The sequence below is a fragment of the Sphaerochaeta sp. genome, from assembly GCF_050256055.1.
Classification (GTDB): Bacteria; Spirochaetota; Spirochaetia; order Sphaerochaetales; family Sphaerochaetaceae; genus Sphaerochaeta.
Map to the genome: position 1 here is coordinate 1 of NZ_JBFWIJ010000029.1, position 42669 is coordinate 42669.

Consider the following 42669-nt stretch of genomic DNA (forward strand, 5'->3'; position numbering starts at 1 on the left):
TCTCCTCGATCTCGGCAAAGGTGGTCGGCTTCCTGCGGTTCATGGTGGCCACAAGCTGCCCGTCCATCTTCCTGCAGTAGTGGGAGCGGTTGGCCTCGATGCCGAGGGCCTTGTAGAAGAGGTCGTCTCGTGCGTAGATGATGTTCACGAAGTTGCGGATCGAGCGGGGTGTGTGGTCCCCTCCGTCGAGGTGGATGTGGATGCCGCAGGAGTTGTTGGTGAAGGCCCCTGCCTTGCGCAGCGCCCTGATGACCTCCTGCAGTCTCCCGATGTCACCCTCGTAGGTGAGGATCGGGCTGACCAGCTCGACGCTGTAGAGCCGTGAGGCGCTTTCCCTTGTTCCGCCTCTCCTGGTCTCGCACCGGATCGAGCCGTCCATCGTGAACTTCCAGATCCTGCCGTCCGCCTCCCTGAGCTCGTAGGTGTCACAGCAGGAGCCGCTGTAGTTCAGCTCCCCGCCGAGCACCGCCAGGGCGGCCTGTGCAGCGTCCCTGCGCGTAAGCCCCGTCATCTCGATCTCGATCCCGAAGTGTGCCGTCTTGTCCATCGTCTGCCTCCCTTTGGTGTGCTTTTCTTCGTACTGTAGTAATCACTCAAGGGGGGATATATAGCAAGTGTATATATCAAGATAAGATACACTATTTCTACAGTAGGAAAGTCTTCGCCAAATCCGAGCCGACAGCCCCCCTGTCCGTCGTCCTTGGCGAAAAATTTCCTGCTGTTTTCCTTCGCAGTACCATCGCAAGCCGTGGTAATATGGATCCATAAGGAGCATGCACATGGACAAGACGGCTGTGGTCTACTATTCGCTGGACGGGCATACCCACCTCGTCGCCACAAAGATCAGCGAACGATTGGATTGCCCTGCGATACGTTTGCGGTTGCAAAAGGAATTCTCGAATGCAAACACGTTTCCCAAGTATTTCCGGGCGGGCAAAAGCTCGGTCTTCCGCGATAAGCCGGCCTTGGTTACATCGAACTTGGATCTGGAAGCGTATGACACCTTCGTCATCGCAACACCCGTATGGGCCGGGAATCTCAGCTCCCCCGTGCGTTCTTTCCTTTCCAGCCATTCGTTCGATGGCAAGCAGGTGTTCCTGGTCGCCACGAATAACGGAGGCTCGTTCAAGAGGTGCTTCGCCACCATGCGGAAGCTGTTGCCGACTGCCTCCGTCGCAGGGGAGATCTGCTTCGTGAAGATCACCGAAGAGAACTATCCTTCACATCGGAGGCGGCTTGAGGAGTTCTGCGAGAATATCCTGGCGAAGCAGTAGCATTGTGTCGCTGGTGTGTCTTTCGACGCCGTCATGAAATCTTGGAGGTCCAGCTTCTTGACCATATCGATGATCGGCACCACCCCCAAAGTCGAGCCGGTTTCCCCTGCGGTGTGGATGGTTCCCGCGGCGCAACGTGGACCATCGTCCCCTTGGTACCCTTTGGCACAGCGTGCCAGCCATCCATGCTGACCAACTCGACCAGACACCCCTGTGGGTACCGGCGCCTGAGAACAGCAAGCCGTTTCCTGCCCATCCCATCCATATACATCCTCCTGCTTTGGAAGCATTGACCGCTCGGCCCCGCTCGAACAGCAAGTCCCCCGCTTCCCCCGATGCCACACACACCTGGTTCATGCGGAAAAGATCGGGAGAAAAACAGAGCAAAGATCACTTCCAGGGCTTTTGGGTGAGCAGTCGCTCCATCATGTCGTCGCGGGGATCGTTGCTCTGGATCGTCCTGGTGCAGTTCTCCTTCACGATCTGGTAGATGTGGTACCAGCTCTGGTTGATCTGCTTCATGAAGGACTGGGCCATGGCGACATACGGACTGGGGATCGCAGCCCCGGTTGTCGGATGCTTTGCCAGAAAGCCGAACTGGCTGATGGCCATCTCGCACTGGATCCAGCGGGCCACCGACATGGCGTACTCATCGAGCATCCGAGTCGATATCAGCTCCTCGCACCCGAGTTTCTTCAGCCACAGGTAGGTCTCGTTGAACACCTCCTCGGCGCACAGGTCCAGGCCGCTGCGCTGGGCTTCCTTCATGAATTCCTTCACCGGGGGCATGTCGGAGCCCTCGAGATCCGAGGCATCCCTGCCCAGATCCAGCATCTTCAGTTTCCTGCCCCCGGGATTGCCGTTGGCAATCTTCTCGGCGAGCGCCTTGGGTTTGCGGCCGGCGCCGATCTGGGCACCGCCGCGGTTCGTTCCGTCCTTGGCCATCAGAGGCCTCCTTCATCTGTTGTATCGAGGGGGCTATACCCCCGTTCGAATTCGCTGTTTTTTCGCGTGTGGGGAGCCGCACGCTATAAGGCTCTTGCCTCCCAGAGATTTGCACCCCCCTAGGGGCCCCCCACCCCGGCACCACCTGCTGACGGTTGCGCCAGCGTTTCTGCGCATTGTAGCTTTTGCATGGCTACCACCCTCCTATAGTGATATTTGTACACAATCATGTGATGCTTTTTGGGAAGCAATGCCAAATGCTGCTCTATCGTAAAATCGTGACGTGTCGCAAGAATCTCGCGGACTGCAAATTCTCCGCGCAAGCAGTTTCCGTACTGCGCCATCACCTCGAACGGAGGCTTCAGGCGATTGGCGAGCCACCACGGGCAGTTTTCCTCGAGAAGCAGGCGGCACACCTCGTCACGGGAGAGTTCCCTCACTATCCTGATAGCATCGGTGGCATGGCTTGTCACCGCAACAAACTGGTGATGGTACCGCTTGTGCGTCCTTCCCAACGGCTCGACGATGCAGAATCGTGTGTCTTCCTTGGGATAGAAGCATAATGCCGTGGTCGCCTTGTCGCCATAATGGAACCATGTCACCGGATTGTCGGCCTTGGTCGTGTAGGTCCTTCCCACCTCGAACTGGAAGCTCTCGCACCCCCTCAGATCTTTGTCGAATGCCTTGATGAACATATCTTCTCTACCTCCTGGTCATCTGTGATTCCTTCAGCCTGCTGCCTAATAGGATCACGAGCCGGCGCGCTGTTGGTGCTGCTTGACAATGGCCATCGTCATGTCGTGGTAGCGGGCCCTCGCATGGTATTTCTTGGGAAGCAGCGCATATTTCTGCTCGAGGGTGAAATCGTCACGATCCTTGATGATTTCCCTGATCACCCACTTGCCGCGTATGCGGTTGCCATACTGCGCCATCACCTCGAAGGGCGGCATCAGGCAGTTGGTGAGCCACCACGGGCAATTCTCCTCCAGCAGCATGGCGTATACCTCGTCGCAGCCCAGCTCCCTGACGATCTTGAGTGAGTTGCTGCTATGGGCGGTGATGCGGATGCAGTCCCGTTGACGCATCTTGTAGATCTTGCCCAGCGGCTGCACCTCACAGAAGCGCGAGTCCGGCTTGTGATAGAAGCACAGCGTCGTGCTCGCCTTGTCCCCGTAGTTGAACCAATCCCAGGGGTGTTCCTGTTCCGTGGTGTAGGTTTCCCCCACCGCAAACTGAAACCCTCCATATCCTTTCAAATCCTTGTCGAATGCCTTGATGAACATACTGTGTCTGTCTCCTGTTGATGTGTGTGTTGATTAGTCCGTGCCCCGAGGCGTAACGTAAAAGGCCTCCCCAGCGGTACCATCGGGTGTTACCTGCCTGGAAAGGCCTTTGTTGGGGGATGGATCGGATGGCGTGCCGAGCCGGGCTGAAACCGCACGGGCTTTGCCACCGAAGCCCTGACCGCCCAAATCCCCAAAAAGGTAACCTTGAAAAACTGGTATGCTACCACAACGTTACCTTATCCATGTAATTCTATTGAAAGCAATTATACTGATGGTATCCTATAGGTAACATAAGTAACGTAGAATCGATATGCTCGTATAGGGAAATAACAATAGTATACTCCCACCCGCCAATTCCCACCTGCGGCGTGGCGTGTGGCACCCCTCATGTTTTTTTTCTCCTATAGCATGGGTATATGTGAAAAAACGGTGTTACTTCGTTACCCACCCACCTGATGGCGTCCAAAGAAGCTCTCTTCCTCGTCCAGGAATTCCGAACAATCATCCTCGACGGCCCCCACCATGATGTTGGCACACACCACGCGGTTGTTCATGCCGTTTATCTTCTTCTGCAGTTGGTGCGTGGTGCCCTTTTTCGATCCGTCCTGGAACAGCTTCAGATGACCCCGGTCCACAAAGCCCCTGACGCACTTTGCATACGAGTATCCGGCCTTCTCCATGGCCTCCCTGAGGATGTTGATGGTGATGTACACCCCATCCTTTTCCAGTTTCCCATACCGCGGGGTCGAATGGGCCTTGAAACAGTTGCGGTTGGAAGCCACCCACCCCTGTACAAAACTCCACGCCCGCTCGGTGCTGTCCTCCTTCTCCTGCTCCTTCACATTCACCAGCACGGCAACCCCTACGTCGATCACCTCCCTGATGATCGTCTCGATCGAGACCGCCGCATCACTGAAGATGCATTCGCTGACATACCTGTCCGCCAGGCACATGGCCGCGATGCTGTCCAGGTGCACCCCTGCTTCACCCAGATCCTTCGCATCGAAGGCCTCTTTGAGATGAGTGCGCATATCATGGTAGTCAGATTCCAGTTTTCCCTTCTGAGAGAGCATGTGGTCGATCACATACCTGATGTAGATCCTTCCGGCGAATCCATAATTGGCCTCAGAGACCTGGTGCACCAGGCGACCGAACTCGGGATCGTCGATCGGGGCCCCGTAGAGCTCGATCGCGCGGCTGATCACCCCGTCCATGGAGTTCTCGTTGCTCAGCGGCTCCTCTCCGGTGGTCATGATGCTGTTTCGCCAGGTTGCAGTCTCCTGCAATCCTCCGTTTTTCATGCCCCGGGTCTTGCCCTGACCGTTTCCCAACTGGTAGACCGCCATCGCGGGGGTGAGATTCCGTGCCATCTGCTGCAATTCATCGATTCCCAGCGGCAGGTGCTTGAGCATGCCAGCCCGCCGCTCCAGGCCGACAGCGGTACTGTTGAAATTGCCGATCATCTTCATCGGATCCCCCCAGAAGGAGAGTGCGAACTTCAAGGCAGCGGTCTTGCCGCTACGCGAGGAGAACCAGCTGTGCAGGATGAAGATCCTCAGCTTCAGCGGCTCCAGCAGCACCGAGGCCGCCGCAGCGTTCAGCATCGCCCGGGAGATGGGATTCTCCCTGAGCTTCAACGCCGTCTGTTTCCATACGTCATAGTCACCTTGCTCGCCGATCGCCTTGATCAGGTCCTGGTCGGCATCCTCGAAGACGATCTGTCCTTGGTAATGGCAGGGATAGAATTCCTTGAAGCCGGAGAGCCACCCTATGCGGCCCAGGCTGCGCGATACCGGGATCACCTCCTGGTTGGCAACCTCGAAGGCATTGAGGTATCGTACCATTCCTTCATGGTTGTCCGAAGTCACCGGCAGTCCGGTATCCGCGTACTTGACCAGCGAGTTCTTGTTCAGCAGCTCGGAGCGCTGTGCGACCAGATGCTTGATGCGGCCACTACGTAAGAATGCGAGCTCCATGCGCTCACAGCCGGTATCGACATTCTCCATGATGCGCGTGATCACGACCGGACGACTGCACAGCACTCCACTCAGGGTTTCGCCATCCTCCTTATGGAACGACCGCACACCCCCTTCCATGCTCACATGGTAGCTCGGAGGATCCATCATCCCGCCAAGGTCCAGGCCATCAAGAGCGATCTCGTTGGGTTCATCGATGAAATCATCCTCGGCACTCGCTTGGTATAGGCGTTCCCTGGTCTGCCTGACCGCCCGCTCGATATCGCGCAGGCCAAATCCGGCTTTCTTCAGCTTCACCTTCAGATAGGCGTACTCGGTGGGATACCGGTCCTTGGCGATCGCAAGCAACTCCATATTGTCTTCCTCAAGCAACTGCGCCGGATCCAGCTTCTCTTGCATAAGCAGGCTCTGGATCCGATCGAACGCGGTGGGAAGGACGAATACGATGGGAGCCTTGACGCCGCAGCCGCCTTCGGGACACGCCGCACCGAGTGTGCGAAAATGATCGCAGGTGCACGGCTTCCGGCTCCTTTGGGCATGGGCGATCTTGCGCCCGGTCTCCTCGAACGAATACCCGCTGTAGCCGCGGCTGAACTCATGGCACGCCTCCACCCCGTCCGATGCCAGGCAGAGGTTGTCGATCGATGCTTTCCACAGCGGCTCGGTCTGTTTCTCGGGGTGCTCCATCAGATCCCTGATGACCATACACCCTTCATGGATGCGCGAGGCCTCCAGCGCCTCGGGATATTCCTTGTCGCCATTCTGCACCACTGGCGAGGCCGCAGGAGCGTCCTTGGTTTCCGGGAACATCAGATACGGCTGCAGCTCCTCCATGGTGTACAAGTGGCCGCCCATCTCCTGGATCCCGCAGCGCACCGGGTGCTCACTGTCCTTGAGGTTCATCGTGCCGGGAAATCGCAGCATCCTGGCAAGGTCGCTGCAATTGTCGATCTTCCAGCCGCGCAGGGAGGCCTTGGAACCCACATACCGGAAAAATGCCTGCTGCACCTCGATCGCCCGTTTCCTGGACGCGTCATCGGTGATGTACATCGGTGCCGCGAGGATGTAGATGAGGTGCACCCCGTGTCCGGTGAAGATGATCACCGTCGGAGGGGGCAGCACCCCGTTGACGAAGGCCTTGATCTCATCCAGTGTCGCCGGGAGCTCGCGCTGTGCGTGGGCGGCCAGGCTCACCAGGTCGATGTCGGTATGGAAGGCCATCATGGCCGTCACCTGCTCGTTCGAACCCCGTGCGGTGCTCTCCAACGGCAAATCGGTCGGAGCGCAGCTGTAGAAGGTGTTGTGCTGTTCTCCCAGCCTCAGTGCCTTCTCTACGAACGCATCCAGGTCCCCCCGCTTGAATCGCTTGCTGCGACAGCGTTTCCCGACGAACCAGGAAAGGGTGAGGTGTGCATCGGGCGGGAGCGGGCCGTACAGGAGCTTGAAATACTCAAGAGGTTCCATAGGCATATGCCTCCTTCATGAAGGTTCCCGAGCGGACCTCATCATCGTTCACCTCGATGCCGTACTCGGTGCAGAAGCGCTGGTAGCGTTTCTTGATCGCATCAGCCGAGAGGCGGTTGGGATACTCGCCCGCGATATCGCGCCACGAGCGGTGGAAGAAATGCCGCCACCTGAGCAGGGCACGGAACTCCGCATCCTGCACCATTTCCAGCTCATCCTCCGCCCGGTCGATGATCGTCTCGCAGCGCTCGATCATCCACTCGATCCTTCGCCTCAATGCTTCGCGCCTGATCGCACTGCCTGCGGTCGGATCGCCGTGGGTTCCCCCACCCATGCGCATGCCCATGGGAGACGGTGACCCGCGTCCCACGCACCCCTCGAGCTCGTCCTGCAGGGACCTGAGTTCCATCTTGGCCGTCCAGACCGACCTGCAATACTGTAGGTTCATGTGCGGGCCCTCCTTGTTAATGTCGTGAGTTGTGTATAGATTTTTCAGCTTACGACTTTACTATAGCAGGACCGGAATATCGGGTCAATAGTTAAAAGTACCGTTTTTATATTTATCGCTCTCGACATTCGATTTTTCTTGACAGGCCCCGCAATGCGCGCTACATTCGGGACAGGGAGGAATGGTTCTCCCGTTTGCATTTGTATGGGAGGAGAAGGCCATGCTGCTGATCAGGCCGCAACAGACGGGATACTCGGCTTGTACGCCCTACGGGGATGTGGTGCTTCAAAGCGGCGACCACCAGGAGCTCTTCGATTTTGTCGAGGCCGACCTCGCTCCGTTCCAACAGGCCTTCACCTCCTTCTTCGAAAGCAGGATCGACAAGGCCACTGCTGAATGCATCGGCGAAGGAATCCAGTCTGCCATGGCCGACGGGCTGCAGGAACGGGCGCGCGAGATGCATCCCCTGCTGGGTAACGACTCGTACCTGGACAGCCTGTCCACCATGCTCCTCGATTACCTGAACGCATTGCTGATCCACCGCCGCATCGAGCTGACCAGGGAGCAGTACCGTAAGGCAGCCACACACCTGACGGATCCCATCTTCCATCACGGCATCGCCCGAGGGCGCATCAAACCGCGGGAGGAGCTGCTTGAAGCCCAATACCGCATCTATGAGAAGCGTGATACGAAAGCCCTGATTGGAGGCCATGTGCACCTGGTGCGCCTGCAGAAGCAGCTCAGGCTCTGGCTGTACTGGATCCTGGATGCCTCTGCATCACGCTTTTCCAAGATGACCATAGACGAGCGCTGCCGCCTGTACCGCCGGGTCTTCAACCCAGGCGGCATCTCAAGCGACCTGGTCTTCACCGAGCACTTCTCATGGAGCAGACCCCGCCGCGGGATCCTCTCTCTCGGTACCTACGTCCAGCGACCCGGGGACATCCTCAGCTGGCAAGAGGAGAGCGAGGAGAAGAAGGAATTCGCACAGGCCTTCAGGGAACTCGATGGGGATGCCATCGAGTTGGATGGCGAGCTGGACCGATACCTGAAGGGAGAGATCGAGAAGGCCGAAGCAAGTGATGAGGTTGCGCTGTTCAGCGAATACGAGGTGCACGACTTTGCGCACCTGCTGGCCCTCGAGGTGCGCCTGATGGCGGGCGAGAGCACTTCGGTCAAACGCTGCCGGCACTGCGGCCGCTACTTCCTGGCGGAGAAGTCCACCATCGAGTATTGCAGCCGCACCGCAGTGGGTGAGAGCGCTCCCTGCGACGTGATCGGACCCAGGCAATCATTCTCCAGGCTGATGGAAGAAGATGCCGCCCTGAAGGCCTACAACGCCGCCTACAAGACCTTCTATGCCCGCCAGAGACGGGGCACGATGAGCGAGGCCGGGTTCTCAGCCTGGCGCGATGAGGCCAAGCGGCGCCTGCAGGAGGTGCGTGAAGGCGATTGTCCGCTCGAGGAGTACACCGCCTGGCTCAAGCAGGACGTGCGCAAGTGGACGGCCAACTGAATACATTCGACGAGGCCCTTCATGGACCGTTCACGCGACTTCTTGTCTGGATCATGGTGGTGCAGGTCGTGAAGCTCTGTTCCTAAAACCCTCTATAGGCTACTTTTTCTCTAAAAAATCCCCTAATGCGAAGTTCTCTATATGACTTTCCCGACCTGCACACTGTGGCAATGTGCAGGTCAATGCAGGTCGATTCCAGAAATAGTAGAGAGGAACACCGCGCCAAGGCGAACCGTCTACCACACCAACCATTGCACGCTTCATATATACGGTTGCCGGGAAAGCTCACGTTGGTTGATGCGTGGATTCATTTTTGTCAGCGGGTGTATCCTTGGTTCCAAGGTATCATCATGAGACTTTGGAACCTTGGGAGGCCTCATCATTGCAGTAGCTGCTTCATGCAAAGGTACAACTGGTTCTGAACATAGCTCCTTCATCGGGTGACGGTCGATTTCGAAGAATATACCAAAACCATGGGACAACCCACTCCACCATGGAACGAAGGAACGAGCGGAACCATGACTTCCTATATATGTATACGTGTGTGTACGCGCTCCTGTACTCACTCATCATCCTCCCATTCCACCTAGAGTCCCATAGGGGGGATTCTTGTTCCATCGTTCCATAATCACCAGAACCGGCATCCGGCATGGCTATTTTGCTGATATCGGATGGAACCAACTTTGGAACGAGCAGGGAACGAATCGACGATTGTTCCGAACGCTGTACCCAGGGGCCGAAAAGCTCCTATACGCGTGTACATGCACATTCGGGCATGCCGCACCGGCATTCTCCCCATATATTCTTGGTATTGATGACAAATGATATTTCAGGAACCCAGGAACATATCCTCCGTAATTGTAGATTCGGCAACAGTTCATGTGATGTACCCGCTGCCTTTGCGGGAACATGGGAACAGCTGGTGTGTTGTTCCCGAGAGAGTCGCTAGTTCCCAAGAACCTCTTCGACTACCGGCGGGGTGAATACAAACTACAGTCCGTACAGTGCCAGGCGCTCCTTGGCCTCCTTGCGCATCCACCCGAGCTTGGGAAGGATCGCAATGATCCCGCTGGAGCCCCCTCGCCTGAGGATGGAGCATTCACGCTGATGGGTACAGCGCTCAACAAGGCCCTGACGACATGATACTCATGGAGGCGATACTTTAGCGCAAAATTGAGCAAAAGTGTTGCATCCAAGCCAATCGACGGATACGACATCGCCCCCTTGTGTGCACAAGCAACACAACTGAACAACTTTTTCCTTATATATGGTAACGCGGGTAGGCATTGGCTTATGGGATCCTCCTCTCTGGAAAAGCCATTCCGAATATAAGGGTAGAAGTTGTGTCGTGAACGCCACTTGTGTACACCCGCAGCGGGGACAGTCTGGACAGACAGGACAGTACGCCCTATACCTATACAGGTATATGCGCGTATACGGGTGCTCGTGTTGCTTCCATCCCTCTTCTATCAGAAATACTCATGTTATATGAGTTCTTGTCCCACTGTCCCAAAGCCTTGCGTATGTATTGTGATGGCATGAGTTGCATCTTGGGACAGTATTGGGACACTCTCTTAACATCGGCTGTCCCAGGTGCGGGGTTATCCCGCCTGATGTGATGAGAAAGGCGAACTGAAGCATGTATTGAGTTACTCAAATTTGAGTAAAAGTCCCCTATGATGGTCTAAGCAAGAAAATTGGCCTCAACGTGGGTGGCTTCCACCCTGATCTGATCAGACTCCCACTCGCTCAGAGGGCAGCCATTCATAGACATTGACGACTTCCTTGCTCTTGCGGAATTGCCGGACATCACTATCGAGGACATCGAGCAGGATCCATCCAAGGTCCTTTCCCGCCATTCCTGCCGGGTCGTCAGCATCGTTATCCGTATGCCATTGATGCAAGACCATCAATGGGGTTGTGCTCCATAGGCTGTCATATGCACCGAACAGGTCGCGCGCCGAGAACTTTGATCCCTGGTCGGCAACATTGCAGTAGCAGTACACAGCTCCTTGTACGAAAGCCTTGATCTGATCCATGTGGGATTCTTCGATGATCGCTGTGGTTTTGCGTTTTTTGGGTGTAGGTGTTATCATGTATCTTACATTTCCCTCCATATGGTCGTGGTCAAGCATGTGGGTTAAACTTCCATTGCACGCTCAGACGTATTTCCTATACCAAATTGATGAGTTCTGCAACCCTTTCTTGAAATTTTGCAAGGAATCCATGCTTGTCAGCTAATCCAAGATATGTTGCCTCGAGCAACGTGAAGCCGTAATCTTCCTTTCGTGCGCCGGGGAACATCGCATCGAACGAGCGATCCGTACCTTTGGGAATCAATTCATTCAGCATATGATCCGGCGCAACGATACGTTCATTGCCTATTCTGATAGTCCGATACGCGATTGAAATCACCGGATCCAAATCATCAAACCAACCCAGGGTCCCGGATTCAATGCTTCTTATACCTCTGCTGCCCCGAGGCTCCTTTATCGGCAATGGACACATGGCAATCATGTGCGTTGATGTAGCTGAGGAACATGGAGCCCAGCATGAGTCGGTCTCCCTTGGGAATACGGTTCCACTCATACCCCTTGAACAGATCCTTCACCAGGAAGGTCTCCCCTTCCCATACATGCGAGGTCTCATCGACTGCGGTTTTCAACAAGGAATTCAGGTCGTCCATATGCTATTTCACTCCATTTCATATATCATTATAGTTCTTGTTTTTAATATTATTATTGTTCAGATTATTGATATTATAGGCCAAAAAATAAAGCACGTCAATCGTTTTCGCACTCCATCATCTCCCATACTTTCCTTCTGGCTTCGGGATGCTTTTTCAAGAAGCTGGTCATTCTCTGTCCACACGGATGATATTTCGCGTCCTCATCCCCGTGCAACAACCATTCAGTACCTATGCCGCAGGCGTCCTCTATCCTTTTTGCCATCCGCATTGTCAGTTTTCTTCTTTCGAACTCAACGGCCTCGATATTGGCTACCGAGATTCCTGTGAGTTTCGCAAATTCCTTCTGGTTAAGGTTAAGTTCCTTTCTCAAAGCCAACAGTCTTTCCTTGGTTGCTCCGATGCTGCTCAATGTCTTGAGGTCAGAAACCGAAGGACCCATGTCATTGTCCTTGCTTGGGAAATTAGCCAATTCTGGCCAAGATGTATCAAGATGGAATACCTTCCTGATGGTCTTGATCATCTCTTGGGTAACCTTACGCTCCCCCGCTTCTACTCGGCTAAGATGGACTCGAGAATATCCTGTCCTCATGGAGAACTCAGAGATGGAAAGAAGAAGATTTTGACGCAGAGTTGCTATAGCCTTGCCGACATCAATATTCGGATTTGCCTCTGCCCTTTCTGTTTTTTGGTCGGATTCTTCAGAAATATTCATTGACAAGAACTCCATCCCCTACTAATAATCGAATTAAGCTGCCCCATTTCTTATCTAAAGATTGGATATGCGCACCAAAGGAGAAAACATTGATCACTTTAAACGCACCGCTCATCCGTAGCGACTACAAAACAGGACTGTTCACGAAACAGGCGCTCGCCGAGAAATACCACGTACACCCCGACACGATCACGAACGTACTCAGCAGATGTGAGGATAAGGATATCTACCGAAGGACTTCCACCCCGGGCAATCTACTGATCACCCCGTACCAGACCTTCATCAAGGAACAGCTCCAGCGCGGAGATATGCAGGCCACATCCATATTCCAGCAACTCATCAGGCTCGGGGCCTGTCTATCATTGTCGACGGTCACCAAGGCGGTAAGGAAGATCAAGTACGGTCTGGACATGGCGGCCATCCGGTATGAAACCACACCCGGCCAACAGGCCCAGGCTGACTGGGCTTCGTTCAAAGGATTCTCTGCAACCATCGATGGCATCGAGCGACCGATCTATGCTTTCTTCATGATCCTCGGATACTCTAGGATGCGGTATGTGGAATTCGTAACCGAGATGACCACGATGACCTTGATCAGATGCATCGAGCATGCCTTCGCCTATTACGGCGGCAGTACCAAGGAAGTGCTCTTTGACAACATGCCCCAGATCGTGAATCGTTGCCTTACCACGAAAGACGGCAACTCGCTCGAGCGGATGCTGATCCCCGAGTTCACTGCCTTCGCGGATTATGTCGGATTTGACATAACTCTTTGTAGGATAAGGAGACCAGAACAAAAAGGAAAAGTCGAAAGAATTGTGAAATATTTCAAGGAGAGCTTCATGCCCCTGCTTCCCAAGAAGACAGGACACTCACTAATCGATCTGAACGAGCAGGCCATAGAGTGGTGTGATGAGGTCAACCACCAGGAGCACATGACCACCATGGAGATTCCGTATGACCGCCTTGGATCAGAGAACCTGAATCCGCTTCCCGGGATTCCTTATCTGGAGGATACCACGGCCAAGGTTTCCAAGGACGGATGCGTAGCCTTCCGTGGCCGGGTGTTCAATGTCGATATCAGGTTTGCCGGAATCGAGGGCAAGATAATCGACCTTGAGGACACCATCTTCGGCTACTTCGACGGCAAGCTGGTCATACTGGGCAAGCGCGACTTGCCCGTCCATATCAGGCATCAGTATTGCCACAGCGGGAATTCAGGAAAGCTCAGGCAGAAACGTTCCAAGCCGATCCATTCCAACATCTCCCGATGGCTTGGAGACAACCTGCCCCAGAAGATCTCGGTTGACTGGAAGCTCATCCATGCCTGACAAGTTCACCAAGCAGGTACTGCAGGATATCGCCTCATTCAACAACCGATATCTTGGAGGCGTTCTTGCCAATCTCTATGAATCACATCCTGAGCTTCAGGAGGAGATCGCCGATTCCATCATCGATGCGATTGCCGCCAAGGAGAACGACACCGTCAACAAGCTTCTGGAGGAGGCGTCCCTTCCCGGATACCCCGATCACTCCACCCTCTCCGATTTCGACACATCCTGTCTGTCAAAGGCGGACAAGGAGGTGTATGATAGGTTCATGACATTCGATTGTCTCACCGACAGGAACAGGAAACCGAATCTCATCCTGTATGGTCCTCCCGATTGCGGCAAGGAGAAGGTCGCCATTGGATTGGGCGATCGATTGTGCAGGGAGGGATGCTCGGTGCGTTTCATCGACTTCCATCATCTGATGGAGGTGCTGCAGACCCATGGGAGACTTCCCTCCAGCAATACCCTGTATCGGATGCTCACCAAGGTGGAATGTCTGATCATCGACGATTTTGCCTGCATGAACATCCATGATGCCGATCTGCTTGACAGCCTCTATGTGTTGCTCAGGAGCAGGATGGATGATCATCTCAGCCCCAAGGCCAAGAAAAAGATCCGCTCGACGTTCGTCACGACCCATCACCATCTTGAGGATTGGCCGCGCCACCTGATCGGCGACGACTTCAAGGTGTTGCAGATCATCAACATCCTTTATGGTCGCGGGACCCTGCTGTCCATCGACGAGAAGGCTCCCAGGATTGAGGAAGATGAAAACACTTCCTCATCTTCCGAGGCTACCCGGTAATCAACAACCCCGAAAATTCAATTACGTTTTGAAAGTACCTTTTCCCAAAAGGCGGGGAAACCGTGTCCTTTTCAATCCGGAAAATTGCTTTACCAGAAATGCCGAAAATTGCGATGTTGTCTACATGTCCATCGATGAGAAGGCTCCCAGGATTGAGGAAGATGAAAACACTTCCTCATCTTCCGAGGCTACCCGGTAATCAACAACCCCGAAAATTCAATTACGTTTTGAAAGTACCTTTTCCCAAAAGGCGGGGAAACCGTGTCCTTTTCAATCCGGAAAATTGCTTTACCAGAAATGCCGAAAATTGCGATGCTGTCTACATATGCTCGGCCGCACTAACTGGTACCGATAATAACCGTTATTTGTGGTCATAGAATAATTTGCTACTCATTATTCGTCTTAAAAGCAGCTTTGCTTTGCTCAATAAATCATACTTAAAATATTTAATTGCTATATATTTGAAACCATGATTGTAAAAATCCACCCACATTTTCTCTCTGTCCTGAGGCATACTTACAGGCTCTTGAAGGTTTCTCTGATAGGCAATGCAATCTGATAAATCTTCCTCTACCAATTCAGCATATTTTGACAACCCACGTATAAGCTTGCCACCTGCCCTCGTATTCACCAGGACGAGCGATACACCTAATTCATCATCCAACTCCGGATGGGTTTTCTCTATTCCCCAGAAGTCAGCAATGGTTATATCTGATATGCGGGATTCATTTGCGTATGGGCATTGATAGCAAGACGGTCTATACCCGAGGCAGGAAAAAAACAACTGCATGAAAGTCCTGATATCCGGGCACACATCGCCAACTCGTGTTTTTCCGTTTCTAAAAACAACATAAGGTGAATATTTATGCCAACCGTTCTTTTTGCTGCGAGTTGCGGCTTCAACAATCGACGAGTTGTTTTCACTTATTAGGAAGTCAAGGTATGCCCGCCACAGCCTTCGGCTAGGGACACCGTGGCAGATAATGTCGCATAGTACAAGTCTTTCAGTATCTATTTTTGTTTTTGAAAGATAATGTTTCAACCCGTCAACCTGACATGGTGTACCAGTAAAGATGATATGTTTCCCATTATTCAGGTCGTTACAAACCTCGCGATAAGTGCTGCCTATGCTGCTTTGAATATATTTTGAACCGCGAAATGCTTTCCGTTCATTCGGCGTCGCTGCGCTCCGATGAATAACCTCATCATAATGCTCGCTATATGCCGCTCCATAACAAATAGCATTGTTTGAATATTCATCAAATAACCAGTCTGTTATTGCAGAAAACGCCCCGCCCGATGCGCTGTTTTTTCTAACTTCGTCAGACTTGTGCTTCAACGCAAACACTTTCTTCTTGTAATGTTTGGTCAAAGTTTCATCATTATAGCGTGCTATCGACGGGCACACCTGTTCGCACAAGCCGCAACTAATACAAACATCTAGGTATATATGTGGATAGAGAAAGCCTTCTTTATCTTCTTCCATTCTGATAGCACTGTTTGGGCAAATGTTATAACATGCCGAACATCCTGTACATTTTTCTTTCTCACAGAGCTTCACTTTTATACTCATTCGGTTACCAACTGTAGAGCGGCTTTCAAATATTCCAATGCTTTTTTAGCTTCTTCATCCAGAACTGAGTTAGAGCGTGCAAAATTCATGTCCTGAATGTACGGTGACACAACTTTTGGACACTCTGTTCGAGAAGAAATAAAACGGTTTTCGTGACCAACTAGTTTTAAGAATGACTCAATGCGAGTACTCTGGTTAAAGCCATGCCCATACTGCCGCTGAAAGCAGTAAAATGGTGTATTCATTTTTACAGAAAATGCCGTTGCATGAAATGAATCTGTCATAACGAGTAGTGCGCAATCAATTAATCCGACAAAATCAAAAGGGTTCCCTATTATTCTAGTAATGTTATTAGTAGCATGGAGAATTTCATAATCCGAGTTGAATAAAACGATATCAATACCATTGTCATTGCTGATTTCACTGATGAGTTGAACCGCCATGCTATTGGGTTCATCAAGAAAATACAGCAAAACATATTTGGCTCGATTATAAGCTACACACGACAATACACTACCGTTGTCTCTCACCTCATCACGCCACTGCGACGCTGGTAGTACAAGAACAGGATCTGGTATAACGGTGACATCAGCCTGTAGCAAATCGCGTAGTATTATCGCGCCGCTTGTTTCACGTACAGAGAGTGCTGCATATTCGCTTACATATTTTTTAATGGCATGTCTGTTATAATCAGGTATCTCCGTCACTCCCAAACTCGGAGCAAAAGCGATGCGTTTTTTCCGTGGCACAAAACGCAGAAAGTAATATTTATCCAGAACAAGGCTTGATGGATTCCAGATTTGATCACTTCCAGATATAAAGGCAATATATTCCTGAGACTTTGCCAATTTCCGGAGACGAAGGGTACTTATATTAAGAATATTGATAGTATTCTTAAAGCTTGTCTCGAACTTTGACGAAACCTGATCGTTTTTCTGAACACGAGATGCTGACTTTCCCCTCTGCAAAATTGTTTTGGTGTTCCTTGGATGCAAAATGCACTTGATGAAAGAAATCAACTCACGCCAAATTCTGCGTGCAACCTTAACTACAACTTTGTCAGTACGGCGCAGTAGAACTCCAGTATAACAGAAATGTTGGAGTATCTTTTGCGTTGCAAAGCATTGCAGAAATGAACCCGCGTTGTTATTTCCCGAGTATGTAACAATGCCTACTTTTTTCATCACTGCCACCTCAATTCTCATTGTATTGTGTTTCATAAGAAGCTGTTTTCTGATGAGATTAGCTGCCCATGAAATGTCTTTTCTATAGATAACAAGCATTATCGCTATGCAAGGTATAGACGTGAGCACAGGGTATCCGCTAAAAGTACTCATGAAGCACTGTAATAGGAGGACTAACGTCGCCAGTAGAATTCGAATATAGTTGACTGTAAATGCAAAGTATTTACGTGAATTGATCATACGAAACACAGCTATGCTTACATGTGATATTATGGTAGCGATAACTGCTCCCCATATTCCGACTTTGGGTATTAGAATGATATTAGTAATGATACTGACAACTGCACCACAAAGGGTCGTTAGTCCAACCATAACATTCTTCTTTGCAGCCGTGTATATGGAGCCAAAGAAAAATGAGTACGAATGGAAGAGAGTACCGACTAACAAAAACGACACATAAATCCAAGATGAGAAGAAAGAATTCCCAACATATATTGACATAAATGGTTGAATCACCATTATAATGCACGACGATGCAATAAACTGCAGAAAGCTAAACGCTGAAAATACATTTGAAAAGAACGACTTATTATTCGACGAATCATACTCTGTGATAGCCGATATTGTCCAAGCAGATTGGAAAATGCCTGTAAACACTGCTAGTAATGCAGGTATCTTTGCTGCCGCAGAATACAATCCTACATCCTCTGAAGACATGAAGTGTTCTATTAGAAATCTGTTTGATGAAGTGACCAACCACCATGATATAGCATTCAATATCATGGGTATCGAAAAACGAATCATCTTTACCAGAAGTTCACGATTTACTTGCGATTTAGCAACACCGTATATAACCCCTCCAGAAATAACAATGAAGATAATAGTGATTAGTAAAGCCAAAATCATTGCATAAAAGTATCCTGCAATACCCATATTAAACCATAACAAAAAAATCAGGTTGAACATGGCTAGAGAAATGGCAAAAAGAAGGCTTTGAAAAGCGTATGCTTTGTTCTTTTCAATTGCTTTAAGATAAACAGAAAGAACGGTGCGAAACATTTGCAGAATTGTAATGACCGCAAAAAAGACATACCAATCTGCTAATACCCTGTACATGCGTATCAATGGGAGTGCCAGCAGTACACAGCATGAAGAAGCAGTAAGAATTATTACTGCGTTTTTCAACACTTCCCCTTTGTTTACCGCTTTTTCCAACCCGAAGCGAAGAACGGCATCTTGAATGGAGACCGTTAGAATAGGGATTAACAAATTAACAGAAGATAACATTAATTCAGTTATACCGTAGTCTGCTGTTGATAGAACGTTTGTATAGAGAGGTACCAACAAAAAGGATATAAGTTTAGCACCAATGTTTCCGACTGTAAAAACAATTGTATTACTTGTGAGTGCTTTGTAATTGCTTTTCATATTGGCGCACCTATTTTATCTGTATTATGGTTTTCATGCTCATCACTGGCAAAGCTACTAATGATTAACATGGGGATTATCCGTTGAACAAATGCCGTAAGCACAATCACAATGTTATACATACCAACCGACTGAGACATAAGTAGAGCTAAATATATATATGTTATTTTTTTCCATTTATTCGCAGTTAACTCGTAGCGTATGCTATATTGCACAGAAAAATATGTCGTGATAGCTGAGATTATCGGTGCAAATATCGCGGTAAAGTAATAGTTACCGATCCCGATGGTAGAGGGTATTTGTCCGCCTAATCCGCTCATTCCCGTAAATAAGGTTACTATAGATTCACCTTCGAGGGGAAATAACGTGTTTCTGAAGGGAATCGTTGTATACAGAGTATATAAGAAAGACCGCATTTTATTATGTGCCGGTAAAAAAAAGCTCGCAGAGACATTATCTACGCCAGAAAAATATGAGTTAAACCATTGCGATAAATATTCCCACATACTATTCATGCCATAATAGCGTGTTGATTCAGCATACTTCAAAGAAAAAAGTGCTACTACAAACACTACACAAATTATACTCACATATGCATACAGCTTAGTTCTATGCTTTGTGTACATATTTGCAGTAAAAATAAACAAGACAAGCGTTGTAACAAGGGTATAGGCAACTGCGCCACTAATAAACAGGAATTGCAAACCTATTACTATAAGACAGAGAAACAATCCAAGTGTTCTATCAGGGTGTTTGTAATATATATGCTGAATAATATATGCAGGAAGCAAAATACGAATAAAAGAAAACAGAAATTCAAACAGCGTCGATCCAATACGCTCTGCAGAACCAACGCCAACATAGTCGTAGTAGGTATATGGGTTATCCTTAATCTTTGAAGCAAATAGTTCAAATACAGTACGGTAATTGCCCTGAACAACAGGAAATGCAAACCACAACAATACGCAGGCTCCTGTAAGGCTCAGCAAAAGAAAGCCGTATATTTTAAAAGTCACTTTTCCATGACTCTTGTTTCGATTATGAACTCTCTTATTATTATTTAATACATAAGCAACAACCACAAAGCAGACAATCATTTCATAAGTCATTAGAAAAACTGCTTTATTCACCGCATTGTCTCTAGTGTAATTATCAAACAGTGAATAGTATCCTCCGAATTTCATTATTAATGGTGTTAAGACATTTCGGATAAAAAGCTGTCCAATTATGAACGTAACTCCTATATTCTTCATAAAGACGCTAAATATAGTTTTACCAAACACAACACATAACAGCAAATAAACCAGTGGCAGCATAAACAGGAAGGCATACTGCGACGGCTGATTCTCGTCGAGGAGCAGGAGGAAAGTTGTCAATAAAGATGTAAGTATAAAAGCAAAAATGAAACAATATTCTCTTCTTATCAAATCAGTTACCCTAATACCCTCATTAAATGGTGTCAGTCCGTACAACTACGCACTAACGCCCATTCCTAATCTCCGATATGCTGTTGACCATGGAGGAACCCATGGACCAGACAGCAAAAAGCACATTCAGCTTTGGAATCGAACCAATCAGCAAAAGAGCCTACCATCGTAGTGGTAAGTACAAGAAGACTACCAGGACCAGACGCCGTCGCAAAAGCGGACTGAAGTATCGTAAAGCCGAAGAGAACACCAAGGGCCTTGTCCTGGCAGGATTCATCGGCATCCCCTCAGGACCTGTTGCAGTTTCAGAAATGGAGGTGTCGCTATGATGGATGTCGGTGATGTCCCGATCTACCTGCGCCCTGTTTTCACAGATGGCAGGAAGGCAATTGACGGCCTGGTGGGTGTCATCCAGGAACAGATGAAGATGGATGTCCTGCAGGGTGGGCTGTTCATCTTCTGCTCCAAGGCCAAGACCTCAATCAAGTGCATCCTCTGGGATGGGACGGGATTTTGGAATATACAGAAAAAATTGGTGGGCTATACCTTCGCATGGCCACGCGACGAGCGTGAGGTGATGAGGATTACCTCCCAGCAGCTGGGGCAGCTGCTGGATGGCATCGATGTGTTCCGCAAGTTCGTCCCCTGGGCGGACGTCAAGATCTCCTGACACCAAAAACTCCGTATTGATGTCTTATAATCATACTTTTGACACACCAGATGCATCCAAAGTATGATTTTGGGCTATTAAATACTGTACAAAACCGCTGATGTATGATACTATTCCTTCATGAAGTTTGAGGTAAGCCATCAGGACCGGTCGGTCATCATAGCACTGGGCACAAAGCTCAAGGACAAGCAAGGCGGGGGTTTTGTCACGCCACCCATACCCCTCTTCCTGATGAAAGATTCCTCGCACATTCCTCCAAGGAAGAGCTTGCGGCCCTAGCCAGGATGGCCATCATACAAGCCAATGAGGTGACCAAGCTCGGCCTCATCATCTCCCTGCTGGACGGCACTGCCGACGTGAGGTGTGAGCAGTCTACAGTCGCAGACCTTGACCTCTTTGCAGAGGACCAACAGATAACCGGGCAGGATGGGGACAGGCCGCTACTTGCAGCTGATACCGAAGAAGGCAAAGGCAAAAAGTCCATCCAAAATACCAAGAATGGGCTTACCGGCTGTACCCACGTAGTGGAGAAGGTGTATGCGCTTACCGAGGAGCAGATCAGGATGCTTGAGGATTCCGGCATGCAGGTCAGGGGCCTTGGTGAGGATGTCAGCGAATTTTACCAGTCCATCAATGTCATGATCCGTTTCAAGGCAAAAATGCTGAAGTACTCGCTCAGGGACAAGGTGACCGGTGAGGAAAGCATAGTGACAGCCAAATCCGTCGCACGCTTCCTGCCGAAGACCAAGGTCGGGGACCTTTTCCTCGGGGACTTCTTCCACAAGAAATATGCCATGCATGTCCCCTTCAACAGGTACAGCCAGGCGCTCAGGCTTGACGGGTGCAACATCAGCAGGCAGGACCTCGACCGCTACCATATGCAGGTGTATGAGAGGATCTGGAAAATGGAGGAGCTTCTCGAAGAGAAGGCAAGGGCTTCGGAGGTCCTGTACATCGACGAGGTCCCGACGGTCACCCAGAAAAGTCCCAAGAAGAAGAACTACATATGGGTATTCAATACCGATGAGTTTGCCTGGTACCGGTACTTAGAGGGACGGGCGGGAGCCGACCCCCTCGGACATTTCAAGGATTACACTGGTTTCTGCATGACAGATGCATATGCGGCCTATCCTGCATACCTTCATGCAGCGACCCTTTGCGCCTGTCTCACCCATTGCCGTCGCCGGTATGTCGATTACCGGAGAATTACCGGGTCCGAGGCTGCGGTGAAGTTCCCCCTGGACTGTTTCGGGAAGATCTATCATGAGGATGGGATCCTCAGGGACAGGCTCAAGGCCGGTGAGATGACCGAGGAACAGTTTCTTGAGGATAGGAACGCCATTTGCCTGCCCATCCTGAAGGATCTGAAGCAATGGTGTGACAACTGTGCCCTTACCGGTTACGGAAGGAGCGTCCCTCTCAAGCGCGCTGTCACCTATACCTTGAACAACCGGGAAAAGATCGAGAACACGTTCCTTTCCGCCAAGACCGATCTCGACAATAACAGGAGCGAACGTCTGGTCAAAGTCATAAAACTTGGCTCCAAGAACTGGATTACGCATGGCAGTGAGGAAGGTGCGAGGGCAACGGCTCTGATGTACAGCCTCATGGAGACCGCCAAGATGCATGACCTCAACCCCCGTGACTACCTTTCCTACCTGTTCATGAAGGGAGCTGTCTCTGCCAGCTGGGAACTTGGCAGGGAGATCCTTGAGCCCCTCATGCCCTGGAACGTAAATCAGGAAGACCTGTCCATTGTAACCGGGGAATACCAGTTCATCGCCAACAACATGATCCCCATAGAGGAGTATGAGGCCAGGATGGCTGAGATACAGGCCCAAAAGGGCTAGGCTGCATTCAGTATACATTGGTTCATCCGTTGACAGCATCCTGGTTCTCCTATGGATGCTATCGTATAATACCCACGTTTATAGCATAAGTGCGTAGTTGTACGGACTGACACATTAAATGAATAAAAATCAGAATCTGCATACGGGTGGTGACACCCTTTGAATCAATGCAAATTTCAGCGATTTTGCTCCCTGTAGCGCATTAAAACGGATTTTTGAAATCCCAATTCCAAGATTTTCTCTATTTTCTCATATTTGTTTTCGGGCGGATTCATTATGACGAAGAACATGTTCAGGTACCCTTGAAGGTCCTCTCTGATGAATCCTGCATGGGAGTGGAGGAACATCTGAAGCAGCCTGCAGAGCTGATTGACAGGATTGAGCGGATTCTTGGAATCAGGGAGCTTCTTGATTTCCCTGGAATCATAGGCTTCGCTTTCAAGGTCCAGCATTGTTACGAGCTTGTTGTGCGAACCGTCAAGATCATGGATCAGCCTGGAACCAGGCTTGATGTGGCGGCCAAACGCTTCGATCGTCCTCTTGCCTGAGGCCTTCCCGTTTCCCTCCGCAAAGAAGAGGCAATGCCGGCTTGAATCACAGGCTACGCCTATGCACAGCTGGTTGCGGGAAAGGCCCCTGTACTCTGTTCCATCATCCTAGGCATGGATATCCGGATCCCGAAACCTGATGAATGTCTCATCGAGCCATACATCACCTTCGAGAACCATGCCATCTTAGATCCCGTCCAACAGCAGGAAAACCTTGCTGATCCAGTATTTCGTTGTATTATTGGCATTCCTGTTGACCTTGGATGTCAGGTTGGAGCTCCCAAAGCCGAAGATGTCCAAAAGGAACCCCATCCATTCGGATATGGAAAGCCTATGGCTGTCAAATACCGTGTTGTTCAGGATGTTGAACCGCTTTCCGCATTCCTTGCAACGGTATCTCCTGATTCCCTTGTCCGAGTACCCCTCCTTGCGTATCAATGGAGATCCGCAATGCTTGCACTGCGTCACTTCATAGGAGTTCAGGAATGCAGATTCCTCCATCTCATCAAGACGCGGATGGCGATGATTGTAGTCACGTTCAGTACACTTGTCTATAAAGGTCTGTAAAGGGGTTGCTTCTTCAGCACTTGTCCAAGGAGTTCTCCTCCTGGACTTTGATTTGATATTGTCTGGCATGGTTGGTAGTCCAAATGTCAGAGAGAACAGCCTGTCTTTGGACTACCACATCTAAACCGCAGGCTGAACTCTCAAACAGTTTACAAGAATCATGCCAACAAACATCACAGTATTCAATGACCTCGGAAATTACCACCCGTATACAGATTATGATTTAAAACCTCCAATTCTGCACAGAGGTGATGAAATCACCAGAGATTGAAATTCAGCAGGGGCCTTTGGTATACTGAAAACAAGCAGTATGCGGAGATGGCCCGTTGCTTAGATGTGGTAGTCCGACGCGGGTCATCCCTGCATACCTTTGGACAACCACCTATGAATGATGACCTTACTACAAAGTCCCGGAGGAAGACTCCCTGGACTGGAAAAACCGAAGGGGTAACACCCCTACAAGCACTGATAGACAATTGCACCGGACGGGATTACGATCACCGACATCCTGAGATCGAAGAAATCTCGGAACAGGACTTCTTCAATTCCATTGACCTCAAGAGCTGCAGGTACTGCGGCTCAACCAGGATTGTGAAGGATGGAAGAGCCAAGAACAAGACAATACGCTATAAGTGTAAGGACTGTGGGAAGCGCTTTACTGCCATCACCAACACCATCTTCGATAGCCACAAGCTGCCTATTTCAGAATGGATGGGATTCCTGCTTGATGTCTTCGGATATGGAAGTTTCAACCTCACCTCAAAAGTAAACAGAAATTCAGGCAATACAACGAAATACTGGAGGGACAAGACATTTCTGCTAGTAAGAGGAATTCAGGATGACATTGTGCTTGAAGGTCGTGTCTGGTCGGATGAGACCTTCTTCAAGGTGAGGTCAAACGCCATTCGATCCCATGGGGATGGCACGGAATTCCGGGGGCTGTCCATCAACCAGCTCTGCATAGGAGTTGCCTGCGACAAGCACGGCCACTCACTGTACATCCTTGAGGGGTTCGGAAAGACCTCCGCCGCTCAAAACGGTTGAGGCCTTCAAGAGCCACATAAAACCAGGTTCGACACTGGTCCATGACAAGGAGAAATCCCATAACAGACTCGTGCGGGAACTGGGCCTGAAAAACGAATCCTATGATTCCAAGGAAGTAAAGAAGCTTCCCGATTCCGAGAATCCCCTGGACAAGATCAACGAGATTTGCCGGCTGCTTCAGATGTTCCTCCACGCTCATGCCGGATTCATAAGGTCTGATCTTCAGGACTACCTGAACGTGTTCTCAGTGATCATGAACCCTCCTAAGAACAAGTATCAGAAACTGGAAATGCTGTTCAACAGAGCAATGGTCTTCCCTGTTCTGCTCCGTTACAGGATGGAAACCCCTCATTCAAGCGTTTGAATGAGGGGTTTCATCACCTCTGTGCAGAATTAGAGGTTTGATTTAATAAAAAATGCTCAAACTTCCTTGCTTCCACATCAATATCAAATCCGGCTTCCACCAGCTCGTCGTGAGTATCTCTTCGTTCAAATGTAGAACTGCAGCCAGTAAGAATTTCTTTTGCCCACGTTTCAGACGAATCAGATAACGATAAATAATGCATAAGATCGCTTACCTTCGCAGCAAGCGGTACACCTTCTTTTGAGCCATAACAGGGAAGCCCCATGGCCTGCGCCTCAACATACACAATACCAAAGCCCTCATAATTAGACGGCAAAACGAACACATCAAAAGCGTTAAGAAGGTGATAAACATCCGTTCGTGCACCCCAAAAATGCACCTTTTCCTGCAAACCAAACCGTTCTACCTTGCCTCTGATTTCAGGCATTAATTCTCCATCACCAATCAAAACCAGTACGGCGTTGCTTTTCAGTTGACAGATGCTTTTAAATATGTCTATTAGGAAACTGTAGTTTTTTTGATAAGAGAATCGCCCCACGCAGCCTAAAACTAAATTATTATCTAATGAAAAGCCAGTACGAATATCAGCCCGTTTGTCAGCGTCAAACACGTAAAGATTAAGATCGATAGCGTTATTTATAATATGATATAATTCCCCTTCGGGCGGTTTTTTCCCGTATGCCCATACAGCGGCCTCTTTACTGCATGCCAACAAATCCGTTGCGCACAACCTGACCAACTTCCCGAATATTTTCCTGCGTAGTTTCCGTGCAATGCTTTCCGGAGAATTAGCAACATGACTATGTGCAATACGCCTCTTTACACCGAGAATCGCGGCAAAAAGCATTTGCGGCGCAGCGTCATAGCCATTTTGTGAATAGACGATATCATAATGATCTGCCTTAATATGTTTAAACTGATTGTGCAGGCACTTGAGCACTCCGTCACGATACCGACAATTTTTAAATATCTTGCTTCCCGTATCTATAACATCTTGTTCGTATATCGGTTCATATCCCTTTATCGTTTCAAAGTCGAAAATAATCTTGGTATGATCCATTCTGAGATAATAATCGAGAACGACCTTTGATACCCCTCCGATTGTCAGCGAAGCTCCGAAGCATAATACTCTTTTCATTATGTTACCTTTCCTTTTACGGGCTTTCGTATACGCATGAGAAAGGCCTTCATTTTTATTTGACTACTGTTGTCAAGCACTAAATACAAGGAATTGAATTTTTTAAGACTGCGAGGAAGATATCTGGAAAGAGTGGATCGAAAAGGTTTCAGACGGACATATATTTTAGCAGAGGCTCCAAAATCTGTAAAGTTGAAGTGCTCATAAAAACCAGTACGAAGTGCTCATAAAAACCAGTACGGGACACTGGCCTTTGTGTTGGCATAACCAGTGTTTTATTGTTTGATATTGCATGCTCCGGCACCGAATTGATTGAACACAACAGAGGTTTGATCAACTCATAATATCTTTGACCGATTTCCGTATTGATAAAAACTACGGAAGCGCCTTGTTCTGTATTAAATTCCGGGTAAACTTTGGAAATTTCCCAGTAGTCTCCAAGAGTTATATCACCTTGGCGCGGCAAGGAGGCAAATTTACAAGTATAGCAGCTCTCACGAAAACAGTTATCCTTGAAGTACAGTGAATAATGATCCGCAGCAACAGGAAAATAATGTTTGTGTATGCTCGCGTTTTTTACATATGTATAGCTCCCCCAATTGCCCCAGCCCCATTTAGACTTATCCCGAAAGCTGTATTCGATAATTTTGCTTTTTCGCAAAGACTCAAGGTACCTCAAATAAGAGTGCCAAAGCTTATGGCTTGGTACACCATGACATAAGATGTCAATCGTTACTAAATTTGAGTAGCGTTTTTTTCCAAAATAAGCGTTGAGCCCGGCTACTTGACAAGGTGTGCCAGAAAAGAGCACCTCTCTCCCTAAAGATAGATCCCGTTTTACAGAAAGGAAGATACCACCCAAGCTGCTCTCTACATATTTTGACCCTTGTAAAGCAGTCGCTTCCGCCAGAGTTTTTGCTCGAATATGCTTCACATTCAGCGCAGCATCAAACGCCGCTCCATATACAACACCGCCGTTCTCAATCATATGCTTAGCCAAAATGATAAAGACTCCTCCTGATGAGCTTGTTTGAAGAAGTGAGAGATCTTTAACTTTCGTAGCATAAACATATGGATTAGGCAACAAAGATAAATCTAAATGTGTATTCGTAACAGGGCAAATTCTCATACAAATTCCACATTCGATACATTTCTTGCTATTGATAATTGGGTATAGAAAACCCTCCCAATTCTCACGCATTTCAATGCATCCCTGCGGACAGTCCAAGGCACATGCGGAACAGCCGGTACAAATTTTTAAATCACATAATTCAACTCTAATTCCCGGTGATTTTTCTCACCACAAACCTTACCGGGCTACCGGACAATCTTGTCCGGGCTCTTCAATTTGAGCGCCTTGTAAGCGTCATTGACCTTCTTGGTTGCCTCCTGGACCACCACCAGCGAATCGTACACCTTGCACTTCTGGTTCCTCAGTTCCTTGAACAGGCCGATGAGGTTCACACCCTTGGAATCCAACTCTCCCTGCAACCGCTTGCAGATGATGGTGGCGATGAAACACAGCAGCAGGTGTCCCCTGAAGGTATCCTCTCCATGGACCCTGAGCGGCAGGATGTCTGCATAGTTCTTGGTGATGTTGAACACCTGCTCGATCTGCTGGCGGGCATAGTACAGGGGAAGAACCTCCTTGGTGTCGATCTCCTCGGACGATATCATGATGAACGACCCGAGTACGGCGAGGCTGTTGTCGATCTCCTGTGGGTCGATGCCGTCCTCGGCTGCATTCACCAGCATCGCGTTCATCTCATGCGATCTGCGCAGCATGTCGATGCCGATGTAGGCGAAGGCATCGATGCCGAAGCCGACACTGCAGGGAACCCGCTTGAGGTATACCGCCCTGCCGTTGTAGCTGACCGGATTGCGCCCGTGTTGCAGCCCCTGGGCATGGGCGGCGAGCAATTGCTTGTACAGTTTCCGGTTTGGCTTCAGCCTTGTCAGATAGGCTATCCCGTTCTCGTGCAGTGCCTTGATGTTGCCCTCGGTGAAATATCCGGCGTCGAGGATGGCATAGTCTGCTGCGATCCCGCACATCTGCAACTCTTCAATGGTTGCCTTGAGGGTCGACACATCAATCACGTTGCCCGCCACATACCTGAAATACAGGGGCATCCCGCTGAGCCGGTCGGTGACGTAGATGAGCCGCGTCCCCACGCTCACCTGCCCTCCATGGTTGCTGTATGCGGTGTAGGGGAAATCAATGCTGTCCGGCAGTCCGGTGCTGTCAATCAGCAGCCCGTGGACGGTCTCGGCCGGGAACTGCCTAGCCAAGTACATGCGGAAGAACCGCCTCTGCAGCTCCTCGTCTCCCAGATGGGAGAGGAACTCGCTGATCCGCTGGCTTTGCAGGGCGGCGCAGGGAAGCAGGAGCCTCGCATAACTGCCCTCGTACCAAGTGCCGGCGTAGCAGCGGGCCCCGGTTGCAAGAATCCGGTGGTACACCAAGGCGAGCAGCGTGTCGCCTTGGCCGGGGAGCAGGGAATTCAGGATGGCATGATACGGGGTCGTCCGCAGATATTCATCCAGGACATGCACATCCCCGAAATCAAGGATCAGTCGCTCGGGCCCTTTCGGCTTCAAGGCGAGGGCATGCCCATCGGGGGGAGCTTCCTCATACCCCGCCTCGAGGGTGTACCGGAAGACACCGCGTTCCCGGTTCTTGAAAATCCCCCGTTGCTTGTCCAGGACACGCCCGAGATTCTCGGTTTCATTGACTTTCCTGCCGTCCACGCGCATCGGAAGGCATACCGAGGCGTATTCGGCACCGTTTTTCTGTTCATAGCGGATGAATTTGTTGGCCATCAGGGGCATGCCTCCTTGTGGAGAGAATTATATTTCTCACCACATTTATAGCATGCCCTCTTCAGAAATACAACATAATTATGTGCAATTCCATGAAAACCCCGTTGGAATCCTGCTTTTCATCAATCGGACAGGACTCTCACCGTGTGGTGAGAAAAAAGTTAGGGAATTAGAGTTCAATTTTCATCACACAATTCCATCGTCAAGAGCTTTAGTTAGATACTTCTGTGAAATCTGTCGCATGGCGGCTATTTTCTTTGAAGCATCTGAGTAATCGACTGGCTCCAGCATCCGCGTAATGTCATCCATCGTGTTTACAACACGGTTTGTTAAACCCGCTGTCTCCAATATGTTTTCCAGCCGCAGCGTATTGCTGTGCGGCATGACAACAGCAAACGGCTTCTCATAGATGAGGGAAAACGCCGTGCCGTGAAACGAACTGGTTACTACAAAATCGGCGTTGTCCACTAGTGATAAAAACTCACGAGGGCCTGCGTCACGGCGATATTTGTCATACTTGCATTTTGCAGCGAGTCCACCGATTTGGATTACTTTTTTGTTTAGTTTGCGAGCTATTTCTTTGATGACCTGCGCAATAAGCGGATCAGAGTGAATTATATAAGCCAATATGTAGCCACTTTCTTTGCAATCTACCTGCATTATCCTATAGTGGTTCACATCAAACAAAAAAACAGGATCAAGGACATACTGAACATTCGCCATTCCATGCGCAGTCAATTGAACTACGGACCTGTTTTCACGCAAACTGATCGAACGAAATTTACTGATATTAGTAATCAGCGTTTCTATAACATTTTCGTCTTTTATATATCTGCCAAGGCTAGCTGCATAGGCTATTTTAGCTGATGATTGAGTAAACTCCAAATAATATGCGGGATCCTTGCCGCAGTTATGCTCGCTATTCCACACCTGATCACTGCCTATCAAAAAAATATCGTATTTCATGTTAATATCTTTTAGTTCCTGATAGGTTGTGTAGCGCGAGGTAAGCTTTTCCATGCTGATGAACTCGCTGAATCTACGATTTCGGATCAAAAACTGTGGTAGAAATAGCATGTTTGCCGCAAAACGTTTGATTCTTGACTTGAAATCTGTTGCACCGTTTGAGTAATTGGGACGATAATCCAGAACAGAAACATCGTACCCAAGGTTCTTAACATACGAATATAAAGAGTGTCCTTGAATTACAGAGCCGAAATTGTTATTTTGGCTATGAAGCGTCACGAGCAATACCGTTTTCATTACTGATCCTCTTGTACCATGTTTCAAATATCTAAAAAGCGTGATATTTGCTCATCAAAAGCGGCGTTATCGTTGCTGATACGTGCCAGAAACTCACAACATTTAATATGGAATGCTGACCAATCAATATCCTTGTAATAATTATAAATGCTGTCTTTTTCAGAAGAATCGGACAAATTAACCGCAACTCCAAGCCCATTTCCTACTGCAACTTCTTGCATATATGTGTTGGGGCAAACTAAAATAGGAATTTCAAGTGTAGCTGCGTAATAAAGTTTATTTGAAAGTGCGTAATCCAGCAAAGGTATCCCACTACCATATAAGTTAAGAATCATATCGGTATCGGAATAGAAATTCAGCGTTTGATCCGGCGGAAACCGATCGTGAAGATAGACATTATTTATATTATTTTCCTCACAATGCTGACGTAGCAATTCTGCTCCCGTTCCAATATATTGAATAAAAAAGCGGTCATCATTTGCAAAATAACTGAGTATTATTTTATCCTGTTCAAAAAAACGCACACCACCGATAAATGATAAAACAAGCGGCCTTTCCGTGTTCTTTTCTCTTTGAGCGTTTTTTCTTTCTCGAAAATCTTGTATTTGACCGTCACTTAAATTCGGCGAATTGTGAACAAGTAAATAATTATGTTCCGGTAAAAAACGTTTATATGCAGGTGAAGAAATAACCGTAAGGCCGCAGTTGTCAATTAATTTTTTTTCTGCGTTATAATAGAATCGGTTGTTCTCCATGAAGTAATCGCGGATATCAAGGATGTACCTGCCGGAATATTTATGAAGTAAAATATCCTTTAAAAGGACAGCGACACTAGAAGTAAGCATAATGACAACAGAATAGTCGTTTGCCTGTAAGATATGCCGTGCAAATTTTCGAAACTTCAAATATCCTATAAGCTTATGCCATTTGGGCGAGTTCTCGGACAGTAAGTAGTGAAAGGCTAGGTGATTTGCAGCGCCACAGCTTTCTTGCAAACTGCGTCTATCCCAATATACGATATCATAATCTGCCGTGGTTAGTTGCGTATAATTATGTAAATACGGAATGGCAAATATGTTTTCTAAATGCACGAAGCATAGCTTTCCATTCATCAGTGACTCACCTACTCATTTTCATTAATATTATGCAAAAGCTCAATATTTCCCAACCACCCGAAGTGGGGCTTAAATTGCATAGTATCAGTATAGGTAAAGGCGCCAATCAGTTTTTCCCAGCCTTTATTATTACTGACAATCTCAATTCCTTCTGAATTAATGAAAGTAAGTGGATAAGTCTTGGCAGAATAAGCTTTTTCAATGGTTGGAATTTTACGATAGTCAAAACCCATTAACGTTGCTGCAACAGCATCAACATAAACCGGATTGGCCCCGGCGATCAGAACGCCTGATTTTTTCGGGTCTGGTTCCATCGGTCCTTTTGCTTCACCTCCAATAATTCCGTCTATCAGGGCAAAATACTTACGCTGCGGAGTGTTTTGCATTTTACCGGCTTTATCTGCATAGAGAAGTATCTTGTTGAGGTCTAGCGTCGCGCGCCAGATGGTGTCGTTGCCGTGCCACGAGCCGTTGCGGACAACGTCCGACTGCGGGCTTCCGAGAAATAGACCGGCAATTTTTTTCACCAAAATAAAGGGGTAGTTGATAAGTGGATTTTTTGTTTTCAGCAGCTTCAGAGCCAACCCTTTTAGCGCGCTTTCCCTATCATTTTTCCTCGTTTCATGTTCAAACTTATCTCCACCTGTCTCTGGAGCACCAATGGTGTGATGCGGAATGGAGTTCTTAATTACACATGTTCCTACGAGATTTTTCAGGCAAGCAGTTATTCCCGTAAGCTTGTGTGTTTTCAGCTTGGGGAGATTAATGAATACATCACATTCCAAAATAGTCCTGGATATTACATAAACATTGTCTTTATCATTATGGTATCGCTTCGTCTCATTCATATCGTAGTCCGCACCATAATAGTCCTTGTTCCGCTTTCCGAAAAATTCGCTGTTTTCACCCAGATTCACCTTGACATACCCCTTTGGGTCACCAGGAAGCTTCTTCCTTTTTACGATAATGCCCTGCTTGTAAAACCAGCGTTCCTCGCGCAGATCAAAATAACTGATTTTGACGTTCGTGGTTTTTTGAAGCTCATCCACAAGCTTGGGTAAGCGAACATGTTGCATAATCGCATCCCAATCGGAATCAGTCTGTGGTGCATCAATAATGCAAATTTCACCTTGATTCTTTAGGTTCTTGATGACTCTTTCCAGCACAAGGCGTATCACCTCTGTGTGCGTGATTACATATTCCCATTCGTCTGGCTTGTATAAATGTGATTCCTTGACAAAGTTGGGCTTCAGAATGACCTTATAGCCGGGCTTGATCTGCGAATCAAGCTGCGCAAACAGAAACTCTGCAGCGGCATCCCTAGTTTCATGAAGCGCAGAATAGTCGGGAGCCTGTTTATATACGAATACCTGTTCGTCCATGTTTATCTCCGTATGCTATCAAGTTCCGACACAACAAATCGCAGCTTGCCGGACTTGGTTCTCGGAATTTTCTCAACATGCCTGATTTCAACTTGAATGTCGCCAAGACGGCTCGCAATTTCACCATACAGTTTTTTTTCATCTTCGGCATCATATTTGGCACCAGGCACGATGTTGACGGTCACTGCTCCGATTCGCTTTTGGACAAACTGTGCCTCTTTGATGCTTGTCAAATCCTTGAAAATATGGTCCAGTCGCCCGACTTTCGCTCCGTTTGACAGGATAACGTAATCTTCCTTTCTTCCGTCTAGCGAACTGACAACGCGTCCTGCAGCCGTATACGTTACCGTACAGTCATCACCGGTGGCGTAGCGGAGAAGAGGCATGGCAAAGTTGCACAGGCAGGTGCCGATAATTCTATAACTGGAACTGTCCAAATTCTGTAAAAACTCCACCGCGGCGAAATCCTCATCGACCCGCATCTCATGCCGTATGTCTTCTGAAAAATTTGCGGTCGACTCGCTGAGCCCATAATGCTGATATGGCTGTATGCCAAAGGCGGCTTCTATGTTTTTTTTTTGAGGGGCCAAAAGGTTTTCGGCCCCTGTGGAAACACGTGAAAGAGGCAGCGATAGATCGTTTTCCAGAATGAATTCAGCGAGAATGTTTATTGCGGAAGGATAGCCGTGCAACCATGTAATGTTGTTTTCACGTATGGCCTGGACATATGCAGACAAATTTGACTGCGACATATGATAGGTGCTGAAATACATCTGCCGGCACGGTTTATTCCAACGAAAAAACGGTGGGTTTTCCCATTTTGGGGAGACAACGCTCCGACCGCCGAGGAGGGCACACCAAGTGCCGTACTCTATGCCAAGCGCTCTACGATAGCGCCACCAGACAGCCCACTGCTCGGAGATGGCTTCTTGTGTGGTCTGGAATACAAATCCGCTTCCTGTAGTTCCGCTAGTATGCGTGGTGACAATTTTCTTCCGAGGAATAGCGGTTGAGAGAAAACTGTCCGGATTGGCATTTATGATGTCCTTTGTAAGGATTGGCAGAACTTTTAAATCATCCAACGTCCTGATACTGTCTGGATTGATGCCGCCGTCGTCGAACAGCTTCGTGTAATAGGGGACGGTATCATAGCAGTGATGGACCATCTTCCTCAGCCTTGCGTCCCGGTAGTCGCACAGTTGCTCATATGACCATTCCGCACGGCTCTCATATTCGGCGAGAAAACGCCAAAAGTCATTTCCATATCGTGTCCGCTTGATTCGGCTGCCTTCGTAATGACAAGCAAGATTCTGACCCCATATGGGAAGCCGATTATATATGGTCATCTTGTCCATTTACTTCATCCCCTCGATGATCATCCGGTGGCTCACAAAAGCATCTTCTATGGCATCGTTCTTTGCTTTTCCCGTTATCACCGCCGCAATATGCTTATATTCATCAGCAATGCCTTTGTCCTGCCTGAACTTCATCGTCTTCGTTTTGATATTCCCATATCTGCGCAGGCTGATATAATTATTCAACTCGCAGACTGAGCCGTTAGAGAAAACCCTGAGCTCCTCCTTGGGATATTTTTTAGATCCCATAGATGTATAGACAATGTTTGCCACAGCGCCGGAGACAAAGCGCATCCTGATAAGTGCGTTGTCCTTCTTTGGAAATGCTTTGTTATCAGCATAAGTAATGTTCAGCGACTCCAGCTTACTACCATCGAGAAATTGAATTGTATCAACAAAATGGCAAGCTTCACCGATAATGCGTCCACCACCGATGGCTTCATCCTGCGTCCAGTGGTCGTTGGGTATGAAACCGGCGTTGACAATATAGTCATATACGGCTGGAATCTTATCCGTAGACAGTGTTTCCTTTATTTTATGCACCAGCGGTGCGTAGCGTCGATTCATACCACAGAAAAGCTCGCCACTTGACGCTAGGTATGCTTTTTCGATTCGTTCTAACTCGACCAGCGTCAGGCAAAGTGGCTTCTCGCAATAGACGTGCTTCCCTGTTTCCAGTGCCTCAATAATGAACTTGGCGTGAGTGTTATGATTGGTTGAAACAATTACTAGATCAATTGAATCATCTTTCAGTAATTCGTGATAATCATTGGTAGAATATTCAAAAGGAAAGGATGTATTTGCTTGTGCAGCATTCATACCCCCAGTAGTAGCTAATCCTCTAAAATTATAAAGTTTCGTCTTTTTCAATGCAGGCAACATGGTATTCTTGACAAAATTACCTGCACCAATGAGACCAATATTTAGTATTTCATTTTTTCCTAGTGTATGAGTTTTCTTCTTGAAAGGTTGTCTACCATCAATCCTAGATTTTAGTTTATCAGTATTTGTTGAATATTCTAGCAATACACCGATATAGCGCTCGTTATTACTGTTTGTGGTGATTAGTTCATAAGCAGATGGAGAGTCATTAAAAGGAAAAACGTGCGTTATTAGATCAGTAAAGGAAGCTCGCCCCGTATTGATAAGTCGAACAAATTCCTCAATATTCCGTCCTTCTGTAAAACGTACATATCCAATGGGAAGATCAATTCCTTTCTCCTCATAGTCACTTTGGTACCTGCCAGGACCATAGGAACGCGCAATCTTAAACGTAAGTTCTCTTTCGTAGTATGGTCGGCGATCGATATTCATCTGAGTAACACCGATCATACAGATAATACCTTTATCACGAGTAATTGCAGCTGCTAAATCCATTGGTTGGTTGCTATTAGCTGCAGCAGTGATTATGACTTTATCAACCCCTCTTGACTGAGTAAGGGACATGGTAATATCGCGTGCATTTTCATCATTAGATTTAATGAATGCTTTTAATGGAGTAGAGCCCAGTGTCTTATTAACAACATCATAAGCAATAACATCACATCCATATGCATTAAGAATTCTTGCTGTTATATGACCAAGAAGCCCCAGGCCTACAACTCCAATAGTTTCTCCAGGAATAACCTCAGCTTGATGTATCCCTTCAAGAGCAATTCCACCTAGAGCACAAAATGCATACTGGCGAATATCTTCATCCTCTGTACTGATTCTAGCAATTAGATTCTTGTTTACTCTGTTAATTTCACTATGGTAGGCTTGCCCAACCATAGCAACTCTATCACCTATGGAAATATCAGTAACACCCTTTCCACAAGCTATTACTTTCCCTACACCTGAATAACCCATAGGCATAGGTTCTTTCAAACGATTGAAAGCAGATTCAACAGTATTCACTAAACCATCAGTAGAAACTTTATCAAATACTTTCTTTACTTGATCAGGCCTTTCCATAGCTTTTTGCAAAAGGTTTTTATTTCCAAAAGAGGCAAGACTTCTTTCAGTACCTGCACTTACAACTGAATACTCTGTTTCAACTAATACAAAATTATCTTTCACAGTCGGAGCTGGGGTTTCAATTACCTTAACAGATCCATCATTCACCATCAGAAATAGTTGTTTCATATACGACCTTGATTAATCAAAATATCCGCAATCCTCTCACACGCAAATCCATCACCATAAGGATTACTTGCCTGACTCATCACCTTGTATGCTAGTTCGTCTTCCAATAGTATCTTGAAGTTTCTATAGATAACCTCTTCTGTTGTACCAACAAGCTTTAGCGTTCTTGCTTCTATTCCTTCTGGTCGTTCTGTTGTATCCCTCATAACCAATACAGGCTTTCCAAGAGAAGGTGCTTCTTCTTGGATTCCTCCACTATCGGTAAGAATCATATAAGACCTTGCCAAGAAGTTATGAAAATCCAATACATCAAGAGGTTCGATGATCCTAATCCTATCACAACCACCTAACTCTTCATTTGCTGCTTGTCGTACGGCAGGATTGAAATGAATAGGATAGATTGCTTTCACATCATCATGCTCATCAATGATTCTACGGATTGCCCTGAACATATTGTGCATAGGCTGACCAAGGTTTTCTCTACGATGAGCGGTAATCAGAATTAAACGGCTTCCCTTCGCCCAATCCAATTGAGGATGAGAATAGTCTTTTCTAACAGTAGTCTTCAATGCATCAATTGCAGTATTACCTGTCACATAGATGGAATCTGGATTCTTTCCTTCTTTGAGGAGGTTCTGTCTTGAAAGTTCAGTGGGAGCAAAATTATACCTAGAGATAATGCTTACTGCTTGTCTATTGAACTCTTCTGGATAGGGAGAAAAGATATTGTACGTTCTCAATCCTGCTTCCACATGACCAACAGGAATTTGAAGATAGAAACATGCTAATGCAGTCACAAAGGTGGTTGAGGTATCACCATGAACTAGAACAACATCAGGGGAGACTTCTTCCAAGACTTCCTTAATCTTATTAAGAATGTTCGTAGTGATGTCAAACAGCGTCTGCTTAGGAAGCATGATTGAAAGGTCATAATCAGGAACCACCGAGAAAGCATCCAGGACCTGATCCAACATTTCTCTGTGTTGTCCTGTTACACAAACAATGGTCTTGATTCCCTTTCGTTTCTTTAACTCATTTACCAAAGGACATATCTTGATAGCCTCAGGGCGTGTTCCAAATACAAGCAATACTGTTTTCATAACCGATGGACTCCTGGTAGATTACAGATATTTCTCGTATCAAGAACAATTTTACTTTTAAGCTTGTCCATATTCTCCTTGATCTCGTTATGACCGACCATAATAACGACCATATCGACGGAAGCAAGAAACTCATCAAGCTTATGATGCTGGTTTGGGACCATATCCTTTTCAATATACGGGTCATATACCTGGACAAGCCTACCGGAAAGCGCATCATCCATACGTTCTAACATTTGCAGCGTGGGACTTTCGCGCACATCATCCACGTTTTCTTTGTAAGTGAGGCCATACAATCCGACGCGGCGCACATCAGTCAGCCCCATTTCTTTCATGATTTGACTGATACGGTGGATTACGAAGCGCGGCATCCCGTCATTGATTTTGCGCGCCGCCAGAATAATGTTAGTAAGACCGGGATAGTCACCCACAAGGAACCATGGATCAACCGAGATACAATGCCCACCCACACCGGGGCCAGGAGAGAGAATGTTCACACGGGGATGCATGTTGGCAATACGGATAATCTCATTGACGTCCATATTATCGCTACGGCAGATCTTTGCCAACTCATTTGCAAAGGCAATGTTGATATCGCGATATGTATTTTCCACCACCTTGGTCATTTCGGCAGTCTTGATGTCAGTCACAACAATCTCGCCCTGACAAAAAGAGGCATAAATCGATTTAATTCTTTCCCCCACGGCTCGGTCATCCGCTCCAATAGTGCGGTTGTTGTGGACCAACTCATATACCATATTTCCGGGAATAATGCGTTCTGGCGCATGAACGAGGTTAATGTCTTTACCAGTCGTAAAACCTGCCGCTTTGATTTCCGGCCTTATATACTTGTCTATCGTACCTGGAGAAACGGTCGATTCGATAACAACCGTCGCCCCCTTGGGGCAGGTCTTCAAAACACTCATGACTGCAGCGTTTACATATCTGGGGTCAATCCTTTTGCTGCTTTTATCATAGGGAGTCGGAACGGAAACAATATAAGTATCGGTAGTTTGATAGTCATAGCTGAAACGGATGCCCACCTTGAGCGCGTCCTGGAACAGCTTGTCAAGTCCGTTTTCCTTGAAGGTTGTCTTGCCAGCATTCAGCGTATCAACAAGCTCTTTGTCGTAATCCGTACCAATAACTTCGACACCATGCGATGCGAGCATCAATGCAGTAGGAAGTCCTATGTAACCAAGCCCAATTACGTTAATCATGTGCGTTCCCTTTATTCAAGATACTTTGATAATATAGCCATGCTGCATATCATCAGCTTGCCAGCGGAATTCAATACAGATCCCTTGCGAAAGAGTACCAAATCGAGGCGCATAATTTGTAAGACTACCGGAAGTATGTATGGAATACTCTGCGCCGACCGGCATGATTGTACAAACCTTCTTTGCATCAAAGAGGACTTTAATGCTTGCCTTATCTGTAAAAACCTCATAGTTGTTCGCGATATGCAGGTAACTATGGATTGTAGTAAGAACTTTTGTATTCACCAAATCCAGAACTATCAACTCCCCCTCTGCCAGTGAAATCATTCGCATATGTTTGTCTCCAAGATAGGTGTAATATGAGCCGGTAATCATTTGGTTGTGTTTTTCTGCCTTGACATTGCCGATCCGCCGCGCAACACGGTGTTCACCCCAGCACTCGGACTGCTCTCTTTCTCCGATAGTCAGTGTATTATGCGCTTCTGTGGAGCGGAAATATTTACGTTTACTTCCTTGGTATTGATAGGTTCCCGAATTCACGAATATCGGTTTATTATCAACTGACAACTCAAAACTGAGACAATCACAGTGGCTATGACCGGTCATATATTTTGGACCAATTTCTCCTGCATCGAACATCAGCGAAATGTTGCCATCGTACAGTTTGTAATAGCCACTTGCTGGAAAACTCATTGAGTAATTCGGTGCAATATTGAATAACTCATTTGCCGCCAACAAAAGTGCCCCACCGTCCTTGGCAACTCCATCGCCAGAATCATTGAAAAGTGGGGTTCTCCCCATACCTTTTTCGATAGATGCAAGGGCATCTACCATCCTTTGGATTACCGGCAGTAGCTCCTTATACTGTGACTTTTCCGCCTGCTGCAGCCAATACGCCACGCGGATGTTATCTTCCAGGATGTTCTTGTGATACATGGGGCTCAACTCGAAATGAACGCCATCAGTAAGAATTTCTTCTTTGACTTCACGAAGAAACAACTGTATGTATTTTGTAAACACCCCTGCTTCGCCAAATACCAAGCTCCCCAGCAGAATTGTCTTGAGATTTTCAAAGTAATGATTTCCGAGCTGCCACAACTCTTTGCGCTTCATCAAGGTACGATATTGCGTGTATATATTTCCAACCGCTTTCTCACGGAACTCCACATCGTTTTCAAACGCTTTTCCAAACAAATCAAAGCATATCAACAAATTCGGTATTCGCATGGAAATCGTATAGGGATGCCAACCATCGCCAATACCTGCTGGGTTTGCGGCCATCCATGAACCAAGCAGCTCTTTAAATTTGTCGAAATACTTCCGATCGGTGGTCTGACTGAATCTAGCAGCAAGAGCTATTGCATACTCGAAGTAATGAAGATTAAAACGCCATAGCGGAGATGCTTCGACCTGCCATGTAGTCAAGTCAACAGTGTGAGATTCGTTCAGCAAAGTAATCTCATTTCTCATGATCCAATCCACATTAAAACGGGACAGATATTCCGCATTCAACTCCAACGAGGGGATTACCATGGTGAGATGCAATGGAGTATCATTCGGAGTATTTGTAATTGATACCTTGGATTTCATAACAAGCGGCTTAATAAGTTGTCCGGCAATTTGGACAGGCCGAAGATATTTAATCGTATTGTAATATAGCGCTATTGTGCCAAGCATTACGACCGCGATCCTTTTATGGCAATGCTCTGCATAATCACACTTAGAAGCTTCTTAGATAGCTCTTTGTAATCGAAGTCCTTTGCGCCATCTTTTGTATTTTCGCAGAGCCTTTCATATTGCGCAGGCGGCATTTCCTTGATTTGAAGAATAGCGTCAGCTAATGCTTCAGGCGTATGCTCATCCAGTTCGATGCCACAGTTGTATTTATCAATGATGGAATACCCCATCTTAACGGTGGAGATGACTGGCCTTCCGCTTGCCATGTACTCAAACAGCTTATTTGAGCTGTTGCCCCGCGTCCAGTTGTATTCAGTTTGAGAGTAGTTAAGAAGATTTACAGAAGACCTGCTGAGTATAAAGGGGATATACTTCTTTTCTATAAAACCCTTCATTTTCACATTCATCAACTTCTCATCCACGATTCGTCGGCGAAGGGATTCGGCCTCATTGCCGTCACCGTAAATCAGGAATTCAATGTCTGGGTTACTGCGAAGAATGTAAGCCGTATCGATAATATTGCCAACGTTATTTATTTTACGAATCGCTCCTGTATACACAACACGAAACTTGTTATTATTCAGATCGGCATCATCCAACTTGCAGGTTTTGATCTGTTCGTAATAGGATGAGAGCTCAACTCCGTTATTGATGTAATAGCATTTGTTCAGGTCAATATCACCACCTTGGTCAGTTGTCCATTTATGTTCCTTGAGATAGTCCGTATCGCCCTCCTTTGTAAATATCAATGCATCTCCATGACGGTATATCCAATGCTCACCGGCAGTGAGAAATTTCCCTATTAGGCTGTTTCCCTGGATTCGGGTTGCTAAGAATATAGCTTCAGGCCACAAATCTCGCACCTCACAGATACAGGGGACACGGTAGTGTTTGGCGATTTTAATGCCAGCAATCATTGCCAATGGTTGAGGGCTTGAAGACAAGATTACGTCGGGTTTGCCATGCTCTTTAGCATATTGCTTACTGACAGAGAAAAGGTTGCGATAGAACGCCAACATGTTCTTTACCCGACTTACACCGCCAGACTTTGAGGAAGGGGTTTTTACAAACACAAATGGTGTATCAAACTCGTTGTTTACCAGATATTTTGAATCATCCTGAATAATATTAATATCGGAAAAATGCTGGTAGGAAGCGGCGAAAATCGTTGTACTGATACCTGTATCTGCCAGATGTCGTGCAAAATTATACGGACGGATATGGCCATTCAAGCTTGGAAGTGTCGCATAGTGATGAAATATCCATAGATTCTTCATTATATATTTCGAATACTTTCCCTTGTTTGTATTGGTCGATTTCTTCTTTCAAACACTACATTATCGCCAGAGAAATCTTTCTCTCTCCAGGAACTACCGATCATATCAAGAGTATCTACCCGATACTTCTCTGGCTCCGGTGATGAGTATTCGTTTCATGCTTTTCTTCTCTTACTCATTCCCCGTCCCACCTTCTTTCACCCCTTCTCTTTTGAGAACAGAAACAATGGTACCGAAGAAACAGCGGATATCCATGAGTAGGCTCATTCGCTTTGCGTACTCGCCATCGAGCTTTGCTTTTACTCTAATGGGAAGCTCATCCCTTCCGTTTATCTGAGCCCAACCAGTAAGACCGACTGGAACATCGTTGGCTCCATACTTGTCCCGCTCTTCAATAAGATCATACTGATTCCACAGAGCGGGTCTAGGACCAATGACAGACATCTGGCCAACAAAGATGTTCCAGATCTGGGGAAGTTCGTCTAGGCTGGTTTTCCTTAGGAACTTTCCGACTCGGGTGATGTACTGTTCAGGATCCTTCAATTGATGGGTAGGAATATCCTTTGGAGTATCAATTTTCATGGTCCTAAATTTCAGTATGTTAAAATGTGTTTTATGAATCCCGACTCTTTTCTGCTTGAACAAAACAGGACCTTTGGAATCGATCTTAATCGCTATGACAATAATCAAGAATAATGGAGACAAGATGATTAATGCCAACAAAGAACAAAAAAAATCACCACCGCGCTTAATATGCAAATAAACCATAGATGGAGCTTTATTCTTCTGAATTGTTGATTCTTCAAGTCTCAAGGTTTCATTATCCATATAAGATTACTATCACTTCATAACAATTGCATGGGAAAACAACACATCACTCCCACCTTATGTTCATAAGTTCCCCACCACCTATTTCAGCTCTGTGCCCAAATACTGGTGTGGCTAACCTAATTCAATGTCTACTTCCACCTAGTCTCAATACATCCCGCCCAATATCCCAAAATCCCTCGATTCCTGCATATTTATGCAGCTTTCGACCTCTCAGACCGTATTCCGGTATATTCCTTCCTAGTCCTATTCTTCAAAACGACTAAAGA

40 protein-coding genes are annotated in these 42669 nt (G+C 47.5%); 12 read left to right on the forward strand and 28 right to left on the reverse strand.

The genetic code is table 11. The features are described 5' to 3' along the window. A partial coding sequence (locus AB7C91_RS11125) for an amidoligase family protein (protein WP_428591432.1) occupies nt 1–547 on the reverse strand: 547 nt, incomplete at its 3' end. 232 nt (nt 548–779) lie between these two features. Between AB7C91_RS11125 and AB7C91_RS11130 the strand changes: the two genes are divergently transcribed. Further along, nucleotides 780–1274, forward strand: a complete 495-nt coding sequence (locus AB7C91_RS11130; protein WP_428591435.1) for a flavodoxin family protein — start codon at nt 780–782, stop codon at nt 1272–1274. A gap of 31 nt (nt 1275–1305) precedes the next feature. Here the strand turns inward: AB7C91_RS11130 and AB7C91_RS11135 are convergent, their stop codons facing one another. From AB7C91_RS11135 to AB7C91_RS11160, 6 genes are all read right to left on the reverse strand, one after another. After that, the gene (locus tag AB7C91_RS11135) at nt 1306–1545 is read right to left on the reverse strand and encodes a DUF4314 domain-containing protein (RefSeq protein WP_428591438.1); all 240 of its coding nucleotides are present in this window, start codon (nt 1543–1545) and stop codon (nt 1306–1308) included. Nucleotides 1546–1664: 119 nt separating this feature from the next. Continuing rightward, nucleotides 1665–2219, reverse strand: a complete 555-nt coding sequence (locus tag AB7C91_RS11140) for a P27 family phage terminase small subunit (protein ID WP_428591441.1) — start codon at nt 2217–2219, stop codon at nt 1665–1667. 119 nt (nt 2220–2338) lie between these two features. Further along, a complete protein-coding gene (locus AB7C91_RS11145; RefSeq protein WP_428591444.1) occupies nt 2339–2914 on the reverse strand; it encodes a DUF7666 domain-containing protein in 576 nt (191 codons plus the stop codon). Between the two features lie 54 nt (nt 2915–2968). Beyond that, complete coding sequence (locus AB7C91_RS11150; protein WP_428591447.1) at nt 2969–3502, reverse strand: DUF7666 domain-containing protein; 534 nt, start codon at nt 3500–3502, stop codon at nt 2969–2971. Between the two features lie 443 nt (nt 3503–3945). Then, nucleotides 3946–6945 (reverse strand): DUF927 domain-containing protein, encoded by a 3000-nt coding sequence (locus AB7C91_RS11155; RefSeq protein WP_428591450.1) that lies wholly within the window; start codon nt 6943–6945, stop codon nt 3946–3948. Beyond that, nucleotides 6932–7315 carry a hypothetical protein gene (locus tag AB7C91_RS11160; protein ID WP_428591453.1) on the reverse strand — a complete coding sequence of 128 codons (384 nt, stop codon included), beginning with the start codon at nt 7313–7315 and terminating at the stop codon, nt 6932–6934. The genes AB7C91_RS11155 and AB7C91_RS11160 overlap by 14 nt, the downstream gene beginning before the upstream one ends. Before the next feature lie 298 nt (nt 7316–7613). Between AB7C91_RS11160 and AB7C91_RS11165 the strand changes: the two genes are divergently transcribed. Next, nucleotides 7614–8909 carry a DUF6076 domain-containing protein gene (locus tag AB7C91_RS11165; protein ID WP_428591457.1) on the forward strand — a complete coding sequence of 432 codons (1296 nt, stop codon included), beginning with the start codon at nt 7614–7616 and terminating at the stop codon, nt 8907–8909. 924 nt (nt 8910–9833) lie between these two features. Beyond that, nucleotides 9834–10052 (forward strand): hypothetical protein, encoded by a 219-nt coding sequence (locus AB7C91_RS11170; RefSeq protein WP_428591460.1) that lies wholly within the window; start codon nt 9834–9836, stop codon nt 10050–10052. A 590-nt stretch (nt 10053–10642) separates the two neighbouring features. Here the strand turns inward: AB7C91_RS11170 and AB7C91_RS11175 are convergent. From AB7C91_RS11175 to AB7C91_RS11190, 4 genes are all read right to left on the reverse strand, one after another. After that, nucleotides 10643–11005, reverse strand: coding sequence for a hypothetical protein (locus AB7C91_RS11175; RefSeq protein WP_428591463.1), 363 nt, complete (start codon nt 11003–11005; stop codon nt 10643–10645). Nucleotides 11006–11081: 76 nt separating this feature from the next. Further along, the gene (locus tag AB7C91_RS11180) at nt 11082–11261 is read right to left on the reverse strand and encodes a hypothetical protein (RefSeq protein ID WP_428591466.1); all 180 of its coding nucleotides are present in this window, start codon (nt 11259–11261) and stop codon (nt 11082–11084) included. Between the two features lie 100 nt (nt 11262–11361). Further along, nucleotides 11362–11595, reverse strand: coding sequence for a single-stranded DNA-binding protein (locus AB7C91_RS11185; protein WP_428591468.1), 234 nt, complete (start codon nt 11593–11595; stop codon nt 11362–11364). 97 nt (nt 11596–11692) lie between these two features. Further along, on the reverse strand, nt 11693–12310 hold the full coding sequence (locus AB7C91_RS11190; protein ID WP_428591471.1) for a helix-turn-helix domain-containing protein: 618 nt from the start codon (nt 12308–12310) through the stop codon (nt 11693–11695). Nucleotides 12311–12399: 89 nt separating this feature from the next. Here AB7C91_RS11190 and istA point away from each other — a divergent pair, with 89 nt between their 5' ends. Both istA and AB7C91_RS11200 read left to right on the forward strand, forming a co-directional pair. Further along, nucleotides 12400–13641 carry an IS21 family transposase gene (gene istA, locus AB7C91_RS11195; protein ID WP_428591474.1) on the forward strand — a complete coding sequence of 414 codons (1242 nt, stop codon included), beginning with the start codon at nt 12400–12402 and terminating at the stop codon, nt 13639–13641. Then, nucleotides 13634–14446 carry an ATP-binding protein gene (locus AB7C91_RS11200; RefSeq protein WP_428591477.1) on the forward strand — a complete coding sequence of 271 codons (813 nt, stop codon included), beginning with the start codon at nt 13634–13636 and terminating at the stop codon, nt 14444–14446. The genes istA and AB7C91_RS11200 overlap by 8 nt, the downstream gene beginning before the upstream one ends. Nucleotides 14447–14807: 361 nt before the next feature. On the opposite strand, the gene AB7C91_RS11205 is transcribed toward AB7C91_RS11200, so the two are convergent. From AB7C91_RS11205 to AB7C91_RS11215, 3 genes are read right to left on the reverse strand one after another with little or no spacing between them, the layout of a single operon-like run. After that, a complete protein-coding gene (locus AB7C91_RS11205) occupies nt 14808–16019 on the reverse strand; it encodes a Coenzyme F420 hydrogenase/dehydrogenase, beta subunit C-terminal domain (protein ID WP_428591480.1) in 1212 nt (403 codons plus the stop codon). After that, entirely contained in the window at nt 16016–18631 is a 2616-nt protein-coding gene (locus tag AB7C91_RS11210) for a polysaccharide pyruvyl transferase family protein (protein ID WP_428591483.1), read from the reverse strand. Before AB7C91_RS11210 ends, AB7C91_RS11205 begins: the two co-directional genes overlap by 4 nt. Beyond that, nucleotides 18628–19761, reverse strand: a complete 1134-nt coding sequence (locus tag AB7C91_RS11215) for a hypothetical protein (RefSeq protein ID WP_428591486.1) — start codon at nt 19759–19761, stop codon at nt 18628–18630. The genes AB7C91_RS11210 and AB7C91_RS11215 overlap by 4 nt, the downstream gene beginning before the upstream one ends. 398 nt (nt 19762–20159) lie before the next feature. Here AB7C91_RS11215 and AB7C91_RS11220 point away from each other — a divergent pair, with 398 nt between their 5' ends. The 5 genes from AB7C91_RS11220 to AB7C91_RS11240 all read left to right on the forward strand — a co-directional run bounded on the left by AB7C91_RS11220 (nt 20160) and on the right by AB7C91_RS11240 (nt 23126). Further along, complete coding sequence (locus AB7C91_RS11220) at nt 20160–20387, forward strand: hypothetical protein (RefSeq protein ID WP_428591489.1); 228 nt, start codon at nt 20160–20162, stop codon at nt 20385–20387. Continuing rightward, nucleotides 20384–20728 (forward strand): IS66 family insertion sequence element accessory protein TnpB, encoded by a 345-nt coding sequence (tnpB, locus tag AB7C91_RS11225; protein WP_428591492.1) that lies wholly within the window; start codon nt 20384–20386, stop codon nt 20726–20728. Before AB7C91_RS11220 ends, tnpB begins: the two co-directional genes overlap by 4 nt. 120 nt (nt 20729–20848) lie before the next feature. Continuing rightward, nucleotides 20849–21007, forward strand: a complete 159-nt coding sequence (locus AB7C91_RS11230; RefSeq protein WP_428591495.1) for a hypothetical protein — start codon at nt 20849–20851, stop codon at nt 21005–21007. 5 nt (nt 21008–21012) lie between these two features. Then, on the forward strand, nt 21013–22578 hold the full coding sequence (gene tnpC, locus AB7C91_RS11235) for an IS66 family transposase (protein ID WP_428591498.1): 1566 nt from the start codon (nt 21013–21015) through the stop codon (nt 22576–22578). Nucleotides 22579–22907: 329 nt separating this feature from the next. Next, entirely contained in the window at nt 22908–23126 is a 219-nt protein-coding gene (locus AB7C91_RS11240) for a hypothetical protein (RefSeq protein WP_428591501.1), read from the forward strand. 186 nt (nt 23127–23312) lie between these two features. Here AB7C91_RS11240 and AB7C91_RS11245 read toward each other — a convergent pair whose 3' ends face one another. Continuing rightward, nucleotides 23313–23762 (reverse strand): transposase, encoded by a 450-nt coding sequence (locus AB7C91_RS11245; protein WP_428591504.1) that lies wholly within the window; start codon nt 23760–23762, stop codon nt 23313–23315. 315 nt (nt 23763–24077) lie between these two features. Between AB7C91_RS11245 and AB7C91_RS11250 the strand changes: the two genes are divergently transcribed. Together AB7C91_RS11250 and AB7C91_RS11255 are read left to right on the forward strand one after the other, a co-directional pair. Continuing rightward, nucleotides 24078–24737: a transposase gene (locus AB7C91_RS11250; RefSeq protein WP_428591507.1), complete on the forward strand. Its 660-nt coding sequence runs from the start codon at nt 24078–24080 to the stop codon at nt 24735–24737. Then, nucleotides 24697–25101: a hypothetical protein gene (locus AB7C91_RS11255; protein ID WP_428591510.1), complete on the forward strand. Its 405-nt coding sequence runs from the start codon at nt 24697–24699 to the stop codon at nt 25099–25101. Before AB7C91_RS11250 ends, AB7C91_RS11255 begins: the two co-directional genes overlap by 41 nt. A 13-nt stretch (nt 25102–25114) precedes the next feature. Here AB7C91_RS11255 and AB7C91_RS11260 read toward each other — a convergent pair whose 3' ends face one another. The 13 genes from AB7C91_RS11260 to AB7C91_RS11320 form a co-directional block, all read right to left on the reverse strand. Further along, nucleotides 25115–26161 (reverse strand): glycosyltransferase, encoded by a 1047-nt coding sequence (locus AB7C91_RS11260; protein WP_428591513.1) that lies wholly within the window; start codon nt 26159–26161, stop codon nt 25115–25117. A 226-nt stretch (nt 26162–26387) separates the two neighbouring features. After that, on the reverse strand, nt 26388–27521 hold the full coding sequence (locus AB7C91_RS11265; protein ID WP_428591549.1) for a Coenzyme F420 hydrogenase/dehydrogenase, beta subunit C-terminal domain: 1134 nt from the start codon (nt 27519–27521) through the stop codon (nt 26388–26390). 35 nt (nt 27522–27556) lie between these two features. Next, on the reverse strand, nt 27557–29059 hold the full coding sequence (locus tag AB7C91_RS11270) for a transposase (RefSeq protein WP_428591516.1): 1503 nt from the start codon (nt 29057–29059) through the stop codon (nt 27557–27559). 186 nt (nt 29060–29245) lie between these two features. Next, nucleotides 29246–30322, reverse strand: a complete 1077-nt coding sequence (locus tag AB7C91_RS11275) for a polysaccharide pyruvyl transferase family protein (protein WP_428591519.1) — start codon at nt 30320–30322, stop codon at nt 29246–29248. Nucleotides 30323–30345: 23 nt separating this feature from the next. After that, nucleotides 30346–31434, reverse strand: a complete 1089-nt coding sequence (locus AB7C91_RS11280) for a capsular polysaccharide biosynthesis protein Cps4G (protein ID WP_428591522.1) — start codon at nt 31432–31434, stop codon at nt 30346–30348. An 11-nt stretch (nt 31435–31445) separates the two neighbouring features. Continuing rightward, on the reverse strand, nt 31446–32819 hold the full coding sequence (locus tag AB7C91_RS11285; protein WP_428591525.1) for a DUF362 domain-containing protein: 1374 nt from the start codon (nt 32817–32819) through the stop codon (nt 31446–31448). A gap of 2 nt (nt 32820–32821) precedes the next feature. After that, nucleotides 32822–34174: a phenylacetate--CoA ligase family protein gene (locus AB7C91_RS11290; RefSeq protein WP_428591528.1), complete on the reverse strand. Its 1353-nt coding sequence runs from the start codon at nt 34172–34174 to the stop codon at nt 32822–32824. Further along, entirely contained in the window at nt 34175–36298 is a 2124-nt protein-coding gene (locus tag AB7C91_RS11295; RefSeq protein WP_428591531.1) for a bi-domain-containing oxidoreductase, read from the reverse strand. Next, nucleotides 36295–37398, reverse strand: coding sequence for a non-hydrolyzing UDP-N-acetylglucosamine 2-epimerase (gene wecB / locus AB7C91_RS11300; RefSeq protein WP_428591534.1), 1104 nt, complete (start codon nt 37396–37398; stop codon nt 36295–36297). Before wecB ends, AB7C91_RS11295 begins: the two co-directional genes overlap by 4 nt. After that, nucleotides 37395–38618, reverse strand: coding sequence for a nucleotide sugar dehydrogenase (locus tag AB7C91_RS11305; RefSeq protein ID WP_428591537.1), 1224 nt, complete (start codon nt 38616–38618; stop codon nt 37395–37397). Before AB7C91_RS11305 ends, wecB begins: the two co-directional genes overlap by 4 nt. A gap of 15 nt (nt 38619–38633) precedes the next feature. After that, the gene (locus tag AB7C91_RS11310; RefSeq protein WP_428591540.1) at nt 38634–40208 is read right to left on the reverse strand and encodes a heparinase II/III domain-containing protein; all 1575 of its coding nucleotides are present in this window, start codon (nt 40206–40208) and stop codon (nt 38634–38636) included. 86 nt (nt 40209–40294) lie between these two features. After that, the gene (locus AB7C91_RS11315) at nt 40295–41572 is read right to left on the reverse strand and encodes a glycosyltransferase family 4 protein (protein WP_428591543.1); all 1278 of its coding nucleotides are present in this window, start codon (nt 41570–41572) and stop codon (nt 40295–40297) included. A gap of 171 nt (nt 41573–41743) precedes the next feature. Further along, the gene (locus AB7C91_RS11320; protein ID WP_428591546.1) at nt 41744–42400 is read right to left on the reverse strand and encodes a sugar transferase; all 657 of its coding nucleotides are present in this window, start codon (nt 42398–42400) and stop codon (nt 41744–41746) included. Between the last annotated feature and the right edge of the window lie 269 nt (nt 42401–42669).

Bases quoted from the DNA above. Each gene is read 5' to 3' on its own strand.
- AB7C91_RS11230 (WP_428591495.1), top strand. From the start codon at position 20,849: ATGAAGTTTGAGGTAAGCCATCAGGACCGGTCGGTCATCATAGCACTG.
- AB7C91_RS11275 (WP_428591519.1), bottom strand. From the start codon at position 30,322: ATGAAAACGGTATTGCTCGTGACGCTTCATAGCCAAAATAACAATTTC.
- AB7C91_RS11175 (WP_428591463.1), bottom strand. From the start codon at position 11,005: ATGATAACACCTACACCCAAAAAACGCAAAACCACAGCGATCATCGAA.
- AB7C91_RS11210 (WP_428591483.1), bottom strand. From the start codon at position 18,631: ATGAAAAGCAATTACAAAGCACTCACAAGTAATACAATTGTTTTTACA.
- wecB (WP_428591534.1), bottom strand. From the start codon at position 37,398: ATGAAAACAGTATTGCTTGTATTTGGAACACGCCCTGAGGCTATCAAG.
- AB7C91_RS11130 (WP_428591435.1), top strand. From the start codon at position 780: ATGGACAAGACGGCTGTGGTCTACTATTCGCTGGACGGGCATACCCAC.
- AB7C91_RS11165 (WP_428591457.1), top strand. From the start codon at position 7,614: ATGCTGCTGATCAGGCCGCAACAGACGGGATACTCGGCTTGTACGCCC.
- AB7C91_RS11140 (WP_428591441.1), bottom strand. From the start codon at position 2,219: ATGGCCAAGGACGGAACGAACCGCGGCGGTGCCCAGATCGGCGCCGGC.
- AB7C91_RS11155 (WP_428591450.1), bottom strand. From the start codon at position 6,945: ATGGAACCTCTTGAGTATTTCAAGCTCCTGTACGGCCCGCTCCCGCCC.
- tnpB (WP_428591492.1), top strand. From the start codon at position 20,384: ATGATGGATGTCGGTGATGTCCCGATCTACCTGCGCCCTGTTTTCACA.
- AB7C91_RS11310 (WP_428591540.1), bottom strand. From the start codon at position 40,208: ATGAAATCCAAGGTATCAATTACAAATACTCCGAATGATACTCCATTG.
- AB7C91_RS11320 (WP_428591546.1), bottom strand. From the start codon at position 42,400: ATGGATAATGAAACCTTGAGACTTGAAGAATCAACAATTCAGAAGAAT.
- AB7C91_RS11260 (WP_428591513.1), bottom strand. From the start codon at position 26,161: ATGGATCATACCAAGATTATTTTCGACTTTGAAACGATAAAGGGATAT.
- AB7C91_RS11305 (WP_428591537.1), bottom strand. From the start codon at position 38,618: ATGATTAACGTAATTGGGCTTGGTTACATAGGACTTCCTACTGCATTG.
- AB7C91_RS11315 (WP_428591543.1), bottom strand. From the start codon at position 41,572: ATGAAGAATCTATGGATATTTCATCACTATGCGACACTTCCAAGCTTG.
- AB7C91_RS11290 (WP_428591528.1), bottom strand. From the start codon at position 34,174: ATGGACAAGATGACCATATATAATCGGCTTCCCATATGGGGTCAGAAT.
- AB7C91_RS11280 (WP_428591522.1), bottom strand. From the start codon at position 31,434: ATGAATGGAAAGCTATGCTTCGTGCATTTAGAAAACATATTTGCCATT.
- AB7C91_RS11240 (WP_428591501.1), top strand. From the start codon at position 22,908: ATGGGAGTGGAGGAACATCTGAAGCAGCCTGCAGAGCTGATTGACAGG.
- AB7C91_RS11270 (WP_428591516.1), bottom strand. From the start codon at position 29,059: ATGGCCAACAAATTCATCCGCTATGAACAGAAAAACGGTGCCGAATAC.
- AB7C91_RS11250 (WP_428591507.1), top strand. From the start codon at position 24,078: ATGAATGATGACCTTACTACAAAGTCCCGGAGGAAGACTCCCTGGACT.
- AB7C91_RS11190 (WP_428591471.1), bottom strand. From the start codon at position 12,310: ATGAATATTTCTGAAGAATCCGACCAAAAAACAGAAAGGGCAGAGGCA.
- AB7C91_RS11285 (WP_428591525.1), bottom strand. From the start codon at position 32,819: ATGGACGAACAGGTATTCGTATATAAACAGGCTCCCGACTATTCTGCG.
- AB7C91_RS11220 (WP_428591489.1), top strand. From the start codon at position 20,160: ATGGACCAGACAGCAAAAAGCACATTCAGCTTTGGAATCGAACCAATC.
- AB7C91_RS11150 (WP_428591447.1), bottom strand. From the start codon at position 3,502: ATGTTCATCAAGGCATTCGACAAGGATTTGAAAGGATATGGAGGGTTT.
- AB7C91_RS11295 (WP_428591531.1), bottom strand. From the start codon at position 36,298: ATGAAACAACTATTTCTGATGGTGAATGATGGATCTGTTAAGGTAATT.
- AB7C91_RS11245 (WP_428591504.1), bottom strand. From the start codon at position 23,762: ATGCCAGACAATATCAAATCAAAGTCCAGGAGGAGAACTCCTTGGACA.
- AB7C91_RS11205 (WP_428591480.1), bottom strand. From the start codon at position 16,019: ATGAGTATAAAAGTGAAGCTCTGTGAGAAAGAAAAATGTACAGGATGT.
- tnpC (WP_428591498.1), top strand. From the start codon at position 21,013: ATGGCCATCATACAAGCCAATGAGGTGACCAAGCTCGGCCTCATCATC.
- AB7C91_RS11145 (WP_428591444.1), bottom strand. From the start codon at position 2,914: ATGTTCATCAAGGCATTCGACAAAGATCTGAGGGGGTGCGAGAGCTTC.
- AB7C91_RS11185 (WP_428591468.1), bottom strand. From the start codon at position 11,595: ATGGACGACCTGAATTCCTTGTTGAAAACCGCAGTCGATGAGACCTCG.
- AB7C91_RS11200 (WP_428591477.1), top strand. From the start codon at position 13,634: ATGCCTGACAAGTTCACCAAGCAGGTACTGCAGGATATCGCCTCATTC.
- AB7C91_RS11135 (WP_428591438.1), bottom strand. From the start codon at position 1,545: ATGTATATGGATGGGATGGGCAGGAAACGGCTTGCTGTTCTCAGGCGC.
- AB7C91_RS11180 (WP_428591466.1), bottom strand. From the start codon at position 11,261: ATGCTGAATGAATTGATTCCCAAAGGTACGGATCGCTCGTTCGATGCG.